This window comes from Synechocystis sp. PCC 7339 (genome assembly GCF_019924095.1).
Lineage (GTDB): Bacteria > Cyanobacteriota > Cyanobacteriia > Cyanobacteriales > Microcystaceae > Synechocystis.
The window spans coordinates 1,605,776-1,663,446 of record NZ_CP063659.1; the positions used below are offsets into that span (position 1 = coordinate 1,605,776).

Annotated in this window: 45 protein-coding genes and 4 pseudogenes (2 of these 49 running past the window's edge); 27 read left to right on the forward strand and 22 right to left on the reverse strand. The window is 48.3% G+C overall.

The annotated features are described in order from the left end of the window. A protein-coding gene (locus tag IQE94_RS07585; RefSeq protein WP_212717203.1) for a PPC domain-containing protein crosses the window boundary here: on the forward strand, nucleotides 1-206 show its end. It extends 268 nt beyond the left edge of the window; only the last 206 of its 474 coding nucleotides appear in the window; the start codon falls outside the window, past its left edge; the stop codon is at nucleotides 204-206. On the opposite strand, the gene IQE94_RS07590 is transcribed toward IQE94_RS07585, so the two are convergent. Next, on the reverse strand, nucleotides 203-1,030 hold the full coding sequence (locus IQE94_RS07590; protein ID WP_212717205.1) for a zinc-dependent peptidase: 828 nt from the start codon (nucleotides 1,028-1,030) through the stop codon (nucleotides 203-205). The genes IQE94_RS07585 and IQE94_RS07590 overlap by 4 nt on opposite strands. A gap of 16 nt (nucleotides 1,031-1,046) precedes the next feature. After that, nucleotides 1,047-1,466, reverse strand: a complete 420-nt coding sequence (locus IQE94_RS07595; protein ID WP_212717206.1) for a response regulator — start codon at nucleotides 1,464-1,466, stop codon at nucleotides 1,047-1,049. A gap of 90 nt (nucleotides 1,467-1,556) precedes the next feature. On the opposite strand from IQE94_RS07595, the pseudogene IQE94_RS18840 reads away from it, so the two are divergent. The 3 genes and pseudogenes from IQE94_RS18840 to IQE94_RS07605 all read left to right on the forward strand — a co-directional run. Continuing rightward, nucleotides 1,557-3,083: pseudogene (locus tag IQE94_RS18840) on the forward strand (DNA topoisomerase (ATP-hydrolyzing) subunit A); the annotation flags it as partial. 102 nt (nucleotides 3,084-3,185) lie between these two features. Beyond that, nucleotides 3,186-4,301: pseudogene (locus IQE94_RS18845) on the forward strand (DNA gyrase C-terminal beta-propeller domain-containing protein); the annotation flags it as partial. A 63-nt stretch (nucleotides 4,302-4,364) separates the two neighbouring features. Beyond that, the gene (locus IQE94_RS07605) at nucleotides 4,365-5,096 is read left to right on the forward strand and encodes a hypothetical protein (protein ID WP_223343041.1); all 732 of its coding nucleotides are present in this window, start codon (nucleotides 4,365-4,367) and stop codon (nucleotides 5,094-5,096) included. An 11-nt stretch (nucleotides 5,097-5,107) separates the two neighbouring features. On the opposite strand, the gene IQE94_RS07610 is transcribed toward IQE94_RS07605, so the two are convergent. From IQE94_RS07610 to IQE94_RS18605, 5 genes are all read right to left on the reverse strand, one after another. Next, nucleotides 5,108-5,752, reverse strand: coding sequence for a Uma2 family endonuclease (locus tag IQE94_RS07610; RefSeq protein ID WP_223343043.1), 645 nt, complete (start codon nucleotides 5,750-5,752; stop codon nucleotides 5,108-5,110). A gap of 12 nt (nucleotides 5,753-5,764) precedes the next feature. Beyond that, complete coding sequence (locus tag IQE94_RS07615; protein ID WP_223343044.1) at nucleotides 5,765-7,111, reverse strand: hypothetical protein; 1,347 nt, start codon at nucleotides 7,109-7,111, stop codon at nucleotides 5,765-5,767. A 9-nt stretch (nucleotides 7,112-7,120) separates the two neighbouring features. Continuing rightward, a complete protein-coding gene (locus IQE94_RS07620) occupies nucleotides 7,121-7,747 on the reverse strand; it encodes a hypothetical protein (RefSeq protein ID WP_212717209.1) in 627 nt (208 codons plus the stop codon). Further along, nucleotides 7,747-10,320, reverse strand: a complete 2,574-nt coding sequence (locus tag IQE94_RS07625; protein ID WP_304650928.1) for a dynamin family protein — start codon at nucleotides 10,318-10,320, stop codon at nucleotides 7,747-7,749. Before IQE94_RS07625 ends, IQE94_RS07620 begins: the two co-directional genes overlap by 1 nt. Before the next feature lie 68 nt (nucleotides 10,321-10,388). Further along, entirely contained in the window at nucleotides 10,389-10,514 is a 126-nt protein-coding gene (locus IQE94_RS18605) for a hypothetical protein (RefSeq protein ID WP_255611382.1), read from the reverse strand. A 42-nt stretch (nucleotides 10,515-10,556) separates the two neighbouring features. On the opposite strand from IQE94_RS18605, the gene IQE94_RS07630 reads away from it, so the two are divergent. From IQE94_RS07630 to IQE94_RS07690, 12 genes are all read left to right on the forward strand, one after another. Further along, nucleotides 10,557-11,141: a TIGR04376 family protein gene (locus IQE94_RS07630; RefSeq protein ID WP_223343046.1), complete on the forward strand. Its 585-nt coding sequence runs from the start codon at nucleotides 10,557-10,559 to the stop codon at nucleotides 11,139-11,141. Nucleotides 11,142-11,447: 306 nt separating this feature from the next. Beyond that, nucleotides 11,448-16,529 carry a hypothetical protein gene (locus IQE94_RS07635; protein WP_223343048.1) on the forward strand — a complete coding sequence of 1,694 codons (5,082 nt, stop codon included), beginning with the start codon at nucleotides 11,448-11,450 and terminating at the stop codon, nucleotides 16,527-16,529. A gap of 136 nt (nucleotides 16,530-16,665) precedes the next feature. Further along, entirely contained in the window at nucleotides 16,666-18,216 is a 1,551-nt protein-coding gene (gene cobA, locus IQE94_RS07640; RefSeq protein ID WP_223343050.1) for a uroporphyrinogen-III C-methyltransferase, read from the forward strand. A gap of 13 nt (nucleotides 18,217-18,229) precedes the next feature. Beyond that, a complete protein-coding gene (locus IQE94_RS07645; RefSeq protein ID WP_223343051.1) occupies nucleotides 18,230-18,691 on the forward strand; it encodes a hypothetical protein in 462 nt (153 codons plus the stop codon). Between the two features lie 96 nt (nucleotides 18,692-18,787). After that, entirely contained in the window at nucleotides 18,788-19,117 is a 330-nt protein-coding gene (locus IQE94_RS07650; RefSeq protein ID WP_212717219.1) for a hypothetical protein, read from the forward strand. A gap of 194 nt (nucleotides 19,118-19,311) precedes the next feature. Continuing rightward, nucleotides 19,312-21,456 carry an IMS domain-containing protein gene (locus tag IQE94_RS07655; RefSeq protein ID WP_223343056.1) on the forward strand — a complete coding sequence of 715 codons (2,145 nt, stop codon included), beginning with the start codon at nucleotides 19,312-19,314 and terminating at the stop codon, nucleotides 21,454-21,456. A 203-nt stretch (nucleotides 21,457-21,659) separates the two neighbouring features. Beyond that, a complete protein-coding gene (gene dnaK / locus IQE94_RS07660; protein WP_223343058.1) occupies nucleotides 21,660-23,570 on the forward strand; it encodes a molecular chaperone DnaK in 1,911 nt (636 codons plus the stop codon). A 137-nt stretch (nucleotides 23,571-23,707) separates the two neighbouring features. Then, nucleotides 23,708-24,826 carry a glycine cleavage system aminomethyltransferase GcvT gene (gcvT, locus tag IQE94_RS07665; protein ID WP_212717227.1) on the forward strand — a complete coding sequence of 373 codons (1,119 nt, stop codon included), beginning with the start codon at nucleotides 23,708-23,710 and terminating at the stop codon, nucleotides 24,824-24,826. A gap of 81 nt (nucleotides 24,827-24,907) precedes the next feature. Then, nucleotides 24,908-26,530: an NAD(P)/FAD-dependent oxidoreductase gene (locus IQE94_RS07670; RefSeq protein ID WP_212717229.1), complete on the forward strand. Its 1,623-nt coding sequence runs from the start codon at nucleotides 24,908-24,910 to the stop codon at nucleotides 26,528-26,530. Between the two features lie 32 nt (nucleotides 26,531-26,562). After that, nucleotides 26,563-26,763, forward strand: coding sequence for a hypothetical protein (locus tag IQE94_RS07675; RefSeq protein ID WP_212717231.1), 201 nt, complete (start codon nucleotides 26,563-26,565; stop codon nucleotides 26,761-26,763). A gap of 359 nt (nucleotides 26,764-27,122) precedes the next feature. Beyond that, nucleotides 27,123-27,446 carry a metal-sensitive transcriptional regulator gene (locus IQE94_RS07685; protein ID WP_190596826.1) on the forward strand — a complete coding sequence of 108 codons (324 nt, stop codon included), beginning with the start codon at nucleotides 27,123-27,125 and terminating at the stop codon, nucleotides 27,444-27,446. Nucleotides 27,447-27,455: 9 nt separating this feature from the next. Further along, nucleotides 27,456-28,784 carry a recombinase family protein gene (locus IQE94_RS07690; protein ID WP_212717232.1) on the forward strand — a complete coding sequence of 443 codons (1,329 nt, stop codon included), beginning with the start codon at nucleotides 27,456-27,458 and terminating at the stop codon, nucleotides 28,782-28,784. Here IQE94_RS07690 and IQE94_RS07695 read toward each other — a convergent pair. After that, entirely contained in the window at nucleotides 28,781-29,248 is a 468-nt protein-coding gene (locus IQE94_RS07695) for a CBS domain-containing protein (RefSeq protein ID WP_190596831.1), read from the reverse strand. The two genes, IQE94_RS07690 and IQE94_RS07695, sit on opposite strands and share 4 nt — an antisense overlap. A 58-nt stretch (nucleotides 29,249-29,306) precedes the next feature. Then, nucleotides 29,307-29,834 carry a tetratricopeptide repeat protein gene (locus IQE94_RS07700; protein WP_212717234.1) on the reverse strand — a complete coding sequence of 176 codons (528 nt, stop codon included), beginning with the start codon at nucleotides 29,832-29,834 and terminating at the stop codon, nucleotides 29,307-29,309. Nucleotides 29,835-29,870: 36 nt separating this feature from the next. Between IQE94_RS07700 and IQE94_RS07705 the strand changes: the two genes are divergently transcribed. Beyond that, nucleotides 29,871-30,083, forward strand: coding sequence for a hypothetical protein (locus IQE94_RS07705; RefSeq protein ID WP_212717236.1), 213 nt, complete (start codon nucleotides 29,871-29,873; stop codon nucleotides 30,081-30,083). Here IQE94_RS07705 and IQE94_RS07710 read toward each other — a convergent pair. After that, nucleotides 30,063-30,704, reverse strand: a complete 642-nt coding sequence (locus IQE94_RS07710; RefSeq protein WP_194015142.1) for a hypothetical protein — start codon at nucleotides 30,702-30,704, stop codon at nucleotides 30,063-30,065. The genes IQE94_RS07705 and IQE94_RS07710 overlap by 21 nt on opposite strands. Before the next feature lie 557 nt (nucleotides 30,705-31,261). Between IQE94_RS07710 and IQE94_RS07715 the strand changes: the two are divergent. Together IQE94_RS07715 and IQE94_RS07720 are read left to right on the forward strand one after the other, a co-directional pair. Beyond that, nucleotides 31,262-32,027: pseudogene (locus IQE94_RS07715) on the forward strand (IS256 family transposase); the annotation flags it as partial. Between the two features lie 37 nt (nucleotides 32,028-32,064). Then, nucleotides 32,065-32,856: pseudogene (locus tag IQE94_RS07720) on the forward strand (IS3 family transposase); the annotation flags it as partial. A 330-nt stretch (nucleotides 32,857-33,186) separates the two neighbouring features. Here the strand turns inward: IQE94_RS07720 and IQE94_RS07725 are convergent. Next, on the reverse strand, nucleotides 33,187-33,933 hold the full coding sequence (locus IQE94_RS07725; protein WP_212717238.1) for a hypothetical protein: 747 nt from the start codon (nucleotides 33,931-33,933) through the stop codon (nucleotides 33,187-33,189). Nucleotides 33,934-34,084: 151 nt separating this feature from the next. Between IQE94_RS07725 and IQE94_RS07730 the strand changes: the two genes are divergently transcribed. Continuing rightward, nucleotides 34,085-36,883 (forward strand): CHAT domain-containing protein, encoded by a 2,799-nt coding sequence (locus IQE94_RS07730; RefSeq protein WP_223343062.1) that lies wholly within the window; start codon nucleotides 34,085-34,087, stop codon nucleotides 36,881-36,883. On the opposite strand, the gene IQE94_RS07735 is transcribed toward IQE94_RS07730, so the two are convergent. Together IQE94_RS07735 and IQE94_RS07740 are read right to left on the reverse strand one after the other, a co-directional pair. Then, on the reverse strand, nucleotides 36,814-37,572 hold the full coding sequence (locus IQE94_RS07735; protein ID WP_223343064.1) for a DUF928 domain-containing protein: 759 nt from the start codon (nucleotides 37,570-37,572) through the stop codon (nucleotides 36,814-36,816). The two genes, IQE94_RS07730 and IQE94_RS07735, sit on opposite strands and share 70 nt — an antisense overlap. A gap of 143 nt (nucleotides 37,573-37,715) precedes the next feature. Continuing rightward, nucleotides 37,716-38,270, reverse strand: a complete 555-nt coding sequence (locus tag IQE94_RS07740) for a cobalt chelatase (RefSeq protein ID WP_223343065.1) — start codon at nucleotides 38,268-38,270, stop codon at nucleotides 37,716-37,718. A 191-nt stretch (nucleotides 38,271-38,461) separates the two neighbouring features. Between IQE94_RS07740 and IQE94_RS07745 the strand changes: the two genes are divergently transcribed. The 4 genes from IQE94_RS07745 (at nucleotide 38,462) to IQE94_RS07760 (ending at nucleotide 42,910) form a co-directional block, all read left to right on the forward strand. Beyond that, nucleotides 38,462-40,711, forward strand: a complete 2,250-nt coding sequence (locus IQE94_RS07745; protein ID WP_223343069.1) for an ATP-binding protein — start codon at nucleotides 38,462-38,464, stop codon at nucleotides 40,709-40,711. A gap of 105 nt (nucleotides 40,712-40,816) precedes the next feature. Beyond that, on the forward strand, nucleotides 40,817-41,029 hold the full coding sequence (locus IQE94_RS07750) for an RNA-binding protein hfq (protein ID WP_212717244.1): 213 nt from the start codon (nucleotides 40,817-40,819) through the stop codon (nucleotides 41,027-41,029). Between the two features lie 186 nt (nucleotides 41,030-41,215). After that, the gene (locus IQE94_RS07755) at nucleotides 41,216-41,737 is read left to right on the forward strand and encodes a late competence development ComFB family protein (RefSeq protein WP_223343071.1); all 522 of its coding nucleotides are present in this window, start codon (nucleotides 41,216-41,218) and stop codon (nucleotides 41,735-41,737) included. A 324-nt stretch (nucleotides 41,738-42,061) separates the two neighbouring features. Continuing rightward, entirely contained in the window at nucleotides 42,062-42,910 is an 849-nt protein-coding gene (locus tag IQE94_RS07760) for a M48 family metallopeptidase (protein ID WP_212717245.1), read from the forward strand. Here IQE94_RS07760 and IQE94_RS07765 read toward each other — a convergent pair. Further along, nucleotides 42,907-44,205, reverse strand: coding sequence for an ATP-binding protein (locus IQE94_RS07765; RefSeq protein ID WP_212717246.1), 1,299 nt, complete (start codon nucleotides 44,203-44,205; stop codon nucleotides 42,907-42,909). The genes IQE94_RS07760 and IQE94_RS07765 overlap by 4 nt on opposite strands. A gap of 87 nt (nucleotides 44,206-44,292) precedes the next feature. Beyond that, entirely contained in the window at nucleotides 44,293-44,523 is a 231-nt protein-coding gene (locus IQE94_RS07770; protein ID WP_190598760.1) for a hypothetical protein, read from the reverse strand. A gap of 175 nt (nucleotides 44,524-44,698) precedes the next feature. Between IQE94_RS07770 and IQE94_RS07775 the strand changes: the two genes are divergently transcribed. Next, nucleotides 44,699-45,778, forward strand: coding sequence for a PIN/TRAM domain-containing protein (locus IQE94_RS07775; RefSeq protein WP_212717247.1), 1,080 nt, complete (start codon nucleotides 44,699-44,701; stop codon nucleotides 45,776-45,778). 74 nt (nucleotides 45,779-45,852) lie between these two features. Here the strand turns inward: IQE94_RS07775 and IQE94_RS07780 are convergent, their stop codons facing one another. Both IQE94_RS07780 and IQE94_RS07785 read right to left on the reverse strand, forming a co-directional pair. Further along, nucleotides 45,853-46,419, reverse strand: a complete 567-nt coding sequence (locus tag IQE94_RS07780) for a hypothetical protein (protein ID WP_212717248.1) — start codon at nucleotides 46,417-46,419, stop codon at nucleotides 45,853-45,855. A gap of 286 nt (nucleotides 46,420-46,705) precedes the next feature. Then, a complete protein-coding gene (locus IQE94_RS07785) occupies nucleotides 46,706-49,228 on the reverse strand; it encodes a DUF5777 family beta-barrel protein (protein ID WP_223343072.1) in 2,523 nt (840 codons plus the stop codon). A 181-nt stretch (nucleotides 49,229-49,409) separates the two neighbouring features. Here IQE94_RS07785 and der point away from each other — a divergent pair, with 181 nt between their 5' ends. After that, the gene (gene der / locus IQE94_RS07790) at nucleotides 49,410-50,768 is read left to right on the forward strand and encodes a ribosome biogenesis GTPase Der (RefSeq protein WP_212717252.1); all 1,359 of its coding nucleotides are present in this window, start codon (nucleotides 49,410-49,412) and stop codon (nucleotides 50,766-50,768) included. A 134-nt stretch (nucleotides 50,769-50,902) separates the two neighbouring features. Here der and IQE94_RS07795 read toward each other — a convergent pair whose 3' ends face one another. The 3 genes from IQE94_RS07795 to IQE94_RS07805 form a co-directional block, all read right to left on the reverse strand. Then, entirely contained in the window at nucleotides 50,903-52,015 is a 1,113-nt protein-coding gene (locus tag IQE94_RS07795; protein WP_212717254.1) for a hypothetical protein, read from the reverse strand. 63 nt (nucleotides 52,016-52,078) lie between these two features. Next, entirely contained in the window at nucleotides 52,079-53,338 is a 1,260-nt protein-coding gene (argJ, locus tag IQE94_RS07800) for a bifunctional ornithine acetyltransferase/N-acetylglutamate synthase (protein WP_212717256.1), read from the reverse strand. A 121-nt stretch (nucleotides 53,339-53,459) separates the two neighbouring features. Then, nucleotides 53,460-54,272 carry a tetratricopeptide repeat protein gene (locus IQE94_RS07805; RefSeq protein WP_223343074.1) on the reverse strand — a complete coding sequence of 271 codons (813 nt, stop codon included), beginning with the start codon at nucleotides 54,270-54,272 and terminating at the stop codon, nucleotides 53,460-53,462. A gap of 258 nt (nucleotides 54,273-54,530) precedes the next feature. On the opposite strand from IQE94_RS07805, the gene IQE94_RS07810 reads away from it, so the two are divergent. After that, the gene (locus IQE94_RS07810) at nucleotides 54,531-55,706 is read left to right on the forward strand and encodes an AGE family epimerase/isomerase (protein ID WP_212717260.1); all 1,176 of its coding nucleotides are present in this window, start codon (nucleotides 54,531-54,533) and stop codon (nucleotides 55,704-55,706) included. Between the two features lie 277 nt (nucleotides 55,707-55,983). On the opposite strand, the gene IQE94_RS07815 is transcribed toward IQE94_RS07810, so the two are convergent. Together IQE94_RS07815 and IQE94_RS07820 are read right to left on the reverse strand one after the other, a co-directional pair. Beyond that, nucleotides 55,984-56,427, reverse strand: coding sequence for a secondary thiamine-phosphate synthase enzyme YjbQ (locus IQE94_RS07815; protein ID WP_212717262.1), 444 nt, complete (start codon nucleotides 56,425-56,427; stop codon nucleotides 55,984-55,986). 214 nt (nucleotides 56,428-56,641) lie between these two features. Continuing rightward, nucleotides 56,642-57,671 carry the 3' portion of a DUF3685 domain-containing protein gene (locus tag IQE94_RS07820; RefSeq protein WP_212717264.1) on the reverse strand. Its footprint extends 653 nt past the window's final position, so only the last 1,030 of its 1,683 coding nucleotides appear in the window; its start codon lies off the right edge, out of view; its stop codon occupies nucleotides 56,642-56,644.

Below are 57,671 nucleotides of genomic sequence, written 5' to 3' on the forward strand. Positions count from 1 at the left end.
ATGAATTTGACACCATGGTCATGCTCATTGGCGATGACGGCACCACCATTGTGGCCAACGACGACAGCACCGAGGGGGGCACCAATTCCCTCGCCTTTGCCCGTATTACAGAGTCCGGGGACTACATTGTCCGGGTCAGAACCTACGCCGCCACTGGGGGGGGATTATTCTCCCTGGAAGTGACCAGACTACAACCCGTTCCCTAGCAGTTGATCAATGGTTCAAGACAGTAGTATTTTTGTAGGACTTGATAGAGTTGCCCGTGGTTGCGTTGTAACTCTCGCCCTTTTTCAAAGAAAGTTTCCGTCACCACCGCAAAAAACTCACAGGGGTTAGTGGCTCCATAGGGATCGATCACAGTGGGCAAATTATGCTCCAGTTGGCTGAGGAGTTGTTGATATTCCGCCGCAAAAGTTGACTGCCAACGTTGATAGTCGTTGCGACGGGCTAATTTGGGCACCCCATTCATGGCCCCATCCCCCATGTCCAATTGGTGAGCAAATTCATGGAAAATAACGTTGTGGCCATCCTGCCACCGCTCCAAATCCCAGGCAATGGTACCCCAGGCAAGGATTAATTGCCCGGCCTTGTCCCAGGATTCCCCAGCCCGGATGGTTTCTTCTTCTTCCACCACATAGCCGTCGGGGGAACTGACCTGTCTAACCTGAAAGGCGTCGGGATAAACAAGAATTGTGTCTAGCCGGGGGTAGGGATTACTGCCCAACTCCAGGGCCAGATAACAGGCCTGGGCGGCGATCACTAACCTGACTTCATCGGTTAAAACAAAATCATTGCAGCCAATGAACTGTTTTTGCTGCAGAAATAATTGGATTTTAGCTTCCAACTTTTGTCTTTGCTGGGGAGAAAGCTGTTGATAAAAAGGCAGGCGATCGCCAAGGATGGCTTGCCAATGGAGGGGCAGGGGACGCTGGAAAAGCTTTTTCTCTCGCCAATCTAACCAATGGGGATAACCCCAAATATAGGCAATGATGCCCAAAAGGATGGTGAGGACAATGGCAGTGGGCAACATGGAAAAAAGGCTAAAGCTAAATCTCTAGGCTAGGGTTTTGAATACCGCCGGCCATGGCTTGAATCTGTTGGACAAAAGCCTGGTGGTCCACCACTGGTTTGGCAATGTAGCCCTCAGCACCACTTTCCGCCAGTAAGGATTCTCGATCGCCGGCCATGGCGTGGGCTGTAACCAAAATTACCGGTAGACCGGCCGTGGTGGGGTCCTGTTTGAGCAATTGGGTAATTTGAATACCGTTGTAGGCTTTGCCTTGGTAATGGCTGCGGGAGAGGGAAACATCCATTAAAATCACGTCCACCGCCTTGCTCCGGGCTAGGGCCAACACCTCCGCCACATCCTCACTACCCTTGACGGTGAAGCCCCCCCGCTTGGTGAGAATTTTGGAAAAGACGCGGAAATTCATGGGGTCATCTTCGACGATGAGAACCGTGGTCATAAGCTTTTACTCAGCAAAGTGGGGAAGAGAATCAGCCTTTCCAATGCTAACATTGGCCGCGAATTGACGAGCGCACAGGTTCCCAGCGGCATGGCCAGAAAATCTTTCCCCAGCGGTCAAATTATCCCCACCGATCTCCACGAAGAAATGGAACGTTCCTATCTGGAATATGCCATGAGTGTGATTGTGGGCCGGGCATTGCCCGATGTGCGGGATGGCTTAAAACCGGTGCATCGCCGCATTCTCTACGCCATGTATGAGTTGGGGTTGACCCCCGATCGCCCGTTTAGGAAATGTGCCCGGGTGGTGGGGGACGTGTTGGGTAAATACCATCCTCACGGAGACCAGTCCGTGTACGATGCCTTGGTGCGGATGGTGCAGGACTTTTCCAGCCGTTATCCCCTCTTGGCTGGCCACGGCAATTTCGGTTCGGTGGACAATGATCCCCCCGCCGCCATGCGTTACACCGAAACCCGTTTAGCGCCCATCGCCATGGGGGCCATGTTGGAAGGCATCAGCGAGGCGATCGTCGATTTTACCGGCAACTTCGACAATTCCCAGGAAGAACCCACCGTGGTGCCGGCCCAGTTGCCCCTCCTTTTGTTGAACGGTTGCTCCGGCATTGCTGTGGGCATGGCCACCAATATCCCGCCCCATAATTTGGGGGAAGTGGTGGATGGTTTGATTGGTTTGATTAACAAGCCCGATTTGTCCGACAAAGAATTATTCAAGTTAATTCCCGGCCCGGACTTTCCCACCGGGGGACACATTCTTGATAGTGAAGGCATTATCCAGGCTTATCAAACTGGACGGGGCTTAATTCCGGTGCGGGGGGTAAGCCATATTGAAACCGTCCGGGGGGAGAAAAAACGCAGCCATAATCGCACGGCGATCGTGGTCACAGAATTACCATTCCAGGTCAACAAAGCCGCTTGGATTGAGAAAATTGCCAATTTGGTCAACGACGGTAAGTTAGACGGCATTTCCGATCTCAGGGACGAGAGCGATCGCACGGGAATGCGGGTGATGATCGAGTTGAAGCGGGATGCTACCCCCGATGCCATTCTTAAAAAGCTTTACCGTATGACCCCTTTGCAGAGCAATTTTGGGGTAATTTTCCTGGCCTTGGTCGACAACCAACCCATACAAATGTCACTGCGGCAAATTCTCCAAGAGTTTTTGCAATTTCGGGAAGATACTCTCCTGCGGCAGTATGAAAACGAGTTAGGGGAAAGTCGGCGACGGCTGGAATTATTGGCGGGTTTACTAATTGGTCTGGAAAATTTAGACATTCTGATTGAAATTTTGCGTTTTGCCTGCGATGGCACCACTGCCAAAATTCAACTCCAGCAAAGGTTGGGTCTTTCCCCCACCCAAGGGGACGCAATTTTGGGGATGCCCATGCGCCGTATTACCGGCCTGGAAAGGGAAAAATTGGTGCGGGAACATGCTGATTTAGCCCAACGCATCCAGCAACTAGAAACCCTCATCGGCGATCGCCAGGAACGGTTAAAAGCTCTCAAAAAAGAGTTGCGGAGCTTGAAGAAAAAGTTTGCCGACGAGCGACGAACCAAAATATTACAGGGTATGCCGGCTAAAATTACCCCTTTGCCAGTGGAAGAAAAGGAATCACCTGCACCAAAAACCGCCCTGATTGCAGCCCAATTGAAGACGGAACAGGAAGATGAACTGGCCATGGAGGAGACAGCGGAGCCATCAGAACCAGAACAATTGGTGTTGGACAATGCCCCCGCCCAATCCACCGACTCCGCCCCGGTTGAGAAGCAGGGAAATTCAGCCCGAGACCCTAAAAATTCGCCGACCAATACCCCGGAACCAGGCCAACCAAGTCCAGAGGCGATCGGGGGAAATAGTAAACAAGTTCCAGTTGCCAAAAAAAATCCCCTTACCCTATTTACGCCCCAAACACCTCCACCTAATGCTTTTCTCAGCATCAATCTCCAGGGAGAAATTGGCTGGCATCCGGAGGCGTTAACCTCAAGCAACTGTTTTGAACCCTTAACTCAGCAACTCCCTATGCAAGGAAGGGAAACTTTGGTTGTCATTGGCGACCATGGCAAAGCTTTCCCTGTGGCGATTGCAGATTTGCCGCCCCTGGCCGTTACCCGCATTCCCCTGCTTCGTATGTTGCCCAAGTCAGCCCAGCGGGATGCCACCGCCATTACTTTCCATGGGTTTTTACCTCCCCCGGAACGGCCCCAGGATTTACTCCTAGTTAGTCAACAGGGTCGGGTCAAACTGCTTGCTGGTCAGGAATTGCAGAATTTGGGCCAGCGGGGTTTGAGTTTGATCAAGTTAAAAAATGACGATCGCCTCCAGTTTGCCCAATGGATTACGCCCATGGATAATGCCCCTGACCAAAATTTGGTTATTGCCACCAGCAATGGTCGCTTACTAAGGTTTGATGTGGCCCAAGTTGGTCTCACTTGTTTTAGCCCCAGCGCCCAGGGCCAGGAAGCAATGCGGCTTCGTCCAACGGAAAAGTTGGTGGGGGTTCTGATGCTACCGGCCACGGCGTCAGTGTTATTGCTGACCCAGGTTGGTTACGGCAAAAATTTGGACTTAGCTACAGTGCGTCTAGGTAGTTTCGGTAATTTGGGCACAACGGCTATGCAATTTACCAGCAAAGAAGACCGACTGTTGGCAATGCTCCCGGATACCATCGCCCAGGCTAACTTTTACAGCAGTCAGCAACGAGTTCATAGCGTTACCACTTCCCAGTTCCAGCCCTGGGGTAAGGATGGCTTTGGCGATCGCCTGGTGGATCTCAACGAAGGAGAATATTTAACAGCCCAGGTGGCCCATCTTGGTTAGAGGTTAGACCGAGGGAAATTTTGGGCTAGAATGGGCAACATCTTTTTTCCATGAGTGGGGACAATGGACAAATACGAAGAGTTAGGGCGTTCTGCTAAGCCCTGGTGGTTGAAGCACATTGACAAAATTTTTCTGGGCGGTGGCGTTGTCTATCTGCTCTTGGTCAGTTTTTGGTTGGTGTTCCAGTCCCGACAGTCCGCCCCCACCACGGCATCACCAGCGGAAACGGTCACAGTGGATCAAGCCGATGAGGAGTTTATTGTTTATCTGCAACAGTCCCTAGAAACCCTTAAACAGCCCCAAACATTGCCAGCTTCCCCTGCTCCCGCTGGTGTTAATTCTCTGACAACTCCCAACCAAACAACGGTGGCGATCGCCCCGGCCAATCAGGGCATTCCCCTCCCCCCGCCTCCCCCTGGTGCTGTGCCCCAAAATAATGGTGGCAATCTGCCCACCGTTGCCCCCGGCAGTACCACTGTGGTGGAAAGGTATTATTACCCCGTTTATCCCAACGGCCAAGCGGCCCCAGCCATGGCCACTCCCCCCCAACCTGTGGCCGCCGCTCCCCCGGCAACCCCTATGGTGCCTAGTGCCACTAAACATGACCTGGTGGGCGTTCTGGAATCCGGCGATCGATCTTCGGCCCTATTCCGCTGGAATGGCATGACCCAGCGTATTCAAATCGGTGAGGCGATCGGTAGTAGCGGTTGGCAATTGGCGGCGGTTAATAGTCAGCAGGCAATTCTATCCCGACAAGGAAAAACAAGGTATCTGGAAGTGGGGCAAAGCTTTTAGCTTGTACTAACTTATTCCCCAAGTTGTTCAATGAGCCACTGACGAAACTTTCTGATCGTTGCTGTTTCCCCATCTTGGAGACTTTGGCGTAGAAAAGTAGCCAAATCCTTAACTTTCAAAGGATGCAAAGCCAAACTTTGCTCAGAAATTTGATAGGTCTGCTGGGCTTCATTCCGCCAATAAGCCTGTAAAATTCTGCCGTCATATCGCCAAATTTCTGGTACTCCCAAAGCGCCATAAATTGGCAGTTTGTCTAGGGAACCGCTGGTAATGTCAATTTCAATGACTAAATCTGGGGGAGGATCAACATTGAGATCAATATTTTGTTTATGGCGGACTAGGGGTTCATTTTGCAGATAAAAACATGAATCTGGTTCTATACCTTTCTCCAGGCGATCAAGTTTTAGGGTTAGGGAGCCCAGGCTTTTAATTTCTAAGTTCAGGATGTCAACAGCGGCATAAATTAGCCGTTCTAGAAAGCGATTATTGTGTTCGTGTTCTCCGAGGGGAGTCATAATTTCCAAAGCTCCTTGGCAATACGCAAGGCGAATTCCTCGTTTTTCCCCCAAATCCTTCAGCAATTGATCAAAAGTTAACCAACTGACAGGTTCAAGTAAAATGGATTTTGAAACGGGGGCTAATTTTGTAATAGACATAATATACTTTCCCTATCCTGGCAATAAATAGAGTCCTGGTTCTGCATCATTAGTAGGAAGTAATTCCTTGCTACTTTTAACCCCTTGATCTTGGCATAATTGGGCAAAATCTTGTAGGGTATCTAACCTGGCTAATAATTCACTAAGAGTGTCTAAATATTCGGCGGTCGCCAATTGTTTATTAATCCAGACTTGGTTGTAGCGTTCAGGAGCATAGGAAGTTTTATATTCTGCATTAGCACTACTTTTTAACCAATGAACTTTAGCAAAGTCTAAAGATTGTTCAGATGGGCAAATTTCTAAAATTCTTTGTATTCTTTCTTTCGATATGTAATCTTTGAATAATAAAGAATCAAGTCGATAAAGAGTGTTGATTTTGTGATTTTCACAATTTAACAGGGCAAATGCCCAACGCTCAGCAATTTGTCTAAACTTTGAAACTTCTTCTTGTACAAGAAATTTAGCTTCCTGAAATTGTCCGATTTCCATTAATAAATTAGCTTCTGTTGCCGTGGCAACAACCCATCCTTGAATAGCAACATCACTATTTAAAAGTAACTCTGCTTCTACCTCTGGCGTTATTTTTTGGGCTTCACTGCTAAGAAATATCCTGACATGGGAAGCTGTCTTGATTGCTTGTCTTGGAGATTCATTAGGAAAACGACTTCGATCATTCAATTCTGCCTGTAGTAATGAAATTTCCCGAATTAAATTAGTTTGATGAAGATGGGAAATAGCAACGGCTAATTTTTCTTGTTTTCTACGGTTATCTTGGGTAATTAAATAAAGGTAAGCTAATTGGCCAGAAATATTGTCGAGACGATTATCAAGATGCTTTAGTCCTTGAATCACAATACTAAAGCCAGAATCAATTTTATACTTCAGACTGTTTAGATTAGCTTCAACACGATTAAATCCATTGGTCATTGTAGATTGTAAAACATTGATAGATTTTTGCATTTGATGCAATTTATAGCCCATGTAAGCAAACCCAATTGCACTTACTCCTAAATTTAAAACACTAGCTCCCGCTGAAAGCTGGCTTAATCCCATTACTTTGATTAAGTTTTCACTAATACCCGTAATTTTTTTATCAATGCCCAGCAATTTATGATAATTCATTCCATGTCCAGCAATATCTGTGGCAATGGCTCCTCCCCCTAAAATAGGATCAACCCCAACTAACATCATTTTATTGGTCAGAGATGGTGATTCTGCTAAATGTTTAACGATATTTCCGCCATGGGGGCCAACACCTTTAGCCCAGCGAATTACACTACCATAGCGAGTCATTTCTCCAGACACTAAACCTTTAATGATTTCTGGATTATTAAGTAACAAATCAGTATTGATAATCATAATATTTTCCTAACGATGGTAAAGTTTAAACAAATTTCCGGCTTCTATTCTTAGACGAGGGGATACCTTAATATCGTCAACTAAATTGGGTAATTCACGAAAAGCTCTAATTCGATCAATTTGATTTATCCGTTGATTAAATCTCTCATCATTATCTTTAAGATGTATCTTGACTAAGTGAATATCATCATCACACTCTTCCCCTTCTATAACTCTAAAATCTTGAATTTTATTTGATTTAGATTTAAAAAATAGATCGTCATCTATGCGGAGATACTGGGTGGATTCATAGAGCTTCTCACACACAGCCCGAGTTAACGGAGCAGTTGTTTTTTGGAATAGGCTTAAATTTTTATCTGGATAAATTGCTAAAACTAAACTTTTAGGAGAAACTAAAGTTTCTGAAGGGAAAATCAAATTTATTTTGCCAACTATTTTTTCATATTCCTCTGGGTCATTCTTAGGTTTATTTTCTGATAGTGATATTGCTTTGGTAGGATCTGTTGATTCTATTTCATCTAACAGTTTTTCCTCTTGATTATTGTTTTTAAACGGCAAGGATTCTTGCAACATTCCAAATGCTCCTTCTAAGAACATTTTGCTACCATCTCGAATTTTTTTTAAGTTTCTTTCCATTACAAAATCTCCTTTTTTAGTTCTAGCAGTTGATAAAAAATAAGCTGAATAGATTCTAGGAATTTTTGTTGTTGTTCTAAATTAGAACTAAATGAGTTTAGTCTTTCATTTAAACTTATTTCAGCAAAATTCAAAGCTTCATTGCTAATGATTTCAAATTGTTCAATAGATTGATTGGCATATTGAGACAACCAACTTTTTAAAATGTTTAATAATGCCATTTTGTCTGACTCAACAGCATCTGACCATTGCCTGGCCATGACAATCGGTTTAGGGAAGGCAAATTTACGATATTCTATATCCTTAAAAATTTTGCGCTCTCTCTCTTCCTTTTCAATATATTTAACTGGACGAGCGCTGGTGCGGGTAGCGTCTTTCTTAAAAAAGAATAGGAATTTTTTCTTGTAGGTCTCTGTATATTGCTCATAGCGAGTTTTCTGCACATCAACATAATATGATTCAGTGCCAGCAAATTCTTTTTTCCTGTCTTTAGATTCTACAAATATTGGCCCTGAAATATTAAATATGTCTTCAGGTAACACAGAAAACTGGCTGCTATCTTTAGTCTTATTTTTCCAGTCTGCTAAGATATTCTGTTTAATGGGGAGTTCAATTTCATCAAAAATTGTGCATAGTTCCTCGATGTAGTTATGAAAAAGCTTCTCGATAAAACCTAGTAGTTTGGGTTCCTGAGCCTGAATTAAAAACTTTGTTTTCTCCTTAATGGCTTGATACATATTTTCATATAACATCAAGATCGTATGCTCATCTTCCCTTAATTTCTCCATGGCTTGCTGATCCGTTATGGAGACAGATTTGACCATTAAATCATCTTCTAGTTGATAATTTCTAGTTAGTCTGCTCACAGTATCGTATGAGCGGGCAAGACTTTTTGCAAGAGGCGGACTAAGAAACTTACCAAGTTCATCTTCTAAATCATAGGAAGGTTGGTTAGCTTCAAAAGCATCTAATAACTTCGTTATCAATTCTGTATTTAGCTCTGATTGAATATATTTAATTGCAGTGTTCATTTCCATTAAAATTTTGCCATTTGAACTTTCGTTTTTAACGGCAGTAAATACATTGAAGTCATAATCATTATCATCATTGGATGAAAGACCAATTTTGATTAAATCTTCAATAAAGTTATTAATTTCACTGATAAAAAAAATCTTTTTTTCTCGCAATTGTTCTCTTAATGTAGGACGTTTTTCTTTTATCTGCTGAATTTTTAGTTCAATTTCTTCATTGCTTCCTTTAGTAGCTTCAAGCTTTAAATTTAATCTCTCAATCACAACATCACTACTGACATAAATATCCATTAATATCGGATTGACAACTAATTCTTCAAAAGAATTATTAATTCTTGACCGAATACAACTCCATAAATCATTCCCGCCACTCCAAAGTAAAGCGTACTTCACCAATGTCTGCATCATTTCGTCAGTAATCTCTTCTTCTTCCCTAACCCGATCTTCAATGTAACGAAACCACGATTTTAAATCCTGATTTTGCAAGAAAAATTTTTTAAAAGTGCCTTTTACTGGTAAGGGTGTTGAAGGTTTTTTACTTTTCTCAATTTCTTTTGTGATCAAACTAGAACAATCAGAAAACATTGCTCTTAATCGTTGTAATCGTTCAGTCTGAGCAACCAAAGATGACCGTTTAAGGTTATTAATCCCCCAAGCGCATTGAGCTTGATACAAGATATTCGCACTAAAGGGAATGATGTCAGGATATTCTGAAAGTTTTAGATTTTCTTTGATTTCTTGGCTTAGCTTAGCAATTCGACTTTCTAAGGGAATATCATCTGATTTACGATTATCAACCCGATTTAAAATAAAAATCATCGAATCTGTTTTGCCGTCAAAATAATCAATAATCTGTTTTAATTCTCCCAACAATTTCTGACGATGCACTTCATCAACCTGTCCATAATCCAGTGCAACTAGACAAAAAGCCTTACCGACAAGGGATTGAATCACCTGAAGATTTCCCCGATCTTGGATAGACTTTAAACCCGGTAAATCCACAAACTCAATGGCTAACCCTTCAGGCAGTCCTGATAATTCCCGATTACAAGCTGGCAAAATCGGCAACTTTACTTCAATTTGGGGCGCAATGTAGTCCGCCTTCCGTCTTACCTCATGGTAAGTGTGCATCGTGCGTTGAATCCGGTTATAAATCTCCTCATCGCTCAAACCCGACCATTCCCCCGTTTCCCATGCCGCCCCTTCCGTTTCCTCAACTTTTAAATAACTGCCTTCACCGTGCTTAATCCGTAAAACCCCACCGCTCATCTCCCCCGCTTCAATGGGTGCAATGCGTCGGCCAATCAGAGCATTCACAATCGTGGACTTTCCCGAAGACGTTGTCCCAATCATGGCAATGCGTAAACTCGGATTAGCTAAGTCCTGCACTGCTTGATCGTAGGCTCGGCGAAAATCTGCCAAATCCTGCTTGAGCTTTTCATCCTCAAATACTTCCGGCGCAACCCCCACCAGATCAGAAATGGCATTGCCCAACTCATCCAACCAGGAGCGGGCTTGACTTAGCTTTGCTTCAATATCCATCGATATACCTAACCCGACAAAGGGAAGTCCAGATTTAACCAAATTTGCCTATCAGGATAATTCAGATTTTAGGGAAAAATATCTTTGGTACATAAATTTTTGTTAAGTTTGGCGATCGCCGTAAAGAGGTTAGCATTTTGGTTAGTTTCCCGATGATGGGGGAAGAAAAAACAAGGTATCTTGGAGTAGGACAAAGCCTTTACGGCACCTAGTAGATTTTGGGGAAGATTGTAGCGATGGGCTTGTTTGACGATGTCGGCCGTTTTTTAGAAGACCGTCTGGAAGAGTTTTTACAGAACAACCCCCATCTGGAGTTGGAAGCTCTGTTGGAACAGTTGAAAGAACAGGAAGCTGATGCCCGCCGCTTACTGACAGACCTACAGCGTAAAAAACAGGATCAAGAAACCCAAATTCTCAACCTAGCCCAAGATATTCAGGCTTGGCATAGTCGTATTCAACAGGCTAAGGCCGCTGGCCGAGAAGATTTGGCCCAAGGAGCCCAGGAAAGGGAAGCCACTTTACTGCGTCAGGGCAATCAAGTGTGGGGGCAACGGGCGGGGACAGAAAAACGGATCAGCCAAGCTCAGAGTTTGCTAGAGGAAATTCAGCAACGACAAAAGGAAGTACAGCAAAAAGCTAAACAAATGGCGGCTGAGCAAAAAGCATCTGAGGCCCAAAGGCGGGCGGCGGACACCATGGGCTGGAATCAAGGCAATACTGGGGAAACCTATCATCGGGAGTTGGATCCCCTCGAAGCGGAATTTAAAAAGTGGGAATTGGAAAAGGAATTGGAACGCCTGAGACGCAATGCCACGAAATAGAGACCAAAGATATATATCGTAGAGCGTAGCTGATTTTACTGGAGATGGAATATTAGGGAAAAGGATTAATTTGGCAAAGATTTTGCGGACTACTTTGATTCCGAATCCGGTGTGGCTCGGTCGCTCCTTTCCCTGGCCGTGTCAACGCTGGCATCTTGTCACTAAAATTGAAGCTGAGGCCTGGAGCTGTCCCCGCTATTTTTGATTAAATTTGCTCAGTCTGGCGGAGGTGTCCATCATAGATTAAGCAAAACTTCACAGGTCAAATAATTTTTCCCTTGCAGTAATTGTACTAATCTCACACCGATGGCTGTTATGTTATCCTGCCTCACCCAGCAACAAGAACTTTTGCAATCCCTCGCTGACCGGGTTGGGCAACCAGCAGCCCAGGATGACCTTTATTTTTGCTTGGCCGGTCAATTCACTTGGGTGGAAGATTGGTATGCCACGGCGATCGCCGACGACGTTCTGATTTTGGATGCGGCAGAAAAGGAACAACTGGCCAGGGTTTTGCAACAATGGGAACAGTTTACGGGCAATGTTATCCTCATCACCGGCTTGACTGAAGAGCCCGATCCCCAAACTTTTCTGGCCCAATTGGCCCAGGGAAAGCAACAACGCTGTGGGGAAAGACATTTCCATTGGGTTGTGCTAGTTCCTCCCACCATAGAAGAAGCCTTCCGTGGCCTACAGACTTTCTTGGATGGCAAAAGCCATTGGTTTGATCTACGGCTGGGGGCGGGGGATCTGGAACAATGCACCGATGAACTCTGGCAGTGTGTTTGGTTAGAACCTGCACCATTGACCCTGGAGAAACGCCGGGAAATGTTAGTCAATTTACCCCATTGGTTGGGCGAGATCGTTGACCAAAAGCATAACCTCGAACTAGAGCCGATTAGCCTTCTCCAAGCCAAATTATCCTTGTTACAAGGTTTGGCCCGGGAAAGCCAAGGAAAAATGGGCAGAAAACAGGCCCAGTGCCACTATCGGGAAAGTTTGGATGTGTGGGAATTGCTGGGGGATACGGAGCCAATTATTTGGCTGAGCCTACGGTTGGGCTATTTTTCCCTACTCCAAGCCTACGGAGAAAAAAGCCGTGCCCATCAACTTTGGCAACAAACCCGTAATTATGCCCAAACGGCGATCGCCGCCCTAAAAAATCAGCAATGGCACTTTGTCCATGGAGAAACCCTCAACTTGGTGGGGGAAGTTCTACGGGGGCTAGAAGACTGGGAGCAACTGCGACAAGCCGCCGAAAACAGCCTGATTTTTTTCTATCAACTTTCCCCCTTTGCCGCCACGGACACCACCCCGGAGCGCAATCAGGAAAAGCCTTGGACAGAATTAGAATTACAGGGGTTAATTTCCCTGGCCCATGGTTACCTTTGTGAAGCTCTGGTGGAGCAATGGAAATTTGACGAAGCGAAGGAAGCGCTCAAAAGGGCCTTTGAAACCCGTCCTAAGGAAGTTGAGGATCGAGATTATCGTCCCTGCTTGGCAAGTTTGCATTACCTTGCCGGTCGGGTGCAATTGGCCAATGACCAGATTAGAGAAGCTTTGATGACCCTGCGACAGGCTCAAACCCTGGTGTCCTTTGATGATAATCCCCGTCTATACCTAGCCATTCTGGTGGAATTACGGGAATGCTACTTACAATTGGAAGATTGGCTGGCAGCCCTGGCCATTGACCAAGAATATCAAGCCAGGGAATACCGTTTAGGTCAGCGGGCCTTCATTGGTCCAAGGCCCCTTCCCTGTTGGCCAGAACAACGCATTAGCCGCCATCCCCTAGCACCGGAAAAAATTCTGGGGGGCAGTACGGAGGGTTTGTCTACCGTGCCATCCCAAACAACGGTTTCCCTCGCTTGGCATGACCTGCAAAATGTTTGGGAACAAAAGCCGATGCCAGTGTTGATCCTCACAGGGGAGCCAGGGGGAGGCAAAACTTCTTGGTTAGCGGGGGAGGTATTGCCACAAATGTCCCCAGACCGGGTGTTTTTAGTAGATTTTACTCCGCGCTGGGCAGAAAAGTTGTGGGTTCACCTGGGGGAACGTTTTAGTCTGCCTTCCCTGGGGCAAGCCACAGCCCCGGAGTTGGCCTCTGCCCTGGAAGCCCTACCAATATTGAACTTGCTGTTGATATTAGACGGGGAAAACGGCTCCCTACCCTGGCAACAAAGTCCTTCCTTGCGCCAGCAGGAATTGGCCCGGGTGTTGTGGCAATGGTTGTTAACTACTAGCCCGTCCCAAGGTGTCCGTCTGTTAATCTCTTTGCCCCCCACGGCGATCGCCGACTTTTATGGTGAGTTAAAGGGACAACTGGAGGAAGAACAGTCCCTGCCCCCAGTGCAATACCAGGCCCTCCCCCCCCTCACCCTGGGGCAAGCGGAAAGTTGGTTGGCCCAGGCCATGGCCCAATGTCGCCACCCTTGGCCCCCTAGTTTGCAGTCTCAGTTTTTGGGGGATTTAGCAATGGAAGGCGGTTGGGAAGAGGGAACCTGGATCCATCCCATTGATTTGCAATTGTTGGGAACCGTCTTGGAACAACAACAAGTTACTAAGTCAGCGAATTACCAGGGTAAAAAGTTAGATGAATGGCTGATATTTGCGGTCCAAACATATTTGGCTTTTCTGCCCCCCCATCTACTCAAAAAAGCCCTGCAATTACTCAAAAGCCTGGCCGATGGGCAGCAAGGTCTTTGCTTCAAAACCGAATATCAATTACTAACTGTGCTCTATTCTGTCCCTGAATCGGAGGGGGATAATCCACCGGAGTTTGCCCAGGAAGACATTCAACAATTGCATTTACTGCTGGCTCTATTGCTCCGGGGCAGATTAATCGTCGTGATTTACCAAGCCACGGTGCCCTATTACCGCCTTAGTACGCCCCATTTAGCCCATGCTCTCCAAGGGAAAAGTACCGCTATCTCCACTCCCGCTGTCATTAGCGCTGGCCGCCGGGGCAGTAAAGCAAATCCCAATTTAATAGCCCCATCCTCTGGCGATCGCCAACAAGAAAACGAAGATTTAATTGCAGAGTTGGAAGCAGGCTCCAGTGTGGAAGAACAGGTGGTGGCCCAGAAATTGAAAGCGGCTCAATTGCAATACCAAAAATTGGTGGCTGGTATCAATCTGGAAAAGCAATGCCAATTTATTCTCAAACAATTTGTATCCTATCCCCTGGAGGCCTTGCTGGCGGCGGTCAAAACCGGGCAGGAACTACAAAAACTAGTGACAGCAGAAACTGCTCTGGTGCAATACCCCAGCCTGGCCCCCTGGCTTTCTCTCCATAGCATTTTGGCTCGAATCAATGAATGTAACCGTTGCCAACACGATGGGCCAGTCACCGGTCTGCGGATTAGTCCTCCCATGGACAACACTCCCCCCCTATTACTCACAGCCACCAGCAACGGCATTGCCTATCTTTGGTCTTTCCACGGCGAACTGATTAACATTTTACGGGGACACCAAGGGGCCATCACAGCAGTGGACTGGAGTGCCGATGGTCAATATTTTGCCACCGCCTCCGCTGATCACACCGTTAAACTCTGGAAGCGCCATGGGGAAGAAATTGCTACCCTCCGGGGCCACGAAGACTGGGTGAGGAGTGTGCATTTTAGCCCCCATCATCAGTTTGTGGTTACCAGTGGCCAGGATAACACTGTACGCATTTGGAATTTTGCCGGGGAACAGCTCACACTCTGCCAGGGCCACATCGACTGGGTCCGCAATGCTGAATTCAACTGCCATGGACAAATTCTACTGTCTGCCTCGCGGGACGGCACTGCCAGGCTATGGGATCTGGAGGGTCGGGAAATTGGCCTTTGCCAAGGGCATACCAGTTGGTTACGCAACGCCCAATTTAGCCCCGATGGCCAATGGATTGTCACCTGTTCCGCCGATGGCACTGCTCGGCTATGGGATCTAACCAGTCAATGCTTTGCTGTTTTAAAAGGGCACCAAAACTGGGTCAACAATGCCATCTGGAGCCCCGATGGCCAGTATATTGTCACCTCTTCCAATGACGGTACTGCTAGGCTTTGGAGTCGCCATGGTAAATGCTTGGGCACCCTCCGGGGTCAAGACCACAATATCCACGCGGCCCGTTTCAGTCCGGACAGCCAAAGGATTGTCACCTGTTCCACCGATGGCACCGCTCGACTTTGGACGAAGGAGGGCAATTTGCTCACCGTTTTACAGGCTCATCAGAAGGAAATTTACGACGCTGATTTTAGTGCCGATGGTCGTTTTATTTTCACTGTCTCCGCTGACCAAACGGCCCGCCAATGGGACGTTTCCCCGAAAAATACCATCACTCTCACCGGCCACAGCCACTGGGTACGCAATGCCCATTTCAACCCCAAAGGCGATCGCCTGTTGACTGTTTCCAGGGATAAAACGGCTCGCCTCTGGACCATGGAAGGGAAATGCATTGCCGTGTTAGCGGATCACCAAGGCTGGGTGCGGGAAGGTCAATTTAGCCCGGACGGCCAATGGATTGTGACGGGGTCGGCGGACAAAACTGCTCAAATTTGGAATGTGTTGGGCAAAAAATTGACTACCCTGCGGGGGCACCAGGATGCGGTATTGAATGTACGCTTTAGCTCCGATAGTCAGTATATTGTCACTGCTAGCAAAGACGGCACCGCTCGAGTTTGGAATAATACCGGCCGGGAAATAGCGGTACTGAGACACTACGAAAAGACTATTTTTGCAGCGGAGTTTAGCGCCGATGGCCAATTTATCGTCACGGCCTCGGATGATAATACAGCAGGCATCTGGGAAATTGTTGGCCGAGAGGTGGGCGTATGCCGGGGCCATGAAGGGCCAGTGTATTTTGCCCAATTTAGTGCAGACAGTCGTTATATATTGACAGCCTCCGTGGATAACACCGCCCGGATTTGGGATTTCCTTGGTCGTCCCTTGTTGACCTTAGCGGGACATCAAAGCATTGTTTACCAAGCCCAATTTAGCCCCGAGGGAGACTTGATTGCCACCGTATCCGCCGACCACACCGCTAGGCTTTGGGACCGTAGCGGTAAAACAGTAGCGGTGCTATATGGCCATCAGGGTTTGGTAGGCACTGTGGATTGGAGTCCCGACGGGCAAATGCTTGTCACCGCTTCCAACGATGGCACGGCTAGGCTTTGGGACCGTTCTGGAAGGGAATTAGTTACCCTGGAAGAACATGGTAATTGGGTGCGGTCAGCAGAATTTAGTCCTGATGGCCACTGGGTTTTAACTTCTTCGGCCGACGGTACTGCCAAGCTTTGGCCCGTGAAAACGTTACCTCAGCTCTTGGACCAGGGTCGACAATGGCTGAAAAACTACCTCACCCACAATGCGTTGGTGTCCTCGGTTGATCGCCCCGGCTCGCAGAAAACCTAATTTTTGCGCCGCTAAGTAGAAACTCTGCATTAGGCCCTGATTCTCCTCATTCTTAGTTCAAATGATTGTAAAGTCCCACCCCTTGAAGGGATTTTAACTAGGGGAGTATGATTTTTTTAATCCACTGCCAATGCCCATGACTAGTGTGCCACCACCATCGTTTTCCTCGGCCAAAGTTTATCTGGTGGGGGCTGGTCTGGGGCCCGTGGCCTATCTCACCCAACGGGCGATCGCCGTTTTAGCTGGGGCAGAGGTATTAATTTATGACGCTCTGGTGGCACCGGATGTATTTGATTTACTCCCCTCGGATTGTGAACGGATTTTCGTCGGTAAACGGGGGGGACAGCCCAGCACTCCCCAGGACAAGATTAATCAGTTATTGGTGAACCATTACCGCCGGGGCAAACGGGTGGTACGGCTCAAAAGCGGCGATCCCTGGATTTTTGGCCGCATTGTGCCGGAACTAGAAATTCTGGTGGCCTACCATTGTGCCTACGAAATAATACCGGGTATTTCTTCGGCGATCGCCAGTGCAGGACTAGTGGGTATTCCCCTCACAGCCAAAGACACCGGCTCAGGTTTTTTGGTCATGGACGGCCATGATCCCCATGGTTGGCCTTGGCATGCCCTGGCCCAGTTGCCCACTTTAGTAATTCTGATGGGAACCAAAAATTTGCCGTTGTTGGTGGATAAGTTACTCCAGGCCGGTAAATCCCCTAGCACCCCTATGGCGATAATTAGAAATGCCGGCAGACCGGAACAGCAAACCTGGGGGGGAACCCTAGCTGATATGGTGGAAAAAACCCAAGGACAGTCCCTGGCCCCAGCGGTAATTGTCATCGGGAATGTTGTTAATCAAAGGATTATCCCTGTCTTGACCCCCCTGCCCCTGGCCCAAAAAACTATTCTGGTTACCCGGGCCGCCGACCAAGCGAGCCAGTTTACCGAACTTTTGCAACAGCAAGGTGCCAACGTATTAGCCATGGCCGCCCTGGAAATTGTTCCCCCCACCGACTGGCAACCCCTCGACCAGGCGATTGCCAAGTTGGAGGATTTTGACTGGCTAATTCTAACTTCGGCCAATGGGGTAGAGTTTTTCTTCCAAAGATTGCAACACCATGGTTTGGACAGTAGGGCTCTGGCGGGGTTAAAGTTGGCCGTAGTGGGTAAAAAGACTTCCCAAAGCCTGGAAAAATTTGGCATCAAACCGGACTTCATTCCACCGGATTTCATTGCTGATGCCCTGGTGGAACATTTTCCCCAATCCCCAGCAGGATTAAAGATACTTTTTCCCCGGGTGGAAAGTGGTGGCCGGGCCAAATTAGTCCAGGAATTGAAACAAAAGCAAGCATTGGTGACAGAAGTGCCGGCTTATCAATCCGCTTGCCCTGCCCATATGCCCGAAGAAGTGTGGCAAAGTATCCTTAACCGGAATGTGGATGTGATTACCTTTGCCAGCTCCAAAACCGTCACCCACTTCCGGCAACTGTTAGCTCAAACTAGTCAGGCTAAAGGTTACCAAGATGATTGGCGATGTTTAATTAACCATTGCCAGATTGCTTCCATTGGCCCCCAGACTTCCGAGCGCTGTTTACAGGAATTGGGACAGGTGGACATTGAAGCAACGGAATATACCCTAGAAGGCCTAACCGGGGCCATTATTGATTATGTTCACCAAGATTCTTAACCCTATCGCTCCCATGCCTCTGATGGCAGCCATCACTGCCCTAGGGGGGATGATATTTGCCCCCGCCGTTCGCAGTCAGGAAACCATTTTCAAGGAAAGTGTCCAAACCCAAACCACCTTCGTCGCCCAGCAATGTGCGGTGCGGCTTAAGGATCCCACCGAAGAAATTGCTATGGACTGCAATCAACTGTCCGTAACGGAGGGGGATGGCACAATTAATTTCCACTACGACAATGCCGACGAGATGGGCTTTTCCTTTGTGCTGGAATACAACGATAAACCAGTGTTGGTCGCCGAGAAGTTGAATGACAATCAATACAATGTCATCGGCACCTTCCTCTGGACTGCGGAAGATGGCATTGTTGACGAAACGTTGGCAGAGGCCGCAGGCACTTGCAGTGTTGTACAGAGCCAGGTGCTTTGCCAGGCCACCATTGATAGCACGATGGAGGTGGAAGCGGTGGTGGATTTCTAGTCTTCCCAGTTTGCTCTTAAGAACTTGTGAACTTAGTTCCCATACTTTCTTTTAACTCTTTCACTCCCCTGGGGTGACTCTGTTTGCTTAGTTGAGGTGTCGATGAAATGTTGGTTGGCGGCGGCGGATTTGTTGATAATTGCCGCTGAGGATTTGCCAGCTTATAAAAAGAGCGGTTCCATTGTTCGCAATAATTACTTTTGGGCCCTCCAGGCGATCGCCTGCCATAGTGGGCGGGGTAAGGATTGGGAATTCGACGAGGCGGTGTGGGTAGCCCTGGGCAGACTATTGCTATTTTTTCTCAATTCTGGTTATCTAATGACGTCGGAAACCTTACTGGAATTTCCCTGTGACGAGATTATTCCCCCTAGCTTGAGGTCGGTGGCCACCTGGCGAACTCCTGGGGACATTGGGAATGTGGACTAGTTTTGCCCGCGAAATTTGGGCTGGCAAAGCAGGTTTTTCGCTTTTTTCCGAATTATTGGTCACAAAAAAGCTGTCGTATAGTATGGTATTAGCCTTTAACATGTCTTCTGACTGCCTAAGAAACCGTCAGCGCTATTCCGTGCTAGTTCTCTATAAGCTTTTAAACTGAACCTGTCCTGCCAAGGCTTTTTCCGGTGTTTATCCCCCTCGACTTTTATCGCATTTTAGGCATTCCTCCCCAGAGTGGTGGGGAAACCATTGAGCAGGCCTACCAAGATCGTCTTCTGCAATTACCCCGACGAGAATTTAGCGACGCCGCAGTTAATATCCGCAATCAACTACTGGCGATCGCCCATGAAACCCTACGGGATCCGGAAAAACGCCAGGCCTACGACCAAGAATGGTGGGGGGCTATGGACGAAGCCCTAGGGGAGGCATTGCCCCTAACTACTCCGGAGTTGGAATGTAGCCCAGAGCAACAGATTGGAGCCCTCTTAATCCTGTTGGATTTAGGGGAATACGAATTGGTGCTTAAGTATGGCGAGTCAGTCCTCCATGATCTCAACCCTCCGGCGGAAGGCACGCCCCAGGACTATTTGCTCTCGGTGATTTTGGCCCACTGGGAACTGAGCCGGGAGCGTTGGCAACAACAACAGTATGAATTTGCTGCCACCGCCAGCCTCAAAGCCCTAGCTCGGTTGCAACAGGATAATGATTTCCCCGCTTTAGAAACAGAAATTCGCCAGGAATTGTATCGTCTGCGGCCCTACCGTATCCTCGAACTTTTGGCCAAGGAAGGACAAGCAGAGGCGCAACGTCAGCAGGGTCTAGCCCTATTGCAGGCCATGGTGCAGGACCGGGGCGGCATTGAAGGTAAGGGGGAAGATTATTCCGGGTTGGGAAACGATGACTTTTTAAAATTTATCCACCAACTGCGCTGTCACCTTACAGTGGCCGAGCAAAATGCCCTATTTTTGCCCGAAAGTCAACGGCCGTCTTTGGTGGCTAGCTATTTGGCGGTACATAGTCTTATCGCCGAGGGAGTAAAGGAACAGGAGCCCATGGCCATTGTCGAAGCGAAGTCTTTGATTACACAGTTGGAAAATTGTCAAGATTTGGCCTTAGAAAAGGCAATTTGTGAATTATTATTGGGTCAAACGGAAATTGTTCTGGCGGCGATCGACCAGGGAGATCCCAAAATAATAGCTGGCCTCGAATCTAAGTTGGCGGCGGGGGAAGATCCTCTGACTGCTTTTTATACTTTCACTGAGCAATGGCTAGAGGAAGAAATTGTCCCTTACTTTAGGGATCTTTCTCCGGAAACCCTTTCCCCCAATGCCTATTTCAACAATCCCTCCGTTCAGCATTATCTAGAACAACTAGAGCCAGATTCCCTCACCACCGACAGTTCTTTTGCTTCTCCTGCCCTCCTTAGCACCGCAACAGAATCGGAAACTCCCATGGTACATAGTTCCGCCGCCCTTCCCGATCGTCCTTTGGCCCCCACCGTTCCCCCTCGACGGGGGCGCAGTCCCAGACGTTCCCGAGACGACGTTTTCCCCAGCGCCGACAACGTCAGTGGCTTGGCTGTTACTACCCTAGCCCCAGCGATCGTCTACGATACTGATTCTTTAGGCACTAACGGCATTAGTGGGGATGGCCCCGGCAACGGTTTCTCTGGCAACTCCCCCCTAGAACCCACCAGCGAACATAAACCGCCCCGGCGGCGAAAAAAACGGGTAACGATCAAACCCGTGCGCTTTGGCATTTTTCTGCTTTGCCTCGCAGGTATTGTAGGCGGCGCCACTGCCTTAATTATTAACCGTACTGCCGATCCCCTGGGTGGTTTGCTGGAAGATCCCTTGGATGTGTCCCTGCACCAGCCCTCAGAATTTATCCCCGATGAAGCCACCAGCCGGAATTTGATTCTGAGTCAACCCAACTTCAGTCAACAGGTGGGTCAGATGGTGGTGCAAAACTGGCTTGATAGTAAAAAGTTGGCCTTTGGCCAAAACTATGATGTTGGAGCATTGCAGAATGTGCTGGCTCCCAATCTCCTAGCCCAACAACGGGGCCGGGCCCAACGGGCTCAATCCCAAAAAATCTATCACCAATACGAACACAAGTTACAGATTCTCGATTATCAAGTTAGTTCCCAAGACCCCAACCGAGCCACCGTTACCGCCCGGGTAGAAGAGATTAGCCAGCCCTTTACTTTAGCTGATCAACAACAGAAAGGAGCAGCTACCAAAGACAACCTGACTGTACGCTATGAGCTAGTACGTCACCAAGGAGTGTGGAAAATTGCCCAAATCCAAGTGGTAAATAACCCCCGTTAGTGCTTGGAATTAACTCCCCTGTGGGCGATGGCATACGGCTTAATCCCTCCATAGGTACGGAAACCTGCACTTCCGAGAACTAAGCCCCTACCGTCACTATAAGAGTGTGAACGCATTGGTCCTGGAGAGTGGCTAGAGCCATGACCCCCTGGCCCGCTTTTGTGTCTGATATTCTTACTTGTTAACGGGAGTTAATTAAAATTATGGGAAAAGTTGTTGGGATTGACCTCGGTACTACCAATTCCTGCGTGGCCGTGATGGAAGGGGGGAAACCCACTGTTATCGCCAACGCAGAAGGTTTTCGCACTACCCCCTCGGTGGTTGGTTATGCCAAAAATGGCGATCGCCTAGTGGGGCAAATTGCCAAGCGTCAAGCGGTGATGAACCCAGGCAACACATTCTATTCAGTTAAGCGTTTCATTGGTCGTAAATTTGATGAAATTACCAATGAAGCCACCGAAGTTGCCTACAGCGTAGTTAAAGACGGTAACGGCAATGTGAAGCTAGATTGCCCCGCCCAGGGGAAACAGTTTGCCCCAGAAGAAATTTCTGCCCAGGTGTTGCGGAAATTGGTGGACGATGCCAGCAAATACCTAGGGGAAACCGTTACCCAGGCCGTCATCACCGTTCCCGCCTACTTTAACGACTCCCAACGTCAAGCCACCAAAGATGCGGGCAAAATTGCTGGGATCGAAGTACTCAGAATTATCAACGAACCTACCGCCGCTTCCCTGGCCTATGGTCTGGACAAAAAGGATAACGAAACCATCCTGGTATTTGACCTAGGGGGCGGTACCTTCGACGTCTCCATCCTTGAAGTAGGGGAAGGGGTATTTGAAGTATTGGCCACCTCCGGGGACACCCACCTGGGAGGGGACGACTTCGACAAAAAAATTGTGGATTTCCTAGCCGGTGAATTCCAAAAAGCCGAAGGCATCGATCTACGCAAAGATAAGCAAGCTCTGCAACGGTTAACCGAAGCGGCAGAAAAAGCCAAAATTGAACTGTCCGGCGTCAGCCAAACGGAAATTAACCTCCCCTTCATCACCGCCACACAGGATGGACCGAAACATTTAGATACCACCCTATCCCGGGCCAAATTTGAAGAAATTTGTTCTGACCTAATTGATCGTTGCGGTATTCCAGTGGAAAATGCCATTCGGGATGCCAAAATCGACAAATCTGCCTTGGATGAAATTGTTCTTGTCGGTGGTTCTACCCGGATTCCCGCTGTGCAGGAAGTGGTGAAAAAAATCCTCGGTAAAGAGCCCAACCAAGGGGTTAACCCCGATGAAGTAGTGGCCGTTGGAGCAGCTATCCAGGGAGGCGTACTCTCTGGGGAAGTCAAAGATATTCTTCTCCTAGACGTTTCTCCCCTCTCCTTGGGTGTGGAAACCCTAGGGGGCGTCATGACCAAAATCATTCCCCGCAACACTACCATCCCCACCAAGAAATCCGAAACCTTCTCCACCGCTGTCGACGGTCAAAGCAACGTGGAAATCCATGTGCTCCAAGGGGAACGGGAAATGGCCAATGACAATAAGAGTTTGGGAACCTTCCGCCTCGACGGTATTCCCCCTGCTCCCCGGGGTGTGCCCCAAATCGAAGTTACCTTTGACATCGACGCCAATGGCATTTTGAATGTCACCGCCAAAGACCGGGGGACGGGTAAGGAACAATCCATCAGCATTACCGGTGCTTCCACCCTGCCCGATACGGAAGTAGACCGGATGGTGAAGGAAGCTGAGTCCAATGCCGCCGCCGACAAGGAACGTCGGGATAAAATTGACCGCAAAAACCAAGCGGACTCCCTGGTGTACCAAGCGGAAAAACAGATCACCGAGTTGGGGGACAAAGTGCCCACCGCTGACAAAACCAAGGCTGAGGGTTTGATCAAAGACCTGAAAGAGGCCGTGGCCCAGGAAGATGATACCAAAATCCAAACAGTGATGCCGGAACTACAACAAGTCCTCTACAGTATTGGTTCCAATATGTACCAACAAGCTGGAGCAGAGGCTGGGGTAGGTGCCCCCAGTGCTGGCCCTGAAGCGGGAACTAGCAGTGGCGGTGGCGATGATGTCATCGATGCGGAATTCTCCGAGCCTGAGAAGTAATTCTAATTTCCCTAGCTCAGTTCTGACTTGAAAAGTTAAACCGATCCACAATCCTCCCTTCACCGGGGGGATTTTTTGTGATTTCCGTGGGAAAAAACTATGATTTAGGGAAGACTTTTTATGGGATCCAAACCGCTGTGGTCAATTTTACCTCTGCCCTCCGCACCCCTCTTTACGACCTTATTTGTCAAAAAACCTCTAAACTAACGGCCTTTGCTGGTTGGGAAATGCCAGTACAGTTCACGGGCTTAAAACAGGAACATCAGGCGGTGCGGAAAAAGGTGGGGATGTTTGATATTTCTCATATGGGCAAGTTTGTGATAACCGGGGCAGGAATTTTACCAGCGTTGCAAAGCTTAGTACCTTCTGATCTAGCTCGCCTAACACCTGGTAAAGCTCAATATACGGTGCTGTTAAATGAGCAAGGGGGCATTATTGACGACATTATTGTTTATGACCAAGGAAAAAATTCTAACGGACACAAACAGGTCACTCTAATTGTCAATGCGGCCACGACAGATAAGGATAGACAGTGGTTACTGGCGCATTTGCCTAAAGAGATTAATTTTCAAGATTTATCTAGGGAAAAAGTCCTAATTGCCCTCCAAGGCCCAGAATCAATCAGTGCTTTACAGCATTTAGTTGATGAGAATTTAGGAGGGTTATCGGCCTTTGGTCATGTGGAAGCGGAGTTGCTGGGGGAAAAAGCGTTCATTGCTCGCACGGGGTACACCGGGGAAGATGGCTTTGAAATTATGGTTTCCCCTGAAGTGGGACAACAACTCTGGCAAACTTTTCTGCAAAAAGCTGTCACTCCCTGCGGTTTGGGAGCTAGGGATACCCTGCGGTTAGAAGCGGCCATGGGTTTATACGGCCAGGATATGGATGATCACACCACGCCCCTAGAAGCGGGTTTAGGTTGGTTAGTTCACCTGGATAGTAAAGATGATTTTATTGGCCGTTCTGTGTTGGAGCAACAAAAGACCAATGGAGTGAAAAAACGCTTAGTGGGCTTGGAAATGTTGGGAAAACAAATTGCCCGTCATGATTATCCGCTCATGCACAACGGCGAAAATATTGGCATTGTTACCAGTGGTACCCTTTCCCCTACCCTGGAAAAGGCGATCGCCTTGGGCTATGTTTCCCCGGAACTCGCAAAAATAGGTCAGGAGTTGGAGGTGGAAATTCGGGGTAAAACCTATGGGGTAAAGGTGGTGAAAAAACCCTTTTATCGTTCTGCTCACAAACCCCGTTAGTTGACAGTTTTGCAACTGACTAGCTTGCCGATCGCCAGGGGAAATTACTTTAGAAATTATCAGAATTGAAACATCACCTAAATGTTACGCATTAGCGAAATCAAACTGCCCCTAGACCATGACGACAACGCTCTGGCACAGGCCATTCTCAAAAAGTTGGGCATTAGTAAAGAACAATTAACTAGTTACACCATTTTCAAACGCAGTTATGATGCCCGTAAACGAGGTCATATTCTGTTGGTCTATATCGTTGACGTAGCAACGCCCCAAGCGGAGAAGTTACTGGCCAAATTTGCCGGCGATCGCCAGATTACGCCCACCCCAGCCATGGCCTATCAGTTTGTTGTTCAGGCTAAACTGGGTCAAAAATTTGAGGGCAAACGGCCCGTTGTTATTGGGACAGGCCCCTGTGGCATGTTTGCCGGTTTGCTACTGGCCCAGATGGGACTAGAACCAATTATTTTGGAGCGGGGTAAATCAGTTCGAGACCGTAGTGTGGACACGTTCGGCTTTTGGGTGAAAGGGAAACTCCATGCTGAATCCAACGTGCAGTTTGGGGAAGGGGGAGCGGGGACTTTTTCCGATGGCAAACTCTATAGCCAGGTGCGAGACCCAAACCATTACAGCCGCAAAGTATTGGAGGAATTTGTTCAAGCCGGGGCCGATCCAGAAATTCTTTACATTAACCGCCCCCACATTGGCACCTATCGCCTCGTTAAAATTGTGCAAAATTTGCGCTCCACCATAGAAGGATTGGGGGGAGAAATTCACTTCCAGAGCCATGTTACTGACATAAATATCCAAGATAATCAAGTGCAGGGGATAACCCTAGAAAATGGCGATTATATTGCCACTAACCATGTAGTGCTAGCGGTGGGGCACAGTGCTAGGGATACTTTTCAAATGTTATTTGAACGGGGAATTTACATCGAAGCTAAACCCTTTTCCTTCGGCTTTCGCATTGAACATCCCCAATCTCTCATTGACCAATGTCGCTACGGTTCCCAAGCTGGCCATGCCCGCCTTGGTTCCGCTGACTATAAATTAGTCCACCATTGCCAAAACGGGCGATCGGTTTACAGCTTTTGTATGTGTCCAGGGGGAAAGGTAGTGGCCGCCGCCTCCGAACCGGGCAGATTAGTCACCAACGGCATGAGCGAATACGCCCGAGATGAAGCTAACGCTAATAGCGCCATTGTGGTGGGCATTAACCCCGAGGAAGATTATCCAGAACACCCTTTAGCAGGCATTGCTTTGCAGAGATTTTGGGAGGAACGGGCCTTTCAGTTGGGGGGGGCAAATTACCAGGCTCCGGGACAGTTAGTGGGGGATTTCCTCGCTGATCAACCCTCCACCAAATTTGGTTCCGTTATACCTTCCTATAAACCGGGGGTAAAACTGGTTAACCTGGGGGAAAGTTTACCCAATTATGCGATCGCCGCTTTGCGAGAAGCTATCCCAGCCTTTGACAAAAAAATCCGGGGTTTTGCCATGGAGGATGCGATATTAACTGGAGTGGAAACTAGAACATCCTCTCCTATTCGCATTAAACGGGGGGATGATTTCCAAAGTATCAATACGCTCGGTCTTTATCCCGCCGGGGAGGGGGCTGGTTACGCTGGGGGTATTTTATCCGCTGGCATTGACGGCATTAAGGTAGCAGAGGCGATCGCCTTAGATTTTTTTGCTAAAGTTGACGTCTGAGCAGAATAATCTTTTAATGCCAAACCTAGCTAATGAGTAACTTAGAACAAATTGAAACGCAAGTTAAACAGCTAAGTCCCTCGGATTTCGCCAAATTCCGAGCATGGTTCCACGAGTATGATTGGCAGGCCTGGGATTGTCAAATTGAGCAAGACTCTAAGTCTGGTAAGCTAAAAGCTTTAGCAGAAAAGGCACTGGAAGATCATCGTACCGGTCGGACAAAAGTGCTTTGAACCATCACACTAACTCTGATTTCTGGTTTTGTTATCGGCATCTGCCAGAAGAAATTCAGAGACGGGCCGATAAGGCTTATCAATTGCTACGTCAAAATCCTCGCCATCCCTCACTCCATTTCAAAAAAGTGGGAGCACTATGGTCTGTTCGAGTCACCTTGGAGTATCGAGCATTGTCGGTTGAAACCGATGACAGCTATGTGTGGTTTTGGATTGGTACACACGAAGATTACGATAAGCTATTGGGCTAACGGTGTCCTCCTAAAGCTAAGCCATCAGCGGCGCAAAACTACCCATACCGCTAACATCAAGGAAAATTGTCTAATCCGGCAATGGTTTTATCGACAAATATTGAACGTATGACTTCCCAACCCGTACCCCATCCTTCCGCCCGCCATAGCCACGCCCATCCCCACGTCCACAGTCAAGAATCCTTACAAAAATTGGTTAATCGTCTCTCCCGCATTGAAGGCCACATCCGGGGGGTAAAAACCATGGTGCAGGAAAATCGTCCTTGCCCGGAGGTTTTAATTCAGGTGGCGGCGATCCGAGGGGCGTTGGACCGGGTGGCTAGATTAATTTTGGATGACCACATGAATGAGTGCATCACCAGGGCGGCGGCAGAGGGCAATATTGAGCAGGAGTTGGCGGAACTGAAACAGGCCCTAGACCGGTTTTTATAGGCCGTTGCCATGCGTATTGTTGCCTACGTTTACTCCGATCTCCTGTTGGATGCCCCTGTAGATCCTCAGATTTGGGGGGTGGAGGTAGATCAGGTTTATGTGGATCTGGGGGAAAGGCTGGCCCTGGGGCAACTGCTGGAAGATTGCCAAGCTCAGAGTACCGATTATTGCCTAGTCCGAAACCTCAAGGAATTGGGTCAGTCCGCCCCTGAGGTCAGCCAAACTTTGACCCAATTGGAAAGCTTTGGCATAACCGTCATTGCCCTGGAGCAGGATTACCAGAACAGTGGCAAGGCCGACATGGCGATCGCCAAGCAACAATGGTCGGAATTGTGGGCCACTCTGGAAAAGGAACAACGCAGGGACTATCTCCGCCGGGGCCACGCCCGTAACCGCCTAGCCTTGGCCCCTCCCCCTGGCAAGGCTCCCTATGGTTATCGTCGTAGTGCTGGTCATTATGTGGTGGATCGAGCCACCGCCCCGGTAGTGAAGGCATTTTTTGAAAAATTTCTCCTCTCTGGTTGCCTGCGAAGTTCTGTCCGTTATTTGGAACAGTCCTATGGTAAAAAAATTGCGGTGGCCACCGGACGGCGTTGGTTAACCCATCCTGTGTATCGGGGGGATTTGCTCTACCAAAATCAGACTGTCATTGCCGACACCCACGCCCCCTTATTAAGCCGCACCGAAGCCGCCCAAATTGACCGCCTTCTCCGCCGTAATGCTCCTTTGCCCCACCGCACCGCTAGTGCCCCCCGTTCCCTGGCTGGTTTAGTTAGTTGTGGCCGTTGCCAGACTCCCTGGGTGGTGGCCCACGTAACTTCCCGCCACCAAAGCAAAGCCTATCTCTATCTCCGACCCCGCCATTGTCCTGACCAACCTAAATGCCAGGCGATCGCCTATGGGCAATTTTTAGAGCAAGTCATTGAGCAAATTTGTCGGGAACTGCCCTTAGCGGTGGGTAAACTATCCCCCTCTTCCCTTGGAGAACACTGCCAAAATTTACAACAGGCGATCGAGGAAAAACAAAGTTTGCTGGAGCAACTACCCACCTGGGAACAGCGAGGCATTCTCGACCACCATACCCATCAACTGCGCCGGTACCAACTGAAACAAGACCTGGCCCAATTACAACAACAGTTGTCCCAATTGCCCCCGGACGAATTGCAACGCATTATCCCCGCCGTTTCCCTGCCTCAATTTTGGCGAGACCTTTCGGAAACGGAGCGCCGCTTCTACTTCCGGGAGTTTATCCGTAGCATCCAATTAGACCGCCAACCCCAAGGGTGGAATTTTTGTCTCACTTTCGTCTTTGGGGAAAAGGAAAACCCCGCGACCTAGGCTTCCCCCCGGGCCATGGCGCGGATAATGTCCCCTTGGGTCAAAATACCAATCAGTTGCCGACTCTCCACATTCAACACCGGAAGGCGGCGAATTTTTTTCTCATTCATTAAATGGGCCGCTTCCCGCAGAGTTTGGGTGGGCAAAATGCTAATGGGGACATCGTTCATCACTTCCCCCACCGTTTGTCCCAGAGCCTTGTGCAATTCCCGTTCGTGGCGGGCGGGATTTTGCAGGTAGATAATACTGTCTAGCAACATCACATAGGGAGGCGTATCCACCCCAGACTCTTGCCACATCAAATCGGTGTCGGAAATGACCCCCACTAACTTCTCCTGGTCGTCCAGCACCGGCATGCCGCTGATGCGGTTCTCCGCCAACAGACGAATAGCATCCTGTAGGGGGGTATCGGGTCTGACTGTGATGGGATTCGGGGTCATCACTTCCCCAACCGTTCTGCTCATAAAACTATGCTAAATGTGGGACTTTGACCTAACTTTTCTTGCTTGCACCCAATCTATTTTAAGTCTCGACAAGGCGTTTTTTCAAGGAATTTGCCCGCCGTTGAGCCACTTTATTATTGGGTTCTATTGCCAAGGTTTGTTTGTAGGTTTCTAGGGCTTTGTTAACCATTTGTTTTTTTTCATAAACATTGGCTAAATTATTCAAGGCAATGACGTAATCTGGGTATAGCTTCAAAGCATCTTTGTAATGACGAATGGCCAGATCAAATTGCTCCTGGGCAAAACAGGCGTAGCCCATGGCATTGCAAATCAAGGCTTGGTTTTCTGGCTCTACATCCTCTCCCATTTTGAGGGCTTTTTGAAATAAATTTATGGATTGAGAATATAATTTTTTATCTAAATAAATGCTGCCCAATTGATAATATTCCTGGGCACTACCTTTACTGTTTTGTAATTTCTTTTGTAGTTTACCAAAGGTGTTTTCCAGGCGGCGGGCTTTTAACACCTGACTGAAGACAAATATGCCCAATCCCCCCAAAATAATCAACAAGACGGAAAGATAAACAATGGGTAGAGACTCAGTCATGGGAACAATAAACTTAATGCTTCGGTAAAAGAATTAATGGGCGATAAAATAGGCAACGGCACCGACGGCCAATGTCTTTGGCGATCGCCAACCCCAGAAGCCCATTGTACGTGGTTACGCTTCCATCTCACTAGGAAAATGCTCCGGGCTCGCATTGGGGCCTTCCCCTGGCGATCGGGAAGGGCCAGTGGATCGACATATGGGGAAATATATGGTGCCCTAGCCCCATTATTCATTTTTACCTTCTAGGGTGGGTACTTTGCCGGGGGCATTCTCGATCGCCGCAATGGCCGCCCGGGCCCCTGCCTTAATGTCCCGTTCTTCCCCTCCCAGGTAAAGTCGTCCAAAACTACCGATGGAACTGACTTGCAAAATATTAATGGATGCCGATTTTTCGGCCTCATTGGCCGCCAGGGAAGCATAGGCCGCCGGTTGCACTTCCAACACAAACAAAGTTTGCCCCGCCAACAACATGTGGCCCCGCCGATTACGGTTAATTAGCTGGGTTTGGTAAGCATCGATGTTACGAATAATTTGGTTGGACACCACCCTGGGCTTGATGCAGTCACCGGCTTTGGCGCCAATGTATTGCAAAATTGCTTGCCCCGCCGCCCGCACTTCCCCCTGATTACTGGCGTGGATTTCCAGCAAACCATAAAGCCGTTCTACAAATAACACCCCTGGCCGCACCACCGCTGCTTTGAGGGCAATGTCGGTAATGCGGTTAATTTCAATGCCTGGAGACACTTCCACCCAGAGGGAACAATCCCCCGGCAAGGGTAAAAAGCCAGAGGCCACCGTCCCAATATAGGCGGCATGTTGGGGTTGAAGACTATCAAGATAAACGTAACTACGGAGTTCAATGCCCATGGAAATTGGAATGCAAAACAATGGCGGCGGGCTGACGGTGCGGGCAGTCCCTCCTCCAAACAAAATGATTAACAGCAGTGGGGAAAACTATTACCGTCAATGGAGTTAGAACCAATGGATCAACTCGCAAAAGCACCGCCCCATATTACCTGAATACCGGCTTGCCCCGATAATGTCCCTGGATTAGGTCTAACCGTAACGGAGGTAAATCATCGAAAAATTGCTCCTCCATCAATCCTGACTAACATCTTCCCCGTACTGACGTTCAAATTGGAGAAAGTGGAGGTATATTGCTACTTGTTGAAGTTCCTCTTCAGAAAAGGATTCTAGTTGGTCAGAAATCTGTGGATGTAAATTTTTATTTTTGGACTCTTTGGGCCCAGGTACTTTGAGCTTTTTGGGACTGAACAGAATTTTGTGTAAGGGGAGTAAAATTCAATCAAAAAAAGGAGACCCCAATGGTACGTAAAAAACAACAACCGAATCGCGTCGATGTGTTACTAGATGAGTTTCTAGAAGAGCATAAAACCCCCGAAGAAATTCTGGGAGAGTCAGGACTCCAAAGCGAAGTGACAGATTCAGTAACGGAGGAAGTTAAAGCCTGGCAATCTCGTCCATTAGAGGAGGTGTATGCCATTGTTTACCTAGATGCACTGTATGTAAACATCAAAGTCTCAGGTCGAGTGAGCAAACGGGCAGTGTATGCAGCGTTGGGTATTGACCAGGAGGGAGACAAACAACTACTAGGACTATGGATTGGGGAAGCAGAGGCCGAGGGAGCCAAATTTTGGTTACGAATCCTGACAGAGCTCAAGAATCGGGGGCTAAAGGATATTCTAATTGCCTGTTGTGATGGCTTAAGGGGCTTCCCTAAGGCGATTGAGGCATTTTATCCCCAAACCCAAGCCAACTATGTATTGTCTATTTGATGCGTAATTGCCTTAACTCTGTCCCCTGGAAAGACCCCAAGGCAGTGGCGACAGATTTGAAGCGGCTCTGGATGCTTTTTCCCAGAAATGGGATAAACTTTACCCCGCTATCACTCAAATCTGGCTACGTCATTGGGAGCATGTCATTCCCATTTTTGACTATTCCATGGAAATTCGACGGGTAATCTATACCACCAATGCTATTGAGTCCATGAACCGTTCTTTGCGTAAAGTAATTAAAACCAAAGCCGTTTTTCCCGACGAAGATTCTGTCTTTACGCTATTACATTTAGCCATGAGGAACTTCACTAAAAAATGGCAACGCCCTATCCGAGATTGGCGAGCTGCTGCTTTCCATTTTGCTATTCTTTTTCTTGAACGCTTTTCTCTTTAATTTTCCTCTTTACACAAAATTTAGATCACTTTCGTAAAAAAGGAGATTTATTGAACCACATCACCCACAAATAAGTATTGAACACCAATGTGAATTAATTGGCTTAAACCGCTCAAGTTACTATTATCAAGCCAGGAGGGAAAAATATCTAATACGCAAATTAGATGAACTCTATACCGAGACTCCATTTTATGGGGTAAGACGAATGACGGTTATACTTTGCCAACAGGGAGAAATGGTCAATGCGAAGCGAGTCAGTCGGTTACTCCGACTGATGGGACTAGAGACAATCTACCCTAAACCCAATACTAGTAAAGAAAGCAAGGATTATCCTTACCTGTTCAAGGACTTGGCCATTGACTGCATCAATCAAGTATGGAGTGTAGATATAACCTATATCCGATTAAAAAAAGGCTTCATTTATCTTGTTGCTATTATGGATTGGTATAGCCGTTATGTTTTAGCCTGGCATGTTTCTAACAGTCTTGATGTCTCTTTTTGTATCGAAGCCCTAGAAAAATCTTTTCAGTATGGTTATCCTTCTATTTTCAATACTGACCAAGGAAGTCAGTTTACCAGCTTAGCCTTCACCAATGCCCTACTTGAAAAGAATATTCAGATTAGCCAAGATGGCAAGGGACGTGTCCTTGACAATATTTTTATTGAGCGTCTTTGGCGTTCTTTAAAATACGAGGAAGTTTACCTTAAATCCTATGGCTCTGTTGCCGGAGCTGTTGAGGGAATCACTGATTTCTTTCAACGCCATAACCATCGACGTCCTCATCAATCTTTGGATTACTTAACTCTTGCCAAAGTTCATTTTGCTTGACATTTATATATCCATTTACAGGAGGCAACTTTAATGTATAGTCACTAGTATATTCTCTCGACAACCACTCTATTCCTCTCTCTTCATTTCCTCTTTCCCCTGTCCAGACAATGGGGAGCATCATAGTCCCACCTCTATTGACCCATGGCATGGGTAAGCTCAAAAACTTTAATTATTGGCAGGTCGCCCCCGTCCACACTAAAGCTCGGCTTAAAAAGGGGGACTTTGGTAACATTTTCCCCCTTCCGAAGGGGGGCCAGGGGGGATTAAACAGCCAAAACTCAACTTTTGAAACACGTTCTTGGGGGAAGGCTTTTTGCTGACTATTTTTTAGAAGCCGAATCTGGGCAAGGGAACGGATACCGGCAAACTGGGAATGGGGGGAGAGTAGCTAGCTCCGTTGGTGGAACAACTCAGTCCCGGCAACAAATTAGAGCACATGCCCTGTAAGGCTCCGTCTGGAGTAATGGGAATGCTGAAGCCATTGAACAAACTGCCACTCAACAGAGCTACTAATTCCTCTGGGGTCATGGGAATCACGGAACCGATGATGCCTTCCAACACACTGACCTTTTCCCCCGCCTTAACCTGGGTTGTTTGCCCTGGGTTTTCCGGATCACTAACCAACACAGCCCCTTCTAGAACCTTAATTTCTCCCGATTGACCCTCATTCCGTTCCATCACATACACCGTGCCGGTCACCGCCACACTGACCCCCACCATACAGCCGTTGACGGGGCCACTGGCCAGCAATTGACCCCGTTCCAGCTCTACACATTGACCCACAATCACACTGGCATTTTCGCTCAATCTCCCCGCCGCGCCGTTATTGAACAAGATGCCGGCTCTGGATTTTTTGGTCACTATCACCTGGCCAAATTCTGCTTGATCATCCACTTTTGCCTGGATTTCCTCGATGTAAACCTGGGGACCGTCAATGATTTCTTGCACCACCGCTTGGCTGATTTGAGCTTGGCTGGGGGCCACGGCCCATCCCAGAGCCAGTAACGGGGCAGAAGCGCTGAGCGCACTTATTTTAAGAAGTTTTAAGCTGGGGGAGCTAGGTAGGGTAATCATGGCATAGCACCGGGAAAGGGTCAGTGGGGGAACGTAAAATTGGTTAGGGGGCCAAGGAAGTAGATTTCTCTCTGGGTCTAAACAAGATAGGAAAATTTTTCGCCTCTATCTTAGCTGTTTATCAACATATTTTATTGGAGAAAAAGTGGTCATGGCAGTACGTTTTTTGTTCAACTTGGCCTTTGCTGCTGTGGCCGCAGCTTGCCTTTTAGGGGGTACGGAATGGCGCCAAATATCTTCAGCCCAGTCCTCCCCAGGGGCCATCTTGGATGGAGAAGGTAAAATCATGATCGCCACGGCCCAGCAATATTTTAATCAAGGTCTTAAGCATTATCAGCAGGGTAGCCTAACAGATTTTCAAGTGGCCCAAAGTTCCTGGGAGCAGGCATTGGCCCTCTGGCGCCAGGAAAATAATTTACCCCAGGTGGCGGTCACTTTAAATTTTCTTTGTTTAGTTCAGCGTCAGTTGACCCCACCGGCGGTGGCTTTGGCTTGTTACCAAGAGTTATTAACCGCCGCCCAAACCTTGGAGGATAGCCAAACCGAGGCTAATAGTCTGGTGGCGATCGCCCAATTGCAATTACAACAGGGCAGTTACCAGGAGGCCTTTGAAAGTCTGGAACGGTCTTTACCCCTTTGGCAAAAAGCCAACTTTAAAACGGGGGAGGTGATTAGCCACAATGAATTGGGGCAAATGTATTTAACCCTGGGGGCAACGGCCCAGGCTGAGTATTTTTATAACAAGGCTTTGGAACAGGCCCAATCTTTGGGAAATCGGGGCAATATCGCTGGCATTGAACATAATTTGGCCCAGGTTAAATTCACCAGTGGGGATATCAAAGGAGCTTTAGCCCTCGAAGAAAGTGCTTTCCAACATTGGCAAAGTTTGATCAACGACCTTGGCGATCGGGCCACACCGGATCTTCGACGGGGCCAGGCGGCGGGATTAAATAACCTCGCTTTTATGCAGATGCAAAATCAACAACTTAATGGGGCCAAGGAAAACTATCAAAAAGCGCTGATCATCTGGCAACAATTGGGGGATAAAAATGGGGAAGCCAGTAGCTTAAATAATTTGGGTTATCTAGCCTTTTTGCAGGGGGATTTACCCACAGGGCTCGATTACTATCAACGGGCTCTAACCCTACGACAAATGACTGGCGATCGCCTGAAGGAAAGTTTAACTCGCTATTGGTTGGCAGTAGCTTGGAAGCAACAGGGAAAAGTACCGCAGGCCATGGCAGAAATTGAAAAGGCAATTTATTTAGTGGAAAATCTGCGGCAAGCCATTGGCAACGATGATCTAAGGGCTAGCTTTTTAGCTTCTAAACAGGATTATTATCAGTTTTATATTGACCTGTTAATGGAACAACATCAACGGGAACCTAATCAGGGCTTGGACGGGAAAGCTTTGGTGGTTAGTGAATCAGCAAAGGCTAGATCTTTGTTGGATATTTTGGCCCAAACTCCGGGGAAAATCACCAAGGGAATTTCACCCCAATTATTAAGCCAAAAAGAAACCGTTGAACGACAACTCAATACTCTCCAGGAAAATAAAATTAAGTTATATAGTTCTAATTATGACCCGCAAAAACAAGCAGAGTTAGACCAGGCCATAGCGGATCTATTGCAACGGTATGACCGAGTTTTAGGACAGATTGAGCGACAAAGCCCCGACTACAGCGCCCTTACCCGTCCCCGACCGTTGAACTTGTCCCAAATCCAAGCCCTCTTGGACGATGAAACTCTGTTGCTGGAATATGCCCTGGGAAAGGAACGTAGTTATCTCTGGGTGGTGGGTCAATCCAATCTGCGGAGTTACGTGCTTTCTGGTGCCGACCAGTTGGACGAAGCAATTAAATCATTTCGCCAATCTTTTTTGGAGCCCACCCAGCGCATTCGTCGCTCCCTGGCCGTTAGCCAAGGAGCCCAGTTATATGGCCAGCTAATTCCTGACCCGACAATAATTACGGGAAAAAGATTATTAATTGTGCCCGATGGCGTGTTGCAATATCTACCCTTTGGGGCCTTGGTGACGGTCAATCCCCCCAATCAGCCCCCCACCTATCTAATCGATCGCCATGAATTGGTCACCATGCCTTCTGCTTCCACCCTAAGCATTCTGCGGCAAAATACGGCCCAGAGAGAACCGGCCCCCAATTTGCTGGCCGTATTTGCAGATCCGGTATTCACCGCTAGCGACGAAAGGTTAGGCACGGCGATCGCCCGTCGTCCGGAAAATTTGCCGGTGGATTTGGAACTGTCCGCCAGGGATGCGGGGGTTTATTTTGACCGGCTCCCCTACACCGAACAGGAAGCCGAGCAACTGATCGCTCTCTTTCCTCCGGAAGCAAGTTTAAATGAATTAGGTTTTGAAGCCACCAGGGCTAGAGTTTTTACCGACACCATGGAGCAATACCGTTTTATTCACTTTGCCACCCATGGCATTCTGAATAGTAAAAACCCTCAACTGTCGGGACTGGTACTTTCCCTGTTCAATCCCGCCGGGGAACCCATCAACGGCTTCGTGCGTTTGTACGATATTTTTAATCTCAACCTACCGGCAGACTTAGTGGTGCTCAGTGCGTGCCAAACAGGGCTCGGTCAGGAAATCAGGGGGGAAGGACTGATTGGACTGACTAGGGGATTTATGTATGCTGGGGCTGCCCGGGTAGTGGTCAGCCTTTGGAGTGTGGACGACGAAGCCACCGCCCGTTTGATGACGGAATTTTACCGGAGTTTGTTGCAACAGCAAATGGCCCCCGCGGCTGCTCTGCAATGGGCCCAGCAAAAACTAAAGGAAGACCCCCGCTTTGCTTCTCCCTATTATTGGGCTGGTTTCACCCTCCAGGGGGAATGGCAAAATTTGCCTCCCAGTACTCAGTTGGGCAAGGGCACATCCCCGGCTTCATCAGCACCGACAAAAATAATTGGCACATCGCTGAATTGATCCAGACCCACGGAGCCCAGTAATTCCACCAACTCTTCCCTTTGCTCCGACAAACTGGCCACAATCATGAGAGTGTCTTGCCAAATACCTTGGTTGGCATAGAGATTGGCTTTGCTCAGAGGTTCATTGGTTTCTTCAATCTCCTCTGTTACCTCAACGCTCAACTCCCGGCGTACTAACCCCGCTTCCACCGCACTGCCCACCACTTGGTTATCAATGGTGCAATTAACGGCAAATGCCCAAGCATATTCCCCCCCCGGTTCCAATGCTATATCTGTGGGAACGGCGATCGCCAAAATAGTTTCTCCTTCTGGCACTGCCACGGTTTGGCTGTGAATTAATTCCCCGGCTCCATCTACGAGGACAAATTCCCCTTGCACCCCTCTGTTGGCGGGTACATAAACAAATAGACTAGGGTTGGCCGTAGCGGTAAACGTGTCTTGGCTGGGGGCCACTATTCTGAGGTTGGTGTTGGCCTGGGTGAAACAACTGCCGCCCCTAGTGCCTCCTCCTCCGGAGCTTTGGGTGGTGCCCCGATCGCCAGCTTGGGGGAATCTCAAGCTAATCAGGGTTTCTTCTGGGGTTGGACTGAAGGACAAATCATCAACGCCGGAAGCAATGGTCTGGGGGGCAGTCACCGTAAAGGTTAGGGCAGTGGCTAAAAGAAGATAGAAGGGATGATTAACCATGGCAAATTTAGGGATTGAGGACTTATTGTTCCAGCTTAGCCTAGCTCTACCCAGGGTAACGATGGGATGTTCAGTGGCGAGATTGACCAGTTAAAATTCCCGTTGGCTGGAGGCTAAGGGGCCTGTAGTGGAGAAAAAACCGTTTAAGGACGATAAATTCCCACTTTTGGTACTATTTGGGGGGCAGGGGGCTGATAATTGCAGTCAAAACCATAATCCCCCAACCACATTAAGCCGTGGCGAATATTCTCCGTTCCCCCCTCAGCAAAATATTGCCATAGGGAGTGCACTGCGGTGAGGGGCACCGTGGACTGGTCTATCAGGGATGGATCTGGGCGATCGTCCCCCGGCAAGACAAATAGTTTCAGCCCTGGTTTAGTTTGCGCTAGTTCCCCCAACACTTCTAAGCCATAGGGCCAATAACTTTTTCCCCCCAACAGCCGCACCACAATCACCTCCGCATGGCTCAACACCCGATCACCGTAGTCATCGAGGGAAAAGGACTGTTGCAAATTAAGCAGATTACAAATCCGCAGGGAGGGAAAATTTCCGGGCAATCGGGGCCAAACCTTGGCGATCGTCTGAATATCAGTGTCGGCGGCGGTTAAAAAAATTAGTGGGGCCGGAGTTTGCTCAATGACAATAACCCCTTCCATGGCCGGGGTCCAACCACCGGGAAGACTAACAAGGCGATGCATAATAGTTGAAAATATATGGAAATAAATCTATGAATTAGCAGGGGCTGGCAAAATAATTTCCTTAAAAAAACCTTAGATCTTTAAAAATACTTAGATTTTGACGAGTTAGGCAAAAACCTAGGCATGATGGAAAAAGAAATCCATGGGGCTTGGTCCTTGAATGCCGCTGCCCAGTCTATGTTCAATTCGGCATGCTACCTGCTTTTTCCCCCATTTTCCGTCGACTTTTACCTGCTGTCACCTTTGAGCGCTTGCTCCGTTTTTGGCGTACCCTTGCCCAACAAACAGGGGATGGAGTGCAGTGTTTTGTGGGGGATTTACCCAGTAGTTTGAACCCTTCCCCCGGGCCATCGGTGCTTGAGGCAGAAATTGATCACCGTTTTGCGCTCCTCGTTAGTCCAGGACAATGGGCTTTATTGGAAGGAGAACAAATCTCTCCCCATCATTATGCGGTGTCGATCACCTTTGCACAGGGCATCATCGAAGATTTTATCGACAAGCAAAATTTACCCGTCGCAGCGGAAGCTATGCCCCACCGGCCAGAGGAACAATCTGGTCCCAGCATCGCCGAACAATTGACCCTGGGGCTACTGGAAATTCTCAACAGTGACAGCACCAGCTTTTCCCCAGAGCCTTCCCTCCAAGACAGTTTGCAGGCCAGCCAGGTAAAGGTTCTCAGTCAAGTCATTGCCCAAATTCGTCAAAGCCTAGACCTGGCGGAAATTCTCAATAAGGCCGTGACGGCGGTGCAAAAATTTCTCTTTGTCGATCGCCTAGTCATTTACCAATTTCATTACCATCAGCCATCCCTGGCCCCGGTGGGGGAAGAGCCCACGTCGACTAAGCCCCGCCAGCAGTACGGGGAGGTGACCTACGAAGCGCGGCGATCGCCAGAAATTGACACCATGTTGGGAATCATGACTGAAAATGATTGTTTTTCCCAGGTGCTCAGCTACGAACAAAAATACCTCAAGGGCGCAGTGGTGGCGGTCAATGACATTGAAAACCACTACTCTTCCTCCTATTGTTTAGTTGGACTGCTACAACGCTATCAAGTACGGGCCAAATTGGTTGCTCCCATTATCGTTGAAGAACAGCTTTGGGGTTTGTTGATTGCTCACCAGTGTCACCATCCCCGGCAATGGTTGGACAGCGAAAAGAATTTTTTGGGTCAAATTGGCGAACACCTAGCCGTAGCGATTGTTCAGTCCCTACTGTATAGCGAAGTGCAAAATCAGAAAAATAACTTTGAAAAACGGGTAATTGAACGAACCAAGGAATTGCGGGATACACTCATGGCGGCCCAGGCGGCTAACCTCCTCAAAAGTCAATTTATTAACAATATTTCCCATGAATTACGTACTCCATTAACTAGTATTATTGGTCTTTCTGGTACCCTATTGAGGTGGTTTGATCATCCCACATCTTTGCCACCGGCTAAGCAACAATATTACCTGCTAAATATACAGGAAAATGGCAAAAAACTGTTGAATCAGATTAATAGCATTATCCAACTTTCCCAGCTTGAATCTGGTCAAACAGCCCTTAACAGTCAATCTTTTTCCCTACACACCCTAGCCCAGACAGTGATCCATTCCCTAATGGGGGTGGCGGTTAAACAACAAATTAATTTAGAGCTAGACTACCAAATTAATTTAGGCCAGGATCAATTCTGTGCTGACCAGGAAAGGCTGGATCAAATTTTGACCCAACTACTCAACAATGCACTGAAATTTACCCCGGCGGAAGGCACAGTTATTCTCCGTATTTGGAAAGAAAAGAACCAGGCTATTTTTCAGGTGGAAGATACGGGCATTGGCATCAATGAACAACAGTTGCCGGTGTTGTTTGAGGCCTTTAAAGTAGTGGGGGACAGCTACACTAGCTTTTATGAAACCGGCGGGGTAGGCCTCGCTTTAACCAAACAGTTGGTGGAGCTCCATGGTGGTTACATTGAAGTGGAATCCAGTCCTGGGCAGGGGACAATTTTCACCACCATAATTCCTCAACAGAGTTTACCCCTGGCTACCAAGGGACCAGTCCAAAATAAGTTGGATGCGGTTATGCCCTTTAATTCCAGTGTGATTGTCATCGAACAGGATGAGGAAATTGCCACACTGATTTGTGAATTATTGACCGTGGCTAACTATCAAGTCATCTGGTTAATTGATACCACCAATGCCCTGCAACAGGTAGAACTGTTACAACCGGGCTTGATTATTGTGGATGGGGATTTTGCCGATGTAACGGAAGTAACCAGAGGAATTAAAAATTCCCGGCGTATCAGTAAAGTCACGGTTTTTTTGTTGAGTGAGTCTCTATCATCAGCGGAGTGGCAAGCATTGTCCCAAAAGGGCATTGATGATTACTTGCTTAAACCTCTCCAGCCAGAATTACTTTTGCAACGGGTTCAGAGCATCCCACAGGAGCCTCTCCGCTAAATTTGTTGATGGTTAATACTCTGACTGTGGGCAGATGTTTTTTGGGGTTTCCATCCTCGAAATACCGTTAACATATTAAGATTGAGGGGAGTTGCAGGAAAACCGATGAGTAAATTTGATAGCGGATTACCCAGTGTCCGCCAAGTACAACTTTTGATCAAAGATCAAGCCCCGGTGGAAGTCAAACTGCTAACGGGGGATTCTATCTTCGGTGTTATTCGTTGGCAAGATACCGATGGCCTCGGGCTGGTCGATGACTCGGAACGTTCCACCATTGTGCGCCTAGCGGCGATCGCCTACATTACCCCCCGCCGTTAGGAATTAATAATCCGGCCAAAGCAATGGATGGCCAAAGATATGATTAAACAGCTATTGTTAAACCATGTTTTTGTGGCCCGTTGATAGAACTGAGCTAACAGCTAAACTCCATGGCCGGCAACTGTCCCAGAACTCTGTCCTTTTTTCTTCCCAAAGTCAGCCCTTCCACTCCGAATTAAGTCCCCCATGAGCATCCAAGAAATCTTTGCTAAAGCCATCCAGGATGGATACCTCACCCCCGCTATGGAAGCAGAAGTGGGGCGTCTTTGTGAAAGTGGGGTGGATTTGGATCAAGGGGAATACGAAGCGCTCGATCTCCTGATGGCGGCCCTGTTGGCCGGGGACGTAGTTGCCATGCCCCACAAACAATTCATTAACGTCATGGAAGAAATGGTCCTGACTGAGGTGGTTTCCCAGGTGTCTAAATATCAGAAAACCACGGAAAAACAACCTGATATTGCTGACATTGCCGCCTATGCCCTCAACCGCTTACCACCTCTGTACGCCACCTCCGAAGAAGGGGCCGAATATCAACGTCAACGGGCTTCCGAAGAACTGGAATTCCTCATTCAACAACAGGTGAAAGAAGGACTGGGTCGATACTTTGACCGCCCTCAAATCGCCGACCGTAAGCCCCTAGAACCATTGGTTAAGCAGGATCTGATCAGCCAAATGGCGCTTCTGTTAGAAGCCCTAGCCCAGGATTAACCACAACACAAAACCGGGGCCATGGCCGTGAACCACGATAAAAATAGTACAAAGTAGCGAGAAATTGAAGGAAACCTAGGTGACGAAGGATTTAGTCCAGTGGATCAACTGGATTAGAGCAAATTAGGAACTGCCATAGGGTGAAGGGAGGCTCTGGGTTCTCGGCTATAGGATTTATTTATCCGTCGATGGCTGTCCTTGGCCTGGTAATGATTAGTAAGCTTGTTGTGGCCGACTCTACCCTAATTTATTCTCCCTAACTTTTCTTTTACCTATCCATGGCAGCCCTGGCGGTTACTGTGAACTAATTGGGCCTAATTCGAGATGGGTTTTCGTCGTCGCTATCAAAATTTTTTTGCTTGGATTCTCACCGTTGTTCTCACCGCCACTGTCACCGTTGGCATTGCTTCTCCAGCGGGGGCCCAATCCTGGATGAATTTATTGCTCCAAGGACTACAGGTGATTCAACTTTCCAATCTTTCTGACCAGCAGGAAGTACGGTTGGGGCAACAGATTAATCAGCAACTTTACCAGCGGGGAGAATTTCGTCCCCACGGCGATCGCCAATTGCAGAGTTACATCAACGAAATTGGCCAACGATTAGCCCGTACCAGTAGCCGACCCAATATCCCCTACACATTCCAGGTGGTGGATGACCGCAGAATTAACGCCTTTGCCACCATGGGGGGCTTTGTTTACGTTAATACTGGCCTGATTGCCGCCGCCGAAAATGAAGCTGAGTTGGCCAGCGTCATCGCCCACGAAATTGCCCACATTGCCGAGCGCCATGCCGTGACCAGAATGCGGGATGTGGGTCTTTCCCAGGGATTAATTTCCGCTGCTGGTATGCGGGAAAATAACATTGTCCAGATGGCGATGCAACTGGGCTTTAATCTGCCCATGAGTCGGGAAGATGAATTAAGCGCCGATGCCATGGGGCTAAGGAACCTAGTGCGGGCAGGCTATGCCCCTGCGGGCATGGTTAGTTTCATGGAAAAATTACGGCGACAGAGTGGTGCCGCTCCAGAGTTCCTCAGCAGTCATCCCCTGACCCAAAATCGCATTACCTCACTGCAGAGGAGTATTCCGCCCCAATACCTTTACCAAGGGGATGGGTTGGACTCCCAAGCCTATAGTCGACGCATTGGCCGCCAAGCCTCCACCCTCCGTTAGGGTAATTCCTCTAGCAAAACAGTGAAGGTGACGGTGGACCCCAGTCCTTCCCCCATACTAAAAAAGGCCACTTTACCCCCCATGGTTTCCACCAACTTTTGGGAAATTACCAGTCCCAATCCCGTACCGCCATAGGCTTTTGAGTGGGAGCCATCAATTTGCACAAATTTTTTAAATAACTTGGACTGTTGCTCCAGGGAAACCCCAATCCCCGTATCTCCCACGCTCACTTTTAATAGTCCTGGTTTTTGTACCCCTTCCCAGACGACAGTGCGGGGCACCACTTCCACCGTCACTGTAATACCCCCTTCATGGGTAAATTTGAGGGCGTTGCCGACAATATTCAGCATCACCTGTAACAACCAACGCTGATTGCCGTAAACCGCCAAGGGCCTTTGGGGAGGAACAGTTAGGCAAAAGCTGAGACCCTTATTTTGGGCTTGGGGCAGGGCAAAATTTTCCGTCGCCTGGAGCACTTCACCAAAATCCACCACTTCCAATTCAATGCCCACCCGCCCCGCTTCAATTTTAGCTAGGTCGAGGATGTCGTTAATTAAATTCAGCAGTAACAGGGCAGACTGGTAAGCTTCTTCGATAAATTCGTGTTTTTCCGCCTCCGAATCCGCCATGTCATCTAAAATTAGCCGCAAAAAGCCGATGATGCCATTTAATGGAGTGCGGAGTTCATGGGTGGTGCTGGCCAGGAATTCACTTTTGAGCCGAGATGCTTCTTCCGCCGCTTTGGTGGCCTGTCTTAATTCCTGGTAGAGGGTGGCATGGGCGATCGCCGTTCCAGTTTGCTCGGCCAATTCCTGGAGCAGGGCTTCCGTTTCTGGATGCCAAGGGCCAGGGGCTGGGCCCAGTTGTTGCAAACAGAGATAGCCGTTGGCTTGGTCTTGGTAGAGGGTAGGGAAAATCCACAGTCCCGCCAAATCCTCCCCTTGAAACTGAATATCGTAGAGAGTGAGGGGTTGGTGTTGCTCAAATAGCCGCCGCCAAATTTCACTTTCCTCCGGCACAATCAGGTTGGTAAAGGCCGCTACCGTAGGCTGACAGAATTCCGCTTCTATCTGTAGGTGGCGACTTTGGGCATCTCTAGTCAACAGCAGGCAACGGCTTACTCCCAAGGTAGAGCCAATACTATCCACCGCCTCTTGCCAAATGGTGGGTAGATGGAGGCTATTGCGTCGGATCCTTTTGGCGATCGCCGTCAACTGGGAAATAACAGGGGGGTGCAGAGGATCCAAAGAAGAAAATCTGAGGGTGGATTCCGTCAAATCGCTCGGCTGTCCCATGTCAAAAAATGGTTAAGTGGTGGAGTCAGCGGGAGAAATAGCATAACCAACCATGGAGTCTATCTCTCCCTGAGAAAGCCAAAAAAGTTAGTCGTTCCATTCTCCCCGGGGGGGAACGGGGGGATTGCGGCGCAAATTGCGGGTTAGCTCATCGTCCCGTTGTTTTTCCCCCCTTAGCCATTGCTTCACAGCCATTTCAATTACCCGATTCGGCTCATTGGTCAAATGCTGAATTTGATCCATCAGATCCGAGTCCAACTGAATGGAAACTTCTATTTTTTCAGAGTCCCGAAGCGAGGCAGAGGTATTGTCATTCATGGCGTTAGAAACGAGGTCTTCACCAATTATAGTATCCCATCAGTTTCAGGCCAGGCGGATATAATATATGGAACTTCAGGAAAAGTTACCAATTGGAAAAATCCATCCAGATTGAACAATTTTTGTAAACCTCCTGCCGCCTCCAAGTTATCAACGCCAGCTCCATAACTCTGCCATGTTAGACGCCGTTATTATTCTCCTCTCCATTTTCACCTTTGCAGGGGTCGGCTTCGCCGTGGTGGATCTGTTACCGGATTCCGTCCAGATGCAAATTTCTAACATGGACGCCCTGCGTTGGCTGGCGGCGGGTTTCATGTCCATTATCGGCCTGGCGATCGGGCTGGTGGCCCAAACTACCTACCGCAGATTGGAAAACCAGATTCGCCAAACCCCCATTGAAACCATTCTCACTAGGGCAGTGGGTTTAGTCATTGGTTTGTTGATTGCCAACCTCATGCTAGCCCCCATTTTTTTGTTACCCATTCCCGGGGAATTTTCGTTTATTAAGCCCACCCTGGCAGTGTTTGGCAGTATTATTTTTGCCTTTCTTGGCATCAGTTTGGCCGACACCCATGGCCGCACCTTTATGCGCCTCATTAACCCCAACAGCATTGAAACCATGTTGTTGGCCGAGGGCACCCTCAAACCCATCGCGCCCAAAATTGTTGATACCAGTTGCATTATTGACGGCCGCATTGAACCCCTATTGGCTACCGGTTTTATTGAAGGCCAAGTATTAGTGCCCCAATTTGTCTTGGCGGAACTACAACAATTAGCCGATGCGAGCAACGACCAAAAACGGGTGCGAGGCCGGCGGGGCTTAGATATTCTTGGCAGTATCCAGGCGGATTTTCCCGAAAGCATTGTCATTCATTCCGCTGATTATGAAGACATTGCCACTGTGGACGCCAAACTAGTCCATTTGGCTCAGGAAATCAATGGCATTTTACTGACCAATGATTACAACCTCAGCAAAGTTGCCAATTTGCAGAAAGTACAAATTCTCAACGTTAACGATTTAGCCCAGGCCGTGCGCCCCATTTACCTGCCAGGGGATTCCCTCGCCTTAAAAATCGTCAAACAAGGCAAGGAAGCTTCCCAGGGAGTAGGTTACCTAGAAGATGGCACCATGGTGGTGGTGGAAGAAGGACGCAACCATGTGGGCTCAGAATTGCAGGTCATTGTCACTTCAGCTTTACAAACCTCCGCTGGTCGGATGATTTTTGCTAAAACTCCTTCAGTACTAGCTTCGTAGGCGCACAATCCCCCTTCCTCGGGCAGGGCAAAAACTATTTTCAGTGGCATTTGCCTGTTTAGATCAGCCTTTGCCTAGGGGGCATCCTGCCATTGGGGAGCCAAGGTAATAAAATCAAAAACCTCTGCCCCGGGGTGACAAGTGACACAGGTATTGCTTGTTACCTCCTCTGGCATGGGCACCCTTGGGTGTAGAGCCTTAAAAAAGCGCGATTTCTCCGCATAGAGGGGAACCGGGTTATTGGGGGGCAATGGTCGGGAAAACGTACTCACATAATCCCAAATAAGTAACTGGGTCAAGCGATTAATGTTGGGAATGCTGACCCCATAATGAACATCCGGACGGCGCAAAATTTCCTGCCAAGATTCCAGGGGCAACACTTCCGGCGGTAGAGCAATATGACAGCTAGTGCAGGTTTCAATATAGGACTCAAAACCAGGAAGGTAACGGGTAGGAATCGGATCAACGGAACGGGGATTTTCTGGGATGACTGGGGGCAAATTCTGTGGAATGCTTGCCTGGGCTATTAAGCTATCCTTCGGTTGACCATGGGGAGCCCAGGTCTGGGCCATCGCCCAACCACCACTAAAGGAAAGAAAAATGAGAACTAATCCTGTCAGAACCACTGGCCAAATTCGCATGGTTGTTTCCGATTACACCAATCCATCAATTAAGATCATTTGTCCGGGGACATGGTCCGAAGACCCCACAATTTTAGCAGTCCCCACCGGCACACCGTTTTTTCCCCTCTTCTCTGAGCCCAAGATCCATAGCTGTGCCTGCTTGGAATTTAGAAAAGGATAGGGCGGAGATTTTACGTCTATGGCTATATGGCTAAGCGGAAGATCCGCCATAAATCTTAATTGCCCTATTCCAGAAAGTCAAAACCTAAGATTTATTGGCCCAAGGGAGAAAGAAATAGATTTGCTATTTACTAGAGCCCTGTCCAAAGCGCCATTGTATGCCTGCGGAGAAGCGGGTGCCCGGCTCCGCCAGTAATTCTCCTAAATCAAGTTGACTGGTGGCATTGGTGCCTATTAAATCGATCCCCAAGTTTTCCAAAGGGAATAGTCTTAAACCGGCTGACCATACCAGTCTTTCACCAGTCACAAGGGGAGTCACTTCCGCAATTAGTTGTATGGCAGGGGAAATCTGATAATTCGCCCCTAACCCCAAACCCACCGGAGTTTTGCCACCAGTAATTGCAGCCTTGGGAGAAAATAGCAAAGCTAATTGATTATTGACTTCATACATAAAGGGAAATTCAAGCATAAAATATCCTTGTTCTGCTTCACTGATATCACGACCACCAGTCAAACGGCCACTGATTGAGAGGGGATCCCCATCGGCTTGGTTTAAAAATAAAAGCTTGCCCCCTAAACGCCATTGGGTCGCTGTTCCCTGGGATGAGTCTATAACTGATTGGGTGTCAAAACCACCAATGGAAGAAAGGAGCAACTCCATTTGGAAATTTTGCAGTACGCTGTAAAAAATTCCTCCCCCTATACTACCCCCCGTATCCGCTGTAAAACGTATGCCAAAATCATCGGTGGGAAAAACATAGGGAGTTGTTAGCGTAAACCAGTCGAACAGTAATCTTTTTTGTCGGTCGGTATAGTCAACATGATAAATTTCTTTGGCAAGGGGGGCTATCTTGAACTGGGCTCCTAACAGAATTTCATTAGCGGCGGTGGGTAAAGTTAAAATACCAGTTGCCGGGGTACCCCCAAAGGAGTTGGTTAAGCTCAACTCAAAACCGACGGCTTTACTAAAGGCATAATTGGCACCAAAAGACCAAATGGGAGTTTTGGATATTTCCCTGGATGTGTTGATAGAATTGCCTCCGGACAATGGGACTATAGTATTACCAAAAAGAGAAAGCTGTTCGGAAACACGCCAATTTGCCCCTAATCCGAGGCTAAAGACTGTGCCGTAAAAGGGAATGCTATTGAGACTATCAGAAAAAATATTAACTGCCGGGGTAAAAGTAACCTGAAACTGTTCGCTCAAGTTATAGGAAATGGGGAGTTGTACAGTCCCGGCAACAGTTCTACTCAAGGTGGGAGAATTGGCATTATTGAATAGTCCAGGACCACTGTAAATTTGAAACTGCTCAATGGAACCTAGGATATTAATACCCCAGTTTTCATCGTCGTAAATGTTGTATTTTAGGTTCGGACCTGTAGATTGATATAACTGCTCAATAAAAGATCCATTGACAGCATTGTAGGTGGGGTCGTCATTGTACATAAAGGACCAACCCACCTGCAGGTCGTTAGTGAGTCCCCAATCAGCGTAAATAAAGTAGGTTTGATTGCCCGTGCCTGGCCCACCAAAAGTTTGGGTTTGGCCAAATGTGCCCAATACTTGTCCTTGCAAAAGCTGGTTAGCGGTGGGCAGGTTTAATATTCTTAAGGGTTGACGCAATAAAGGCGTGGTAATTTCAGATTCTTCTGGGGTAGATTCTTCTACCATTTCCTCTTGGACAAATTCAACAGTATCCAGGGTTTCGGTTTCTGTGATGTTGACTTCTGGTGCTTCTATTTGATCAGTTTGAACTACTTCTACTTTTTCTTGACTACCATTGTTTTCTATCTGTGTTGCTAGAACTTCCGTGGTACTTACTTCAGAAGAAGTTGTTGGCTCAATGGGGCCAGTAACAATGTCAAGTTCATTGGTTTGGTTAAGCCCAGAAGATTCTTCTGTGGCCGCATTCTGGGCAGATTCAGTAACAGTTGTCTCCACACTTGTTGCTTCTGTTTCTCCGCCGATCGTCGTTGCCTCAGAAACCATTAAAGTTTCTTCAGTGGATAATTCCCCTTGACTGACCTCTTCTCTAACTTCTAAGGTTTCCCCGGTGCTTGCGATCGCTGTGGGAGCTAGGAGCAAACCTTGGCTATGGAAGCGGACAGCCCAACTCTGTTCCTGAGCATTAAGACTAACTTCCACCACACCCCGGTCTAATTGCTTAATTTTGAGGCGACGTTTCATCAGAGTACCATCGGGGCCGGCATTGTCCTGGTTGATGGGGATGGAATCGGCTAATTTCACTCCTTCTACCACCAGAGCTAAACGATTGGTGCGGGAATCTAGGGTTAGCTCGGCGGCAGTTTGTTGCCCGTTAATGTGCAAAATTACGTTATCAATGGTGAGGGTAACGGCTTGGAGAACAGCAAAATTATCCTCCTCTTCTTCGACAATTAAAATGGAACGATCGCCTGATAGACTGGGACGTTGGCTAAGCAGGGTGGCTAGAGAAAGAGAAGTAGTCGAGCTGTAATAGTTGTTTGGAGTGAAGATAGGGGGAATTTTTTCGTTAGGGACTAATGATAGGTCAGCCAAAGCCGGCGGAGAACTGATACTATGGTGATCCGTGTCGCTACTCCAACCTCCGAGCATCAACCATGTTCCTAGAAGACCAAGCATTTGAGCTGGTTTGTTAAAAGTCATGCGATTTTTCCTCACTCAAAACTCACACCAATCAGAAGACATAATATCCCTATTTTTTGGAATACGCATTAACTTTGAGTAAGTCAGAAATAACTGTTTTCCCTCGATCTATTCAACGGCGATCGCCACAAAGCCACGGATTTCTCTTCATTATTCTCAATTTTTTGCTTTTAAATTTTCTATGTCCCTTCCCATCGTCGCCATTATCGGCCGCCCCAATGTGGGTAAATCCACCTTCGTTAATCGTTTAGCCGGCAACCAACAAGCCATTGTTCATGACCAGCCAGGCATCACCAGGGATCGTACCTATCGTCCAGCTTTTTGGCGAGACCGGGATTTCCAAGTGGTGGATACGGGGGGGTTAGTGTTCAACGATGACAGCGAATTTTTACCCGAAATTCGAGAACAGGCTAACCTGGCTCTAGCGGAAGCGAAAGCGGCCATTTTTGTGGTGGATGGACAACAGGGTCCCACCGCCAGCGACGAAGAAATTGCCCAGTGGCTCCGGCAACAATCTGTCCCGGTCATTTTAGCGGTTAATAAGTGCGAATCCCCTGACCAGGGTGCTATTCAAGCGGCGGAATTTTGGCATTTGGGGCTGGGGGAACCCTATCCCATGTCGGCGATCCACGGCAGTGGCACAGGAGATTTACTCGATGCCCTGTTGGACTATTTGCCACCCACCCAGGAAGAGCAGGAGGAAGATGAGATCAAAGTGGCGATCGTCGGCCGTCCCAACGTGGGTAAATCCAGTTTGCTCAATGCCCTGACTGGAGAACAACGGGCCATTGTCAGCCCCATTTCCGGCACCACCAGGGACGCCATCGATATGGTGGTGGAACGCAACGGCCAAAAATATCGCCTGATTGACACTGCAGGCATTCGGCGAAAAAAGAATGTGGACTATGGCGCGGAATTTTTTGGCATCAACCGGGCATTTAAGGCTATTCGCCGGGCCGATGTGGTCCTATTTGTGTTGGATGTTTTGGATGGGGTAACAGAACAGGATTTGAAATTAGCGGGGCGCATCATTGAAGATGGCAGGGCGGTTGTACTAGTGATCAATAAATGGGATGCGGTGGAAAAAGATTCCTACACCATCTACGAGCACCGGGAACAGTTGATGGCTCGGCTTTATTTCATGGATTGGGCAGAAATGATCTTTGTCAGTGCCCAATCCGGCCTAAGGGTGCAAAAAATCCTTGATTGTGTGGATATTGCCGCCCAGGAACATCGTCGTCGGGTCACCACTGCTGTGATCAATGAAGTGTTGGAGGAAGCTGTTAGTTGGCATTCTCCCCCCACCACTCGTCAGGGTAAGCAGGGCAAAATTTATTACGGCACCCAGGTTTCTACCCAACCACCGGCGATCGCCTTATTTGTTAACGATCCCAACCGGTTTAATGACAATTACCGCCGCTACATTGAAAAGCAATTCCGTAAACAACTGGGTTTTTTCGGTTCCCCCATTCGATTATTCTGGCGCGGTAAAAAAGTAAGGGAAATGGAGGGTAGTCGCAACCGTGCTACCAAGGTCTAGGGTTTAAAATAATTGGCTCTTTACGAGTTGACTTACAAGGTTTTTTCCCTGTCTCCTAAAACTTCAGCAATGCAGGAAGGCTTGTATCTAGTTTCCCGCTAACTTCCGGGCCGGTTCCTATTGGAGAACCCCCATTAAGCTCCACCATTGTCTTGATTTTGCCAAGTGCTACGCCAGGCCAATTCCGCCTTGGCCGTTACCTGCTGTCGCTCTAACTGACGATATTGCTTTTCCAGTTTATTCAAATCCTTTAGATAGGTATGAATTTGTTTACGAATTAATCCTAGATTAACGTCACTAAATTCCAGATCCTTCAGCCGCAAATTTAGGGCTGTCAAACGGCTAATTTGTCCCCGTTTAGACCGGTGAATCAATTCCTCTAGGGCTTCTGGAGACAGGTCTTCATCGTCATCGTTTTCCCCATCTTCCTCCCCTTGGTCAGTGGACTGTTGAGAAACATGATCCGACTCTGGTTTTTGGGCTTTTTCGATCAAAAGATTGACCACGTGGGGCATTTTTTCTCGGTTGGGGGCTAGCCGGTCATCTTCCGACTGTAGGGCCATTTCGAGAATGTGGAGGGGCAGATTGGGAGGAATAATTTTACTGGCAGTGAGCAAACGATTAATGTTCATTGACAGGGCCACCACACTACGGTGCAGAACTTTTTCCACCTGTAAATGCCATTTTTGTAGATCCTCGGGAGTTTTAATCACCGTTGGTACTTTCGCCTCTGCGACCTCCATTCCCTGGGGCAATAACATTTCTAGGGATAGACCTTCTTTCTGTAAAGCTTGGCTAAGAAAATCTTTGATTTCCTGTAGGTCAGGAACATTGCCATCTTCTGATTTTTCCTCTTCTGGGTTGTCTCCATTGTTCCCCAATAGGATCAATTCTTCAGCGTCCTCTGTATTCCCCTCTGGTTCCGGCACAATTTGTCCCTGACGGGAAGAATCCAGAAAAATTCCTTCCTTTTCCAGGTTTGCTAGCAGTTGATCGTAAAATTTGGCGATCGCCGTGCGTAATTGGCTCTGAAATTTGTGGCGGGGATTATAGTCTAGCTGGAGAAAAGTATCGGGATAAATTTGCGTGCAAATCTGATAAACGGCATAGACCCCCTGTTGCCGGAGAATTTGCCCCAGACGCTGGGCATACTGGTCATAGGTGGCAGCAAAGTGATGCCCCAGGATGGCCGTTTGATTTTCAATCTGAGTTAACTGCTCACGAATTTTAGGAATAGAACGGTTCATGGATACTAGTCTAACAACAGGGCGAGGCAATAGGACTAGATCCTATCCCAGCGACCAAACAGATCAGGTCGTGTAATCCGCATTGATCCGTACATAGTCGTAGCTCAAATCACAACCCCAGGCGGTCCCCTGTCCCGAACCTGTGCCCAGATCCACTTGAATTAGCACTGTGTCCTGCTGTAGATAAGCGCCAGCGGCGGCCTGCTTGAGGTAATTACTAGCGGCGGAACGGTCAAAAGTTAAGGGTTGTCCCTGATCCATAAGAACGTAATCCCCTAATTTAATCCGTAGATTATTTTGGTCAAACTTGACTCCGGCTCGCCCCGCTGCTCCGGCAATGCGGCCCCAGTTGGGATCCCGGCCAAAAATAGCAGATTTAACCAAAGAGGAGCCGGCAATGGTTCTGGCCACGGCCCTAGCCCCTTGGTCGTCGGGGGCGCCCGTCACTTGAATTTCGATCAAGCAGGTGGCCCCTTCTCCATCCCTGGCGATCGCCTTGGCCAAATATTGGCAAACAGCGGTGAGCATGGCTTCTAGCTTCTCAGCGTTGGGCCCCATTTCCGTAATGGCGGCAGTGCGGGATTCCCCATTGGCTAAGGCAAATAAACTATCGTTGGTACTAGTGTCTCCATCCACCGTCACTTGGTTAAAGGTTTTTTGGGTGGCTCGGCTCAGCATCTGTTGCCAGAGGGCAGTGGAAACTGCCGCATCACAGGTGACAAAGGCCAGCATGGTGGCCATGTTGGGGTGAATCATGCCGGATCCCTTGGCAATGCCCCCCATCCTTACGGGCCGACCGTCAATTTCCGTTTCCAGGGCGATGGTTTTGGGCACCAAATCTGTGGTCATAATGGCTTTCGCTGCCTTGTCTCCGCCGTTGGGGGCAAGGGATTGGATTAACGGCGTAATGCCCTGGCGTAACTGCTCCATTTTGATCCGTTGGCCAATGACTCCAGTGGAAGCCAGTAGAATACTTTCGGGGGAAATGTTCAGTCCCTGGGCCAAAAGTTGGGCCGATTCCACCGCATCATCCCAGCCCTGTTTGCCGGTGCCGGCATTGGCTTGCCCAGAATTCACCAAAATAGCCCTGGCACTGGCCTTGGCTTGTAACCGTTGACGGCAATAGTCCACACAGGCCGCCCGCACTTGACTGGTGGTAAAAACTCCGGCGGCGATCGCCTCAGTTTCGGAGTAAATCAGGGTTAAATCCGGGGAACCGGACGGTTTTAGTCCCGCCGTGATGCCTGCCGCCTTAAAACCTTTGGGGGCGGTGATGTTGCCCTCAATTACCTGCCAGTCAGCCATAGGAAAAGCCTGCCACATTCTCAAACTCAGAGGTCAATCATAGCAGTTCTGCTTGGGGTTAATTATTCGTCGTTTAACCCCAGTCAGGAATTGCTGATTTTCTAGTCAATTTTTCCTGGCCCTTGAACTGGGGGTGGGATCAATAGCCCAATAATTGGCGAATTTCGGCGGCCTTTTCCAATTCCCCCTGGCGATCGAGCAAATTAATTGCTTGAATCATGTCCTCCAGGGATTCCTCTACTGCTCCCTGTTCCGACCGGATACCGGCCCGGAGAATGAACGCATCGGCATTGGAGGGATTGAGGCGAATGGTACGGTTCAAATCGGCCAAAGCCCGTTCGTAATTGCCCACCATGGTATATGAGAGTCCGCGAAAATAATGGGCCTCTTCAGAACGGGGATCAAGCTCTATGGCCCGGTCAAAATCAGGAATGGCCTGGCGGGGTTGCTCTAACCCCAATTGAGCTTGGCCTCGACAGATCAAGAGATCTACATCCTGGGGATCAAGCAAAATTCCCTGGCCGCAATCATCGATCGCCCCTTGGTAATTATTCAGTACTCCATGGACGTTAGCCCGATTGAAATAAATGGCTGGATCGTTAGGGCTCAGGGCAATGGCCTGGTCAAAGTCCGCCAGGGCCTCTGTGTACTGTTCGATCACCATATATGCTACCCCCCGCAAATTATAGGCATCGGCATTCTGGCCATCAGTGTCGATCACCTGGGTAAAAATGGCGATCGCCTTGAGGGGGGAACCATTTTCCAGTTCCGTAAATCCCTCCAACAACTTTTGTTCTATGGCAACGGCGGAATCCCTTTCCTGAGCAATGAACGGAGGAGTCAGGGCCGCCTGACTAGGTAAAACTCCCCCTAGGCCAGAACCCAAGGCACAGAAACTAACGGTGGCGATCGCCGTTAGGGAAAGGAAAAGGGGACGGGGAAAGCAAATCATGGCAGGCAACACTGGGCGGAGGAAGAAAAAATGTCTTCTTTATTTAATGATGATTTAAAGACTCAAATTAATCCCGCTTTTTGTTAACAAAGTAAGGATTTTTAACAAATTTTCACAGTTATCAATGATAGAGAAATTTTTACTCGATTCCCCCCGGAGCAAAACTAATTTTTTGCCCAGCCGTGCTATCTTGTGTTGTTGTCTGAAAACTGAGCCATTGTGCACCGCCATCCATCGCGTCGTTAATAGTTAAATTGTATGATTGCCCATCGCCGTCAGGAGCTAGCCCAGCAATATCACCAGGCCCTACACCAGGACGTGTTGCCCTTTTGGGAAAAATATTCCCTCGATCGCCAGGGGGGAGGTTACTTTACCTGCCTAGATCGTCAAGGCCAGGTTTTTGACACAGATAAATTCATTTGGTTACAAAACCGTCAGGTATGGCAATTTGCCGTTTTTTATAACCGTTTGAAACCAAGACCCCAATGGTTAGAAATTGCCCGCCACGGTGCTGATTTTTTAGCTCGCCATGGCCGAGATCAGGACGGTAATTGGTATTTTGCTTTGGATCAGGAAGGCAGACCCCTGCGGCAACCCTATAACGTTTTTTCTGATTGCTTCGCCGCCATGGCCTTTAGTCAATATGCCCTAGCTAGTGGAGCGGAGGAAGCCAAAGCCATTGCCCTGCAAGCCTACAACAACGTTCTACGGCGTCAGCACAATCCCAAAGGCCAATACGAAAAGTCCTACCCTGGTACCAGGCCCCTCAAATCCCTGGCGGTGCCGATGATTTTAGCCAACCTCACCCTAGAGATGGAATGGTTATTGCCCCCCGCTACAGTGGCAGAAGTTTTGGACCAAACCGTCAAAGAAGTGATGACAGATTTCCTCGACCCGGAACTAGGATTGATGCGGGAAGCCGTGACCCCCAGCGGAGAATTTGTCGATAGCTTTGAAGGGCGTTTGCTCAACCCAGGCCACGGTATTGAAGCCATGTGGTTCATGATGGACATTGCCCAACGCTCCGGCGATCGCCAGCTACAGGAGCAAGCCATTGAAGTGGTGTTGAACACCCTGGAATATGCCTGGGATGAAGAATTTGGTGGCATATTCTATTTCCTCGACCGCCAGGGCCATCCTCCCCAACAACTGGAATGGGACCAAAAGCTCTGGTGGGTACATCTGGAAACCCTGGTTGCCCTAGCCAAGGGTCACCAAGCCACTGGCCAAGAAAAATGCTGGCAATGGTTTGAGCGGGTCCATGATTACTCCTGGAGTCATTTCGCCGATCCTAAGTATGGAGAATGGTTTGGCTACCTGAATCGCCGCGGAGAGGTGTTACTCAACCTCAAGGGCGGTAAATGGAAAGGCTGTTTCCACGTGCCCCGAGCTCTGTGGCTCTGTGCCGAAACCCTCCAACTTCCGCTTGGTTAATCATTTTTTAACAGTCATCGAACCAGTTACTCAGCAAGCACCTGAAGAACTAAGCTCTACCCCATCTGCTACTTGTTGTGGATCGATGCGGCAAATTGGTTCGAGGAAGCCCTCAAAACACACTTCTGCTGATGGGATCTCAGAAACCCCATCCTCCCGCAGCAGGAGCGTAGTAGTTCATAAATCTTCTTTTTCCCAAGTCTCCCCACTGAAGCTCCGGCAATACTGAGAGACTTTTCTCTGGCTCTCCCTCAAATTCGTTGATGCAGGGGGGGCTTTAAACCTTACCGCTGACGTGGACAATTACTTCCCGTTGATGGGGCCGTTGCCGATGCTCCCAGAGAAAAACTCCTTGCCAGGTTCCCAAGCCTAAACGACCATTGACAATGGGAATTTGCTCACTGGTTTTAGTTAACACAGACCGGATATGGGCAGGCATATCGTCCAAACCCTCCGTGCTATGGCGGTAACGACGGCCATCCTCCGGCACCAATTGGGCAAAGAAAATGGCCAGATCTGTCAATACATCGGGATCAGCATTTTCTTGGATAATTAACGAGGCGGAAGTATGGCGTACAAATACGGTGCAAAGTCCTGTTTTAATGCCAGAATGTTGCACCACCGCCTGAATTTTACTAGTGAAATTATGGAGACTTTTGCCCTGGGTGGCAATAGCTAAAATTTCTTGATGTTGACCAAAAGTAGAGGCAGAGGAAATCATTTTATTAGTCGGAAAATACTGAGTAAACTCGAGGTTAGATTTGTATAAATTAGGATTATTTTAAGCAAATTGAGTAAGTAACCACAAGCATAGCTAATTTAATCGAAGGCAAGAAAGTAGTTACAAAGCCTTGTTAGAAAACAATTTTTGTCTAATTGCTTCTGCCATCGTTAAGCTAAACTGCCGTATTGAATCAGATCCGGGCATACGAGGATCAGTTAGAACGCTTTTGTTGACTGCGGCTCTCCTGCCAGGTATTGCCAATGCCCTGGATAATGCCTTTCCCCACCAACCCGATCGCCCGGCCAACCACTTGGGTCAGCAAAAATACCACACCGTTACCCACAAATTCAATCACCGATCTGACACGGGGAGAAAGGGCATCACGACATTCTAGGACAATGGTGACAAACCAAGGTACTGCCCTTAGTTGGGTTAATTCCTGTTGCCGAGGAGCATAAACCTGGGTGGCCACAATCCCGGCGGGGGTGAGATACAACAGAGTATGTTGACTTTCAAAAATTTGTTTGGGATTAAGCCAGTAGCGGCTAAATTGATAGTACCAAGCTAAATCGTTGCGGAACCGGGCTACTTGCCGGGAGGAAAGCATGGAGTATTCATAAAGGGCAAGTTTGATGGCTTCATGGTCAGCAAAATAGTTCAAAATGAAAACCATGGTGCTGTTAGCCAATTGAATAACTAAATTCTGGGCGTATAGGTCACTATATTGTTGCGCTTCCGTGGATCCTAAGGGGTATGCCTTTTGATTAACCACCAGGGGCTCGCCGAAAAGAAGATGGTGAAACAAGGACACGACAAAGGGAATTTTAACCAATTTTTCCCGGCAAATAATGGGCTGGTAAACTTCCAATAAAGACTGGATTTGCTCAAGGCTAAACTCGCTTTTGGGCTGACAGTATTTACCAAAAAATGTCAGGCTTAAAGAACGCCACATTTCCCCCACAATGGATAAACAATTGTCCGGTAGCTGGGCCGGGGTAATCCGTAGGGCTTGGAGTTCCTTGATGGTGGTTTCCAATTGTTGTTGCCCCAGAGAAAGGAGTTCCTGGCGTTTGAGGGGCTGAAGAATGTCCAATTCCAGGGGGATAGGGGTGAGATTTTCCACCTGTAGGGGCATTTGTCGGAGAATTTGCCCCAGGGCACTGAGGTTACCAGGGGGACGGAGGGTAATGGCCCTAACTCCAGAGCGGCGGGGACTAGGGGTTGGTAAGGCGGTGGGGGGG

Excerpts from the sequence above, each read along its gene's own strand:
- IQE94_RS07755 (WP_223343071.1), top strand. The coding sequence starts at position 41,216 with ATGAGCATCCAAGAAATCTTTGCTAAAGCCATCCAGGATGGATACCTC.
- IQE94_RS07595 (WP_212717206.1), bottom strand. The coding sequence starts at position 1,466 with ATGACCACGGTTCTCATCGTCGAAGATGACCCCATGAATTTCCGCGTC.
- IQE94_RS07805 (WP_223343074.1), bottom strand. The coding sequence starts at position 54,272 with ATGATTTGCTTTCCCCGTCCCCTTTTCCTTTCCCTAACGGCGATCGCC.
- IQE94_RS07725 (WP_212717238.1), bottom strand. The coding sequence starts at position 33,933 with ATGATTACCCTACCTAGCTCCCCCAGCTTAAAACTTCTTAAAATAAGT.
- IQE94_RS07795 (WP_212717254.1), bottom strand. The coding sequence starts at position 52,015 with ATGAACCGTTCTATTCCTAAAATTCGTGAGCAGTTAACTCAGATTGAA.
- IQE94_RS07670 (WP_212717229.1), top strand. The coding sequence starts at position 24,908 with ATGTTACGCATTAGCGAAATCAAACTGCCCCTAGACCATGACGACAAC.
- IQE94_RS07760 (WP_212717245.1), top strand. The coding sequence starts at position 42,062 with ATGGGTTTTCGTCGTCGCTATCAAAATTTTTTTGCTTGGATTCTCACC.
- IQE94_RS07610 (WP_223343043.1), bottom strand. The coding sequence starts at position 5,752 with ATGTCTATTACAAAATTAGCCCCCGTTTCAAAATCCATTTTACTTGAA.
- IQE94_RS07690 (WP_212717232.1), top strand. The coding sequence starts at position 27,456 with ATGCGTATTGTTGCCTACGTTTACTCCGATCTCCTGTTGGATGCCCCT.
- IQE94_RS07615 (WP_223343044.1), bottom strand. The coding sequence starts at position 7,111 with ATGATTATCAATACTGATTTGTTACTTAATAATCCAGAAATCATTAAA.
- IQE94_RS07590 (WP_212717205.1), bottom strand. The coding sequence starts at position 1,030 with ATGTTGCCCACTGCCATTGTCCTCACCATCCTTTTGGGCATCATTGCC.
- IQE94_RS07700 (WP_212717234.1), bottom strand. The coding sequence starts at position 29,834 with ATGACTGAGTCTCTACCCATTGTTTATCTTTCCGTCTTGTTGATTATT.
- IQE94_RS07730 (WP_223343062.1), top strand. The coding sequence starts at position 34,085 with ATGGCAGTACGTTTTTTGTTCAACTTGGCCTTTGCTGCTGTGGCCGCA.
- IQE94_RS07695 (WP_190596831.1), bottom strand. The coding sequence starts at position 29,248 with ATGAGCAGAACGGTTGGGGAAGTGATGACCCCGAATCCCATCACAGTC.
- IQE94_RS07750 (WP_212717244.1), top strand. The coding sequence starts at position 40,817 with ATGAGTAAATTTGATAGCGGATTACCCAGTGTCCGCCAAGTACAACTT.
- IQE94_RS07625 (WP_304650928.1), bottom strand. The coding sequence starts at position 10,320 with ATGGATATTGAAGCAAAGCTAAGTCAAGCCCGCTCCTGGTTGGATGAG.
- IQE94_RS07815 (WP_212717262.1), bottom strand. The coding sequence starts at position 56,427 with ATGATTTCCTCTGCCTCTACTTTTGGTCAACATCAAGAAATTTTAGCT.
- IQE94_RS07780 (WP_212717248.1), bottom strand. The coding sequence starts at position 46,419 with ATGCGAATTTGGCCAGTGGTTCTGACAGGATTAGTTCTCATTTTTCTT.
- IQE94_RS07810 (WP_212717260.1), top strand. The coding sequence starts at position 54,531 with ATGATTGCCCATCGCCGTCAGGAGCTAGCCCAGCAATATCACCAGGCC.
- IQE94_RS07630 (WP_223343046.1), top strand. The coding sequence starts at position 10,557 with ATGGGCTTGTTTGACGATGTCGGCCGTTTTTTAGAAGACCGTCTGGAA.
- IQE94_RS07645 (WP_223343051.1), top strand. The coding sequence starts at position 18,230 with ATGCCTCTGATGGCAGCCATCACTGCCCTAGGGGGGATGATATTTGCC.
- dnaK (WP_223343058.1), top strand. The coding sequence starts at position 21,660 with ATGGGAAAAGTTGTTGGGATTGACCTCGGTACTACCAATTCCTGCGTG.
- IQE94_RS07705 (WP_212717236.1), top strand. The coding sequence starts at position 29,871 with ATGGGCGATAAAATAGGCAACGGCACCGACGGCCAATGTCTTTGGCGA.
- IQE94_RS07635 (WP_223343048.1), top strand. The coding sequence starts at position 11,448 with ATGGCTGTTATGTTATCCTGCCTCACCCAGCAACAAGAACTTTTGCAA.
- IQE94_RS07765 (WP_212717246.1), bottom strand. The coding sequence starts at position 44,205 with ATGGGACAGCCGAGCGATTTGACGGAATCCACCCTCAGATTTTCTTCT.
- IQE94_RS07775 (WP_212717247.1), top strand. The coding sequence starts at position 44,699 with ATGTTAGACGCCGTTATTATTCTCCTCTCCATTTTCACCTTTGCAGGG.
- IQE94_RS07675 (WP_212717231.1), top strand. The coding sequence starts at position 26,563 with ATGAGTAACTTAGAACAAATTGAAACGCAAGTTAAACAGCTAAGTCCC.
- IQE94_RS07785 (WP_223343072.1), bottom strand. The coding sequence starts at position 49,228 with ATGACTTTTAACAAACCAGCTCAAATGCTTGGTCTTCTAGGAACATGG.
- IQE94_RS07620 (WP_212717209.1), bottom strand. The coding sequence starts at position 7,747 with ATGGAAAGAAACTTAAAAAAAATTCGAGATGGTAGCAAAATGTTCTTA.
- IQE94_RS07770 (WP_190598760.1), bottom strand. The coding sequence starts at position 44,523 with ATGAATGACAATACCTCTGCCTCGCTTCGGGACTCTGAAAAAATAGAA.
- IQE94_RS07740 (WP_223343065.1), bottom strand. The coding sequence starts at position 38,270 with ATGCATCGCCTTGTTAGTCTTCCCGGTGGTTGGACCCCGGCCATGGAA.
- IQE94_RS07745 (WP_223343069.1), top strand. The coding sequence starts at position 38,462 with ATGCTACCTGCTTTTTCCCCCATTTTCCGTCGACTTTTACCTGCTGTC.
- argJ (WP_212717256.1), bottom strand. The coding sequence starts at position 53,338 with ATGTGGCAGGCTTTTCCTATGGCTGACTGGCAGGTAATTGAGGGCAAC.
- IQE94_RS07710 (WP_194015142.1), bottom strand. The coding sequence starts at position 30,704 with ATGGGCATTGAACTCCGTAGTTACGTTTATCTTGATAGTCTTCAACCC.
- IQE94_RS07735 (WP_223343064.1), bottom strand. The coding sequence starts at position 37,572 with ATGGTTAATCATCCCTTCTATCTTCTTTTAGCCACTGCCCTAACCTTT.
- der (WP_212717252.1), top strand. The coding sequence starts at position 49,410 with ATGTCCCTTCCCATCGTCGCCATTATCGGCCGCCCCAATGTGGGTAAA.
- IQE94_RS07605 (WP_223343041.1), top strand. The coding sequence starts at position 4,365 with ATGGACAAATACGAAGAGTTAGGGCGTTCTGCTAAGCCCTGGTGGTTG.
- IQE94_RS07685 (WP_190596826.1), top strand. The coding sequence starts at position 27,123 with ATGACTTCCCAACCCGTACCCCATCCTTCCGCCCGCCATAGCCACGCC.
- cobA (WP_223343050.1), top strand. The coding sequence starts at position 16,666 with ATGACTAGTGTGCCACCACCATCGTTTTCCTCGGCCAAAGTTTATCTG.